The organism is Odoribacter sp., from assembly GCF_985060555.1.
The window spans coordinates 1-57671 of record NZ_CFKYFN010000111.1; the positions used below are offsets into that span (position 1 = coordinate 1).

Sequence of the window (57671 nt, forward strand, 5' to 3'; positions counted from 1 at the left end):
GACCATTGGAGCTCTGGCGAGTGTCGTCTTACTTTTTCTGAACGCCCGACCGGTGGTGTCTGACGAGCTTGCGAGGAGTTCCGCCGGTCAGTGATAGAAAAAGCCAGACGACCGACAGAAGCGACCGGGTCGACAATTCCGATCACCGAAGACGAATAAGTAACGACAGAATAATTCTACCTTTAAACCAAGTATCATCCGATCCTTCGGATCTCTGCACCGATCGCATTCAATTTTTCATCGATATGCTCATACCCCCGGTCGATCTGGTCGATATTATGAATTGTACTGACTCCCTGAGCCGATAGAGCGGCGATCAACAGAGCAATACCGGCCCGAATATCGGGAGAGGTCATTTTGGTAGCCCTTAACTGTGATTCGTGATTCTGTCCGATGACTGTCGCCCGGTGGGGATCGCAAAGGATAATCTTAGCTCCCATATCGATCAGCTTATCTACAAAGAACAAGCGACTCTCGAACATTTTCTGATGAATCAACACACTTCCTTTAGCCTGGGTAGCGACCACCAGGAACACACTCAGTAAGTCGGGTGTCAAACCGGGCCAGGGCGCATCCGCAACCGTTAGAATCGAGCCATCGATAAAATCCTCGATCATATAATGCTCCTGACGCGGAATATACAGATCGTCTCCGCGTTCCTCGATCCGGATACCGAGACGGCGGAAAGAATCGGGAATGATTCCCAATTGGCGTATATTCACATTCCGGATCGTAATCTCCGAACGGGTCATCGCAGCCAATCCGATATAACTTCCCACTTCGATCATATCGGGCAGACAACGATGATGACAACCTTTCAGCTCCTTTACTCCCTCTATGGTCAGAAGATTCGAAGCAATCCCCGAAATCCGGGCGCCCATCGCATTCAGCATCAGACATAATTGCTGGATATATGGCTCACAAGCCGCATTATAAATCGTAGTCATTCCCTCTGCCAATACCGCAGCCATAATAATATTAGCCGTACCTGTCACCGAAGCTTCGTCGAGCAACATATAACATCCCCGTAATTTCTCAGCCGAAGCCCGGAAGCAACCTTCCGAACTATTATAATCGAAAGTAGCCCCTAATTTCTCAAAACCCAGGAAATGAGTATCCAACCGCCTCCGGCCGATTTTATCTCCACCGGGCTTAGGGATCAATCCACACCCGTAGACTGCCAATAGTGGCCCGAGAATCATGATAGACCCCCTCAGACTGACCGCTTTATTATAAAAATCTTCCGTTTCGAAATAATCAAAGTTGATATCCGAAGCCTTGAAGACAAATTCTCCATGTGCAGGGTGTCCGACCTGTACGCCCATCCCCTGCAATAATTCGATCAGCTTCAAAACATCCAGAATCTCAGGGACATTGGATAGGGTTACCTCTTCTTTGGTCAGTAAACAGGCACAGATCACTTGTAATGCCTCATTTTTAGCTCCCTGAGGACATAATTCCCCTTTCAGTCTTCTTCCTCCGGTAATTGCAAATTTACTCATATCGCTTATTTAAAAGAACGGCAAACGACTGCCGAAAAACAAACTATCCATATCAACAAACTCTGTATCAACTTCTAATCGCCAATCGTCATTCCTAAACCGCCCATCAATTTAAAATCCGATTCAATCATTCAAAGTTATCAAAAAAGGCGTAAAACAAAAATAACTTCAATTTTATATTGTCTTAAATCAATTATATGGTTACATTTGTAGGTATTGTAATAAATATTCAAAATATTCGGAGATGAAGAGCTTTTTGAAATATACCCTGGCGACTATTGTGGGTATAATGATTGTCCATGTTATTCTGTTTTTTATTTTTATCGGGTTTATCGGAGCCATCGCTTCTTTTTCAGAAAAAACAGTTACTGTAAAAAATAATAGTATTTTAACTATTAAACTGGAAGGAGAAATTCTGGACCGGACTTCCGACAATCCGCTCGACAATATCGATTTTCTCTCATTCACTCCAAAGAAAAATCTGGGATTAAATAAAATATTAGCCAGCATACAAAAAGCAGCCAAGGATTCGCGTATCCAGGGAATTTATCTGGACCTGACCGAAATTCAGGGAAATTTCGGAGCCCTGGCCTTTACTCAGGAAATCCGGAACGCTTTACAAAAATTCAAGGAAAGCGGAAAGTTTATTTACAGTTATTCGAATCTGGGATATTCCCAAAAAAGTTATTATCTGGCTACCGTTGCCGACAAAATCTTTGTAAACCCCGAAACACCTTTGTTGTTAACCGGAATGAGCAGTAGCATCTCTTTTTACAAAGAGACTCTGGCCAAACTGGGCATACAACCCGAAGTAGTGAAAGTCGGTAAATTTAAATCGGCCGTAGAGCCTTTTATCTCCGACGAAATGAGTCCCGCCAACCGGGAACAGGTACAGAAATACCTCGATTCTTCCTGGGGGACGATTGTGAAAGGAATTGCAGAAAGCCGGAACATCCCCGTCGATTCGATCAATGCCCTGGCGAATCGTTTCGATTTCTACACTACCCGCCAATTTCAGGATTTCGGTTTCTTCGACGGTGTTCTCTACGAAGATCAGATGCTTGCCTTATTGAAGGAGAAATGTGGGGTAGGAAGTTCGGATCCATTGAACCAGATTGCTCTGACCGATTATCAGAATGCCTCGGTTCCGGAAGTACCGATCGAATTTAATAAAGACAAAATTGCCGTCGTATATGCTTCCGGAGAAATCGGACTGGAGCAAAAAAATAATACCATAGGGCCGGAGCTCGCAAAAACAATCCGTAAAATCCGGGAAGACAATACTGTGAAAGCCATCGTCCTGCGCGTAAACTCACCGGGAGGCAGTGCCCTGACTTCCGACATTATCTGGCGGGAAGTCGAACTAGCCACACAAACCAAACCGGTGATCGTTTCTATGGGTAATGTAGCAGCTTCAGGAGGATACTACATTTCGTGTGCAGCCGACACCATCGTCGCCGAACCGACGACTTTGACCGGTTCGATCGGAATCTTCGGTATGTTTTTCAGTGGCGAAAAACTGATCGAAGATAAGATGGGAATCCATACCGATGTAGTCAAAACCAACGATCACAGTGATTTCGGCGGAAGCTATCCCCTCCCTTTACCGGTCAGTAACCGGGCTTTAACTCCCTACGAAAGGAATGTACTGCAAAACTATGTCAATCAGGGGTATGAAACCTTTCTGAGCCGTGTTATGTCCGGCCGCGGTTTAACCCATGACGAACTTCATGCCATCGCTCAGGGACGGGTATGGACCGGAGAAGATGCCCTGAAAATCGGTTTAGTAGATGTGTTGGGAGGATTAGAAGATGCGATTCGGATTGCGGCTCAGAAAGCCGGTATCGAAAAATACAACCTGACGGAATATCCGGTAGTAAAAAGTCCGATAGAGGAATTATTCGCCGAGTTTACGACAGAAGTAAAAGCACGCCTGTTGAAAGAAGAACTAGGCACTTTCTATACGACTTGGGAACAGATGAAAAATAAGGTAGAAAACCAGGGATTACTGGCACGTATTCCCTATGATATTGCATTCAACTAGCAAGTTCACGAGCTATTTATCAACAAAAACCACGGCCATGGCATTTGTCAAAATAATATTGCTGCCGCTCAGTGTTATTTATGGTGTTGTCACCGGAGTACGTAATTTTCTTTTTCATATCGGAATCCTGAAATCACAAACTTTCAGGATTCCGGTTATTTGTGTCGGTAATATCACTGTAGGAGGTACCGGAAAAACGCCTCATACAGAACTGATCATCTCGGAGCTAAAAAAGAAATTCCGGGTAGCCTGTCTTAGCCGGGGATATAAACGCAAGACCAGAGGCTTTATCCTGGCCAACGAACATTCTACCGCCGCTGAAATCGGAGACGAACCGATGCAGATCAAAAGTAAATACCCGGATATTCTGGTAGCTTGTGATGGTAACCGAGTGAGAGGAATCCAAAAACTTCTTGCCTTACCGGAACCTCCCGAAGTGATCCTGCTGGACGATGCTTTCCAACACCGATATGTACAAGCCGACAAAAATATCGTTCTGATCGATTATAACCGTCCGGTACACGAAGATTGTCTGCTTCCGGCAGGCCGGTTAAGGGAAAGCGTACAAGCACTGAAGCGAGCTGACTATATTATCGTCACTAAATGTCCTAAAAGTATCCAACCGATAGAAAAGAGGATTTTATCCAAACACTTAAAGATAAAGCCTTATCAACAACTCTTCTTCACCACCCTGGAATACGGTAAGATCAAGCCTCTTTTCCCGCAATACGAATCTATCGTACCGGACCGAAGTAGCAGTATCCTGTGCCTGACAGGCATAGCACAACCCGGTCCTTATATCGATCATTTGAAAACTTTCACCTCGGATATCACCGGAATCCGGTATCCGGATCATCATCATTTCTCCAAAAAAGATTTTCAGCAGATTGCCCGGGCTTTCGAATCCATCGAAAATCCGAAGAAATATATATTCACCACCGAAAAAGATGCGGTGCGGCTGAAAGCTTGTCCCTTACCCGAAGAATTGCAAAGGGTGATTTATTATATTCCGGTGGAACCCGTATTTATCGACCAAGACGATTTACTATTAAACGAAATATCAGAATATGTTAGGAAAAATCAAAGATAGTGCAGCTTATATTTCCCGTTTTCTGGAAGGGGAAAAATATCGGATCGGTATCATCCTGGGTACAGGATTAGGAGAATTAGGCAAATCGATAGAAATAAAACATACGATTCCCTATGCCGGAATTCCTCATTTCCCGGTATCCACCGTCCAAGGACACAAAGGAAATCTATTAATCGGGAAATTCGGCGGGAAAAACGTAATCGCAATGCAGGGACGTTTTCATTTTTATGAAGGTTATCCGATGCAAGAAGTCACTTTTCCTATCCGGGTATTACATGAATTAGGCGTGAAGTATCTCTTCGTTTCCAATGCTGCCGGTGGTGTCAACACTCAATTTCTGGTGGGCGACCTGATGATCATCACCGACCATATCAATCTCTTCCCGGAACATCCGCTGCGAGGGAAAAACATCGACGAGCTCGGGCCCCGCTTCCCCGGCATGACCGATGCTTATAGTCCCAGAATCATCCGGCTGGCAGAAGAATGCGGAAAAAAATTAGGTATTCCGTTACAGCACGGTGTATATGCCGGCCTGCAAGGTCCCTCTTTCGAGACACCCGCAGAATACAACTGGATCCGGGTTATCGGAGGAGATGCTGTAGGCATGTCCACCGTACCCGAAATCATTGTAGCCCGCCATATGGGTATGGAATGTTTCGGTATGTCGGTAATCACCAATAGTACGGCTTCACCGGAACTGATCAAAACCAACCACACCGAAGTTCAGGACATCGGCAATACAGCCCAACCCCGCATGACCGCTCTCTTCCGCGAGATTATTGCAGAGCTGAAAGAGAGTTGATGAGTTTAAAGAGTTACTGAGTTTAAAGAGTTGTAGAGTTAGTAAGTTATAAGGATATCAAGTTAATTCAACTCTATAACTCATTAACTCTTTTCATATATGTATGTCCTGCCCGGACTTCCAAAGAAAAAATAGAAAAGCTCAAAACCCACTTCACCGTGCTAGCGCTGATCCGGTCGACAACCGACAACATCATCGCCCGCTACGTGATGAGTTACACCTATAGCGACCGTTTCGAAAAGGAACTGGCACGTGTAAAGAAAATGGCAGAGATCTTACCGGATAAAGGGGAAAAATACCTTCGGGAAATGAACAATAAAAAACACATCCCCCCTGGCGCCCCTCTACCGGAAACGATCCTTGAAAATGTACGGGGAGAAAAATGTCAATTGTCGGACCTGAAAGGGAACTGGCAAATCCTTACAAGAAATACTGGAGAATCTGAAATAGTTCAGGCGATAAACAACTCGATCACGGGCACTAAAATGGCGGTCATAATGCCCATCACACCGATGGCTAATCCGCTGATCGCTCCTTCTACCGCTCCCAGTTCCATGGCCTTGGCAGTCCCCAGACCATGGGCTGCAGAACCTAAAGCCAACCCACGCGCAATCCGGCTTTTGATTCCTAAACGCTCCAGAATAAAAGGACCGACCAAGCCACCGAAAATACCGACGACAATCACCACCACGGCCGCAATGGCCGGTATCCCTCCCGACCGTTCAGCAATACTCATCGCGATCGGAGTAGTCACAGACTTCGGCTCTAACGAAGCGATCAAAGCATGATCGGCACCGAAATACCGGGCAATAAAAATCACGCTCAATACCCCGGTTATACAACCGACAAATACCGAAGTAATGATAGAAACAGCATTTTCTTTCAATTGGGCGATCTGTTCGTAGAGTAAATACCCTAATACGACAACTGTCGGTCCAAGCATAAAACTAATTATCCGGCTTCCTTTTTCAAACGACTCGTAGGAAATCCCCAGGAAATGAGTGATCAGCGCCAATACGGGTATAGATACCAACAACGGATTCAGGATACTCAGTCTTGTTTTTCTGAACAACCATACAGCAGCGAGATACACCCCGATCACCAAGGTTAATATGAATATTTCGGAATTTAATAAAACAGTCATAAGCCAAACAGCATTTACATTTCTAAATCAACGGTCTTCCGCCCCTTTCCGATGTTTCTCAAACCATTGTTGTATCGAAGCCACGACGACGATCACCACCACCGTACTGACGGCACAGGCCACCAATACCGCCTGCCAATACTGAGATAATATATCTAAGGCATTCACAATCCCAACCCCGGCAGGAACAAAAAACAAAGCCATGTTATCACAAAGAAACCGGGCAACAGGCTTGATACGTTCAGGCTTGACCCACTTCAGGCATAAAGCGGTAAACAACAACATCATCCCGATCACACTCCCGGGAATAAAACCGTTCACCAGCCATCCCACCAACTCGCCGAGCGCAAAAAAGAAAAGTACAATAAAAATACCTGGTAACATAGTTAAAGTAAAAGGTAAAAGGCTATAAGCTAAAGGCTAAAAGCAATAAACTAAAAGCAATGAGCGGATTAGCTTCGAAAACCGATACAAAAATATAATATTCAGCCCAAAGTTATGCTCCATCCGATTATTTTTGTCCCAGCAATTTACGAAAACGTTCGTCCTCCTTAATCGCTTTCACCCTCCAGCTTCTAGCTTCTAGCTTTTAGCCTCTAGCCTCTAGCCTTTAGCTTTTAGCCTCTAGCCTTTAGCCTCTAGCCTCTAGCCTCTAGCCTTTAGCTTTTAGCCTCTAGCCTCTAGCCTTTAGCTTTTAGCCTCTAGCTTATTGCTTTCAGCTTTTTAACCTCTAGCTTTTCATCCCGATCCCTGCCCCGAACCTCCCCGCTTTCTCCCCTTCTCTCCGATAGGAGAAGAAAAGGTCCGGATGACAGACCGAGCACATACCGGCCACTTCTATATTTTCATTTTTCACCCCACATGCCAGCAATTCTTTACGGTTAGCTTCCCACAAATCCACCTGGTATTTTCCCGGTTGCTTTCCCAGACCAACGATCGCCTGATTACCGGGAAATAACTGTTGAAACACCCGGGCCACTTCCTCTCCGACTTCGAAACAACATTTCCCGATCGAGGGGCCAATAGCCGCCACTACCCGTTGGGGATCGCATCCGAAATTTTCCTGCATCACCCGCACGGTTTCCACGACTATATTAGCCGCAGTACCTCTCCATCCGGCATGTACTGCGGCAACCACCCTTTTCTCCGGTTCGAACAGGAGTACCGGGACACAATCGGCAGACAACACCATCAGACATATCCCCGGCTGATTCGTCACCAAAGCATCCGTTGCCGGAATACGGCTTTCCCTATCCAAAGCCCCTCTCCCGGCTTCCTCAGCCGTAACGATCCGCACTGTCGCCGAATGTACCTGCCGGGCGGTAATCAGCCGCTCTACCTCAAATCCTGCAGCTTCCGCCAGGCTCCTGCGATTATGCTGTATGATCTCAGGATTTTCCCGATCGGAAAATCCGATATTTTTAACTCCCGAAGAGACAAAATGCATCAATTCCGGATAAGCGGATAAATTCCGGAACCGATAAAAAGGGAAATCCCCGCTAAGCAGTTTCTCCATATCCATTCATTTTAGATCGACAAAATTAGCCCAAGTTCGGATAATCCCCAAAGTTTAAGCTCCAAACCGTCATAAAAGTAAACTTTCAGCCGATTCCAACGTATGTTTAAGAAAAAAATATGTTACAGGACTATTTGACATTAAGGCAAGCATACCTCACCCGACCCGACACCCGGACTCAGATACATCAAAATTATGTCCGGAATTTGTTTTTATACGAAACTTTCCGGTTGGGCGGACACAACCTTCCACCGACAATATTCGAGAACATCGTCAGTACCGGTAAACCTCAATCGACAGAGACAACCCGTCAAGTCTACGATCTTTGGCAAGCCTGGCAATATTGTGAAAAACAAGCAGCCCTTCGCCAGCCTTTAGACCTTTCGTTTGTCAGAGCGGTTTCTGCCCGTATCATGAAGCATACCGGTGGCGAAACGACTACTTCTGTGGGACGTTACGATACTTCGTTAGGAGATTTCCGCCTCGGCGAGGATTATGACGAAGTATACCCTTTGGCTGATTTCCGTAAAATCCCCCTCCTGCTCGACAATCTGTGCCGGACTACCGATGTACAACTAACCGAAGCCGGTGTAAGCGAGAACATTAAAATTGTGGCCAACTTCATGTACGATTTTATGCATATCAAGCCATTCGGTTATTGCAATCTGGAAACCGGTATCCTGCTCATCAACTTTTTGGAACTGAAAGAAGAGCATCCCCTGCTCATCCTGTTTGCCGACGACCGGGCAGAATTACTCAATGCCCTGAAACGGGGAAAAATCAGTGAGACACCGGAAACCCTCGAAGCATTTATCCTGCATGAACAGATTAAATTCTTCAATAGGGAAATTTAAAAGTAACTCATTCAAAACCAGCATCGAAAAAAAGTCTTCATTTTTCTTTGTAATTAATAATAGATGAGCTATCTTTGCCGTCCGATAATGGAAAGAATAATTATAAAATTTTACATACAATGAAAAAGGGCATACATCCTGAAAATTACAGACTGGTAGTATTTAAAGATATGTCTAATGGCACGACTACCATTACTAAATCAACTGCAGCAACAAAAGAAACCATCGAGATCGATGGTGTAGAATATCCGTTGGTAAAAATGGAAATCTCCAACACTTCACACCCGTTCTATACCGGTAAAGTGAAATTGGTGGATACTGCCGGTCGTGTAGATAAATTCATGAACCGTTACAAGGACCACATGGAAAAAAGAAAAAAATAATCGTTTCTCTCTAAATGAAATAAAAAAAGCGAAAAGAAGACTTTTCGCTTTTTTTATTTCCTTCCCTCTATTCCCTAAGCAAAATCAGCATTCGGAACAAAATGCTCCCTACTCAATTGTGGCACAGGATTTGTGCTATAGGTAATGAATTCTATTTTTACACAAAACATTGACAAAATGTCAGTTGTTACTCGTATAAAAATTTATAACCATAAAACAAGAGAGGACGAATAAATGGATAAAATAAATCTGAAAGCAGTGTTATTACAGAACATGGGAGAAGATTCGGCAGATTTCCTACCCATCATGGGGGACGAGAAAGAACTGCTGAATGATAATATGCAGATTCCTGACACACTGCCAATTTTACCGCTACGGAATACGGTATTATTTCCGGGCGTAATCATTCCGATCAACATCGGACGGGATAAATCTTTAAAGTTGATCAAAGATTCCTACCGGCAGAGTGCCCTGATCGGAGTAGTTGCACAAAAAGATACCAATACTGAAAATCCGGATATAAACGATCTTTACCAGATCGGAACAGTAGCTTCTATCCTGAAAATACTGGAAATGCCGGACGGAACCACCACAGCCATCATTCAAGGCAAGAGAAGGTTTTTATTGGAAGATATCCTTTACGACGATCCTTACCATGTTGGGAAGATCAGTTTGAAAAAAGAAGAAGGGGTACCTGAAAACGATCCGGAATACAATGCGATAGCAGAATCGTTGAAAGATATGGCTTCCAAGATCGTCAAATATTCCAGCCATATCCCTAATGAAGCAGGTTTTGCGCTAAAAAATATCGAGAGTATGCTTTTTCTGATCAACTTCATCTCTTCGAATACAGATGTAGATTATCAGAATAAACAAGAGTTGCTGGAAATCGACAACCTGAAACAACGGGCGATCAAACTACTGGAAATCCTGAGTAAGCAGGTGAGTTTACTGGAATTGAAAAACGATATTCAGAAGAAAGTAAAAATGGATATCGACAAACAACAGCGCGAATATTTCCTGCATCAACAGATGAAGACCATACAGGACGAACTGGGAGGTAATCCGACCGACGAGGAAATCAAAGAACTGGAGGAACTGGCCGAAACGAAAGAATGGAACGGGAATGTCCGGGAAATTTTCAACAAAGAGCTGAACAAGCTGAAACGGTTGAATCCTTCTTCCCCCGATTACTCGGTACAATCCAATTATTTGAGGGAAATGCTGGACCTGCCCTGGAATCACCTCTCGGAGGACAACCTGGATCTGGAACATGCACGCCAGGTACTGGATGCCGATCATTTCGGACTGGAGAAAGTAAAAGAAAGAATTTTAGAATACTTAGCGGTTTTAAAGTTAAAAGCCGATATGAAATCGCCGATTCTGTGCCTCTACGGCCCTCCGGGAGTAGGTAAAACTTCCCTGGGAAAATCTGTAGCCCGGGCCTTGAACCGCGAATTTGTACGGATGTCTTTAGGTGGATTGCACGATGAATCGGAAATCCGGGGACACCGGAAGACCTATATCGGAGCTATGCCGGGACGAATCCTTCAGAGTATCAAAAAAGCAGGAACTTCTAATCCTGTTTTCATTCTGGATGAGATCGATAAAGTGGGTAACGATTTCCGGGGGGATCCTCAATCTGCCCTGTTGGAAGTGCTCGACCCGGAACAAAACGGCAGTTTTCACGATAATTTTCTGGATATCGACTATGATCTGTCGAAAGTGATGTTCATCGCCACAGCCAATGACCTCAGCACGATTGCAGGTCCTTTGCGCGACCGGATGGAAATCATCGAAGTGACGGGTTACCTCATGGAGGAAAAACGGGAAATCGCCAAGCGGCACCTGATTCCGAAGCAATTGGAAAACCACGGAATTACGGCCGGGCATGTAACGATCCCAGACGAGATCATCGACCTGATCATCGAGAAATATACCCGCGAATCGGGCGTTCGTAGTCTGGACATGACCATAGCTAAAATTATGCGCCATGTGGCCCGGAAGGTCGCTATGAATAAAAAATTCACGATTACGCTCGACGAAAATAAGGTGAAAGAATATCTGGGAAGCCCGATTTTCTCCCGGGAGGAATATCAAGGGAACGAACTACCCGGTGTCGTGACCGGATTAGCCTGGACAGCCGCAGGAGGAGAAATTCTCTATATAGAATCGAGCTACAGCAAAGGCAAAGGGCATCTTAGCCTGACCGGTAACCTGGGAGAAGTGATGAAAGAATCCGCTACTTTAGCACTCGAATACATCAAATCGCATGCAAAAGAGATCGGGATCGACGAAAAGATGTTCGAAGAAAACGACATCCACGTCCATGTTCCGGCTGGAGCTGTTCCCAAAGACGGACCTTCGGCAGGGATCACCATGGTTACTGCACTAGTATCCGCCCTCACCGGCCGGAAAGTGAAAAAAGCCATCGCCATGACCGGAGAAATCACCCTCCGTGGCAAAGTATTACCGGTAGGGGGAATCCGCGAAAAAATCCTGGCCGCCAAACGAGCCGGAATAAAAGAGATCATCCTTTGCAGTGAAAACAAAAAAGATATCGACGATATCAAAAAAGAATACCTGAAAGGGCTGAAATTCCACTATGCGGATCATATCAAAGAAGTGCTGGAAACAGCGCTTCTAAAAGCATAAAGGAATCTCCTGTGAGACCTATGGTTTTTAGTTATAACGGCGATAGCAGTCCGACTTGACTTCTGAACCGTTGTAACTATTTAAAAGTATGTTTACAAGTATAAATATATATAACTACCTAAAAAAAAACTCATGGAAAATCAAGAACTGCAAACCACCCGGAATCAATCGATCGTTACAATCGGTGATTGGATCATTACGATGATCCTGATGTGTATTCCTTTTGTGAATTTTATTATGTTATTAGTCTGGGCTTTCAGTGCCGGTACTCCTGTCAGTAAAGCCAATTGGGCAAAAGCTACTCTTATCTTTATGCTGATCGGATTTGTATTGGTGATCCTGTTTTGGGGAGCCATCGGCGGACTACTCTTAAGCAATATGTAGACACACGTAAACTCAAATAATGATATTAAGATCCCCGGTCTTAATATCATTATTTGAACCGATATCCTACAACTACCGTATTTCCTTCCTCCCCCTGCTCCCGGTAGATTTTCATGAGATCGGGGTGAGCCCGTCGGTAGGCCTCCCATTGTTCCTCATTCAAGGAGGCTTTCAAGCGGTCCAGCATCATACAGTAATCAGAAGAGGGAAAATAAAAATACATATAATCGTCGCACTGACGCATGCCCGGGTTCCAGTTATGGTATAATCGCAACACTGCATTCGGTTTATATCTGAAATTTCCCACCGACAACAAATCATCGTCCACTAAATCATAATTACAGGTTACTTTTTTCAACTTATCATAAACCAATAAATAATATTTTTGATTCACTAAAACTACAATCAAAACATATTTATTATTTTCCGACATCTCAATTACAGTCAAACAATTATCTGAATACCCAGCCTTTCCGCATAGACGAAAGTTTTTAAAAGAACCTTTATCTAAATAATAACGTAAGGTAACCGTATCTTCCGAAACCTGATAAATACTATTGTCGATATCAGAATAATAACAAAAGGTATCATTCACTACATACGACTTATTCCTTACAGCATATTTCCCTACCTTCTGACCTGGGAAATAAGAAATTTTTAACTGTCCGCTCTTCCAGTTTACCAGATTCACCAAACATTCCTCAGACCGATATGTCGATCCACAAACAGGTGTGTTTAGATATACTGCACAACTATCATTCAGCATCCACTTAAAATACCCCACTCCATATTCATAAGAAGGATGCTCGGATTTCTTCTGCCAAAGCAACGTTCCGTCCAAAGCATAGCAATGAAAACCCAATACATCCCCGGCTAATACATTCGAATCAGGGGTCAATACAATTTCATGCGGCAAATAAAGATATTCATCCGGTCCACGGCCAAACCGGCCAAGAGTGTGCTGAAACTCACCGGCAGAATCGAATACGCTCAAGGTTACCACATCAGTCATGCCCTCGGTCACTATGGAAGTCGCAACAATCCGATCCCCCATTTTTACAAAGTCTCCGATTCTATTACATACGATCCCTTTAAAAGTCAGCACTTCATATCCATCGAAAAGCTCGGACATCTTCAATGTCCGGGCTTCATCAGGCTTAAAACGAATAACCGGTACCGACTCTTCCTGCATACTCCCGGAAGAACATGCCACCAAACAAAGCCCTATAAGAAAAACAATCGAAAAACGATACAACATAGGATTATTCTGCTATGAATTGACACTGAGGCCCCCAAAAACCTTGGAAACAAACGCAATAACCATATACTGTCGTTGCATTTTCACCGTTTTTTTCAAAATATCCGGAGATACAATACTCTTCTTCAAGTACATTTTTATCCCAAGCCCATATTTTTTGTTCGGCCCAGGCCATCAAAACAAAAAACAAGGCTATTCCTATCAAAACGAATGATTTTTTCAATGCTGTTTTCATAATACAAATGGTTTAGATTAATAATTGCAACATATTAATTTATATTAATAAAAACAACTATTTCTAAATAATTTATCAATAATGCCCGAAAATAAAAATTTTCCAGTGATTAAAGTCCGATAATAAAAACCACTCCGAAGCTGATATCCAACCAATTATAGCGCCACCGGCTATCGGTCACCCGTTTGTTGGAAACTTTATCCCTCATATACACTTCTTTATATTCCAGGCTCATCAAGCTAATATCCAAAGCCAGATACTCTTTGAGCCGCGCCCATAAGCCCGGTTTCAAGGTAGACACCCATAATTCGTGTTTTCCATCGTGTCCTTTTTTCAGAAAGCTTTTTCCCCAGCCATATCCACTGGTTCCCTGCAGGTATAACCGGACTCCCCCACGAGGAGCATACAGCCGGAAAAATCCACCTGTCTCCAGTGTATACTGGTGTCCCTCGTCATCCATCATATATTCGTAAGCCAGATCGGCCCCCAAGGCGATATTATTCGTCACAAAATAACCTGGCGAAACAATGCCTTTGATGGTATATCCCAGATTGACAATCTTCCCGTCATAGGTCACTAATTTCCCGCCTCCGGTGTAATTCAACCGGGCTCCGATCGTCATTTCGCCTCCATATTGTGCTTTGAGGGTCATACCCAAGCATAAAAATAAACCGAAGAACAGTATTTTCTTCATGATCTGTTTTATTTACCTGCACAAGCTATTCATTCAAGCTCTGCGTCAACTTCTTCACCAGCTTATACTTATTAAAAAATTCCTTCAATACAACCCGCAGAACCGTATAGGACGGAATCGCCAGAATCATTCCCAAAATACCGGCCATACTACCGGCCATCAAAATCACCAAAAATATTTCCAAAGGATGGGCGTGTACACTACTCCCATAAATAAAAGGCTGAAAAACAACATTATCGATCAATTGAGTCAACAACATCGCTATAGTCATATAGATCAACAGCGGCAGCATCTGATCGTAAAAATCCAGCCCCAAATTCAACACGACTCCCACAGCCAATCCGAAAAATACCCCGATCATAGGCCCGATATACGGTATCACATTCAAAACTCCGGTCACCAAACCGATGACAACCGCATTACTAAAGCCCAAACCGACAATCGTCAGTCCGATCGTATTCAAAGCCATAACCCCCAAAACTTCGAGCAATAATCCGACAAAATAACGGACCAGTAATTTTTGTATGGAATCCAAAGCATTCCGGGCCTGTTCTTCGAAGCGGGAAGGAAGCACCGCCATCACCATCCCTGAAAACAAGCGGCTATCCTTCAGAAAGAAAAATAAAATAAACGTAATGGAAAAGAGAGCGACAAAAATATCCGTCATCGTTCCGGCTACCGTCCCGAACCAGGTTTTCAGCTGACCGACATTAAACACTTTACTCAATAAATCCGTCACATAAGCATCCACATCCTGATCCTCATCCATCAAACCGTAATGCTTCATAAAATGTCCGGCATCCTCGATCGGGCTTTCCAATTCGGAAACGATATTAGACACACTTACATTGCCCAACGACTGAAATTCACGGATAGCGAGCGGGATAATGGTACTAAAAAAAAGAATAAATAATCCCCAAAGGCAAATCACCGTGATTCCGGCTTTCAAACCATCAGGCAAACGATAGCCCCGGATCTTCACCCGGCCTAATAAATCGATAATCGGCCTGCCGATAAAAGAAATGACAGCTGCCACTAAAATATAAACGATGACAGAAAAAAAATACCAGGAAAAGAAAATTGCCCCAGCTAATGCGACAATTCCTAACACATATTTGGTGACTGAATTCATTCCGCTCCCTTTTTTCAATTGCTTTTCTCCTCTCTTAATTTTCCAAAAATAAATAAAAACCTTTGATTATTTTCTTAAATACCTCAATTTTTAAAAAGATCGATCAAAACCGGAAATGAAGGGGTTTATCCTGTCTGTATTCCATAATATCTCCACGGATCCACCAACTTAAACACCCAAAAACTCTTTGAACACGATAAACTTTATAAGCCTCTGCCCCCTCTAAACCGATTTTTTTTTTAAAGATTCAGAAAAAGAGCGAAGAAGATTAGGTTATTTTTAAAAACCTTTATATCTTTAATACGTTAATTTTAGATCGAAACAAACCGTTTAAAAACATGTTCATACGCCTTTGGCATATCTATTATGATGGTTTCAGCCATTTACCCAAATGGGGAAAAATATTGATCGCAATAGTTGTGGCCAAACTATTGGTCCTGTTTGTGGTATTTAAATTCCTGCTCATGCCGAATTATCTCAATACGACCTATACGACGGAACAGGAAAAAAGTAATCATGTACTCAACGAATTAATTACCAAACCTTAGCTTATGATATCAGAATTAACCACTACAACTTTGGTCGAATGGTCACGCTGGCAATTTGCGATGACCGCCATTTACCATTACATGTTCGTACCTCTCACTCTGGGGTTATCCTTTCTACTGGCTATTATGGAAACCATGTGGGTCAGGACCGGTAAGGCCGAGTGGTTGAATGCCACCAAATTCTGGATGAAGCTTTTTGCAATCAACTTCGCCATCGGTATAGCTACGGGGCTGATATTGGAATTCCAATTCGGTTCCAACTGGTCGAATTATTCCTGGTTTGTCGGGGATATTTTCGGAGCTCCTCTGGCCATCGAAGGTTTGTTCGCTTTCTTTCTCGAAGCCACTTTCTTCGCCGTCATGTTCTTCGGCTGGAACAGGGTAAGCCGTCGTTTTCATCTGGTTTCCACCTGGATGGTATTCATCGGTTCCAACATTTCCGCTTTGTGGATCCTGGTAGCGAATGCGTGGATGCAAAACCCGGTAGGCATGGAATTCAACCCGATGACAGCCCGCAACGAAATGTCGGATTTCTGGGCGGTACTACTCTCACCGACAGCCATGAGTAAATTCTTCCATACCGTCACCTCGGCTTATACGCTTTCGGCTTGTTTTGTCGTTGGAGTAAGCGCCTGGTTTATTCTGAAAAAAAGACATTTCGAATTTGCCCGGAAGAGTATCCTGCTGGCCTCCGTTTTCGGCTTCCTGAGTATCATCGCTACGATCTTCACAGGCGACACCAGTGCCCAGGATGTTACCCGTACCCAACCGATGAAACTGGCTGCTATGGAGGGACTCAACGAAGGAGGGAAAGGAGCCCCGTTTACCTTGATCGGCTTGACTTGCACCGATCCTCAATTACCGTCCGAACGTATGAAAACGGTAAAATACGGTATTACCATTCCTAAACTTTTATCCTTCCTGGGGTATCATGACTTCGATGCCTATGTGCCCGGTATCCAAAATATCATGGACGGCTACACCTCCGAAGACGGAAAAGTATATCCTTCTATAGAGCAACGCATGGCCAACGGCCGTCTGGCGATAGATGCACTGAAAACGTACAAACAAGCTGTTAAAGACAAAGACGATGCGCTGGCTAGCCAATCTTTACAGACACTACGGGCCAACTTCCAGGATTTCGGTTACGGCTATCTCAGTTCGCCTTACGACACGATCCCTCCTGTTCCTCTGGTATTCTATAGTTTCCGGCTGATGGTAGGTCTGGGCATGCTATTCGTTTTGTTGTTTATCTGCTCCTGGTGGTATGCCAAGAAAAGAAAATTCGAAAAATTCAAGTTCATCCCCTATCTGGCTATCGCGTGTGTTCCGTTGGCATATATCGCTTCGCAATGCGGATGGATCGTAGCTGAAGTAGGACGTCAACCTTGGGTGGTACAAAACCTGATGCCCACGAATGTGGCCATCACCCGCATCGCTTCGGGTTGGGTTGTCACCACCTTCTGGATGTTCGCCATTTTGTTCACCTTATTATTGATTGCCGAGATCGGAATCATGTTCACCCAGATCAGGAAAGGGGTAAAAGAGTAAAAAATGAAAAATGAGGAAACCATAACGGCCTGAAAAGTTATAGTCCTCACAAACGATAAATAATAATGGATTATGGATTTAAATATATTACAACATTACTGGTGGATCTTGATCTGTATATTAGGAGGTTTACTGGTATTCTTATTGTTTGTACAAGGAGGACAAAGTCTTCTTTATACCATAGGAAAAAATAAAGACGAACGGGATTTGATCGTCAATACCCTGGGACATAAATGGGAATATACGTTTACCACATTAGTGGTATTCGGCGGAGCTTTCTTCGCCAGTTTTCCCCTATTCTACTCAACCAGTTTCGGAGGAGCCTATGTCGTCTGGATGCTGATCCTCTTTTGTTTTGTCTTGCAAGCGGTATCTTATGAATACCGGAATAAAAAAAACAATTTTCTGGGCAGTCGGACTTACGAAGTATTCCTGATGATCAACGGATTCGCTGCGCCTCTTTTGTTGGGAGCCGCTGTAGCTACTTTCTTTACAGGTTCCCCTTTCCGTCTGGGTGTAATGCATGATGTCGAATGGATGACACCCTGGCGCGGTCTGGATGCCTTGTTCGTCATCACCAACTATTTCCTGGCTTTAGCCGTTTTCTTCCTGGCACGGACATTAGCAGCCCTTTATTTTATTCTTACTATCGATGATCCGAACATCCGCATACGCAGCCACCGGCAAGTGAAATTCAATGCCGTACCGTTCGTTCTCTTTTTCCTGTTGTTTATCGGTTTTATTTTTGCCGGTGAAGGGTATGCAATCACCCCGGAAGGAAACATTGCATTAGTACCCTATAAATATTTTTATAACCTGATAGAAATGCCGCTGAATGCCTTGATATTCATTATCGGAGTAGCAGGAGTACTCTACGGCATCATCCGAAACTGGATATTTCCCCGATGGACGAAAGGAATCTGGTTTGCAGGAGCCGGAACGGTATTGACCGTTATCGCTCTGCTGATTCTGGCAGGTTTCAACCAAACCGCCTTTTATCCCTCATATGTCGATCCTGATTCCTCACTGACTATTTACAACGCTTCTTCGTCCTTATATACCCTGAAAGCGATGTCCTACGTATCTATTATCATACCTGTAGTAATCGCCTATATCTGGTATGCCTGGCGGACGATGACCCGGAAAGCCATCGACAAGCAGGAATTAGAAGAAAGTGAAAATAAATATTAATCCACCGATCCCTCCCAGGGAGGGATCGGCATTATGCCGCACAGGCAATGCAAAAACTTTTAAACCATATCCGGTGCCACGATCCTCGTTCCCCTAACTAACCGGATAATTCAGTACCGATGATACCATCAAAGAACGGGAAATGAAAAGTCTGAAAACCGATCTCACCCTTTTCTGATTTTCACTCAAAGCCTTATCTTTGCGCAACTGAAAAATTCATACGTTCATGAACAGAATTAAAGGTATCCTATATGCTATCGTCTCCTCTTCGACTTTCGGACTGGCCCCTTTTTTTACGCTGACCCTACTAAGCTTCGGCTATTCATCTTTTGAAGTATTGACCTACCGTTGAGGGATCGCTTCCCTTTGCCTGATCGGATTCGGCCTATTGGCCGGGTGTAATTTCCGGTTAAGTAAAAAGGATTTCGGGGTCGTCTTTTTGTTAAGCCTGTTTCGGGCAACGACCTCATTCAGCCTGGTGATCGCCTATCAGAATATTGCCAGCGGTGTAGCTTCGACAATTCATTTTATGTATCCTTTAGCTGTAGCGCTGGCCATGATTTTTTTCTACCATGAGAAAAAATCCGGCTGGGTCATTTCGGCAGTACTCCTATCCATTCTCGGAGCAATCCTCTTATCTTCAGGCAATATAGCAGGTTATAACGCCAACGTGACGGTAGGTATTATTTGCGCCTGCATCTCTATTTTCTCTTACGGAGGTTATATCATCGGAGTCCGGAAAACACGGGCTGTAGCGATCAACTCCACCGTACTCACTTGTTATGTCATGGGATTAGGGGCGTTGTTTTTCATTATCGGCGGGTACCTTACAGAAGGCATCCGGTTAGAAACCCAAGGAAAGGTATGGCTTTATATTCTAGGCCTGGCTTTACCGGCAACCGCTATTTCCAATATGGCCTTAGTCAAAGCAATCAAGCATATCGGTCCCACATTAACTTCGATCTTCGGAGCGATGGAACCGTTGACCGCTGTTTTTATCGGTATAGTTGTTTTCCATGAGACTTCAACGATAGGCGGTATTTTAGGCATGCTACTCATTATTATAGCAGTCTTCATCGTCGTCGTCAAAGAAAACCGGAAGTAAAAGGAAAATAACCTTAGGAATCCGGAATAAAATCGCAGATTTATACCTGTAATATGTATATCACTGCCTAAATTCGAATCAAGGCTTAAGGATTCTTTTAACAGAACTTTCAGTTTACCCGACTGTCGGGTAAACTGAAAGTTCCTAAACAACAAAATCCTATTTTTGAGTTCAGTATTTCCGAATCGGCGTAATCACCACCTGGAAAGTATAGTCCTGATAAGGCAACAGATAAGGTTGTAACGGCCAGGCACCCCAGCTATTGATACATCCCAATCCCATTTGTTTCAGGTCAAAAGACAAGGTGGTCAATCCACGTGGTTTCAATTCTCCGGAATGCCGCTGATCTTTGTCCCAACCGTCATCCAGGTCTTCCGGTAAATAATTCAAAGCAGAGGCTGAGAAAGGAACATCCGAACGAATAGCCAAACCACGTCCATCGATATCGGTCAGTTTCCACCAACGGATATCCGATTTCGTACCGGATTCCTGCGGACGGATATAAGGATAATACTGATCTTTCACCAACTGACGGTAACGGCCCAAACGCTGACTCTCATTCCGGTCGTCATAATTCTCAACAGGTCCCCGGCCATAATAATCGATCCGGTCGAATCTGCCCGGCATCACCAGTTGCATACCGAAACGGAACAGGTGGGGCATATCTTTCTTCTCCTTATCGACAGCAAGCTGTTCACTGATCCGAATCTCCCCATTTCCACCGATAAGATAAGTCATGGTCAATACAGCTGCCAATCGGGGTAATTCATAAGTGGTCACCACCTGAACCCGATTGCCTTGTTCCTCTGCCTTAAAGCTCTTCAATTTCAATCCGGGATTCTTCCAATCCACAAAGCGGCGGTGAAGATTCGCCCCGAAATCATTATCTGTCGGAGCCCGCCAGAAATTGGGCCGTAAAGCATATCCATATTCGATCATCTCATACCCATTCAGACTGATCCCCTCTATCCAACCGGACCATTTTCCAAAAGTCACCTGTACTTCTCCGGCACTCACGACAGCATGTACCAAATCTTCATACAGAGAAGCCTTTTGCCCGGTTTCGGCCAATTCAACCTGAAACAAAGGATAAGGGGCAATCTCCAATTGTTCTTCCGCAACCGCATAACCTGCCGGAAGTAATTGCCGGGCTTGTTTCAGGCGATAGGTCACATTCAGCAGAATTTCACCTTCAGCAGGAAGATCCGTTTCTTTATACCCCAATACGACCGATTGTGTCTGTTGCGGGGCGATCTGCAAATCCATCACAACACCCTGTCTCACCGGCTCTCCATTCTGCAACAATTGCCACTCCAGGTAATAGTCCGAAAGATCGGTAAAGAAATTCTCATTATACACATTTACGATTCCTTTCCTAAGAGCTGCCGGTGTAGTCCATATCGACTGATACATCTTCCGCACTTCATACATATGGGGATTCGGCACCCGGTCCGGACTGATCAAACCGTTGCAGTTAAAATTCTTATCCGAAGTATCGTAGCGGTTGTAATCTCCCCCGTAAGCATAAATCATTGCGCCGTCTGCCGTATACTTCCGAAGTCCCTGATCTACAAAATCCCAGATAAAACCGCCCTGCAAATTCGGGTATTTCCGGATCAAATCCCAATATTCTTTAAAACCGCCCAAAGAATTTCCCATGGCATGCGCATATTCACACTGAATCAGTGGTCGTGAATCCCCACTCTTAGCGAAATTTTCCATCCAATTCAGGTCGGCATACATCGGACAAACAATATCCGTATGGGCTCTGCGTCCTGCCTGTTCATATTGTACAGGACGGCTGCCATCTCTCTGTTTGATCCAGTCGTAACAAGCCACAAAGTTCGGTCCGTCACCGGCTTCATTTCCCAACGACCAGAAAATAATCGAAGGATGATTTTTAAAAGTCTCCACCATCCGCTGATTTCTTTCGAGGTGAGCCTTGGCATAAGCCGGTTCCTTGGCCAGTGTCCGTTCGCCATACCCCATCCCATGAGATTCGATATTGGCTTCACACACGACATACAACCCATATTCGTCACAAAGGTTATACCATTCGGGATCGTCCGGATAATGACACGTCCGCACGGCATTCAGATTATTCTCCTTCATCACCCGTATATCCTCGATCATTCTCTCCCGGGATACCTGATATCCGGTCAAAGGATCCAATTCATGTCGGTCAGCTCCTTTAAACAAGACCGGCTGCCCATTGACCCATACCTGCCCCAATTCTTTCTTCAGTTCGATTTTCCGGAATCCGACCCGTTGCGGAACAACTTCCAGCACTTTTCCGGCATTATTTTTTAAAGTCAGCAACAAAGTATACAGATTAGGCTCTTCAGCACTCCATTTTGCCGGATTTTTCACTGCCATTTCGGTACGCACAATTCCTTCTCCATCGGGCTTGACACTCGTTTTTTCTACGATATTTCCTGCTTTATCTTTCAATTCGAGTTCCACTGTCCCGCTGTTCCGGGACACTTGGGCCACGACATTCAAAGACCCGTCACGATACGCCTCATCCAAATCGGGAGTGATAAAAATATCCTTCAGATGTAACGGATTCCGGGCATACAACCAAGCTCCCCGGGCAATACCGGATAAACGCCAAAAGTCCTGATCTTCAAGATAACTCCCGTCACACCAACGATATACCTGCATCGCGATCAGGTTCTTTCCCGGCCGTACATAACCGGTTATATCGAATTCGGCTGCCAGCTTACTATCTTCGCTATAACCGACAAATTTTCCATTCACCCATACATATAAGTTCGAAGTGGCAGAGCCTACATGCAGAAACACCTGCTGTCCTTTCCATGAAGCAGGAATTTCAACGGTTTTTCGATAAGAGCCCACATGATTATTCACCGTTTCTATTTTCGGAGGATCAGGTGTAAACTGATTCGACCAGGCATAACCCGAATTACGGTATAAGGGATCTCCGTATCCATTCATTTCCCAGATTCCGGGCACCGGGAAGTCCACCCAATATTGATCCTCGAAATCCAACCGATAAAAGTTTACAGGCCGTTCGGTTTGATCCTTTACCCAGTTAAACTTCCACATCCCGTTCAACGATAGAAAATTGGATGATTCTTCTCTTACTCCTTGCTCAGCCATTTCCCTGGAAGGATAAGCAAAATAATCCGCCCTTGCCGGTGCACGGTTGATCGCATTCAACTCCGGATCGAGCCATTCCTTCTTTTGAGCAAACGTTGTCATAGAAAGGCATAAGCCTAGACACAATAACAGTTTTTTCATAAATTATAATATTAAATGCCAATTTATTCTGCTCAAAAATAGTCAATATTACACCTATCGAGGTAGAAAAAGAATTAAAAAAGGAAGAAAAATATACGAATAGTCTGAAAGTGGTTGTATGAAACCCTCATTCCAGCGTCATTTTCTCTGGTATACAAATGTACATGAGGGTTTCATAACATGCTTGTCATTCATTATTGCCGATCTGCATTTTCGTTAGGAATACACGACTCGGGTTTTTATACAAATGTTTGGCAAAACCTTTACGGCCACTTTCTGTCACAAATCCACACGTAGCATTATTCGCCATAGTCAACTTATCTACTCCGTCCGATATCACCAGCCCGGATAACTCTTTTTCCGTTATCAACATAAAGTTCAAAGTTATTCCTCCCATAAACTTCGTTGTATTCATTTCAGAAGCTTTATAATCGGTATATCCCAGCCCGTGCATAATATCTTCTGTCTCTGATGCTGCCGGATTCAAACAATAATATTTAGAATCGTTGTCAACATACAATATGACATCGATCTCACTCAAATGAGCTTTATAATCGGCCATATCATAAACCACATCTTCTGTCGGATTATACAGCCATGCCACGTTCTTTCCAGTCATTGTTATGCCATGGCGGTTATTGATGTACCTGATCATCTCAAATTTCTGATCCAACACTTTTGTGGTTCCGTCATTCCGGGTAACTTTCAGTTTTATGCCCAGACTTTTACCACGCAGCGATTCGTCATCCGGCATAATCAACGGATATTTCACCAATACGGTAGATATCTCCCGGGAAAAATAGCCTTCACTATCCAAGGATAATGCTTTATCTTCATCCACCATAGCAAAAGTAACGTCTTCCACGACAGGCCGGATTCCATCTTCCGAGGTAATCTCGATCCGGCTCAATTCTCCTTTACTGGTTGAAGCGACAAACTGAAATACAACTGTTTCTCCCGGTTCGGCTTTAATAGGATTATTGGTTTCTATGACGGTAAGGTTCAGCTCCCCATTGGATTCCAATACATCATCCATAGAACAGCTTCCCCATAAAAACAAAACCGGTAACAATAATAAATATATCTTTTTCATAATTCTATACTTTAATCGATTAAAGTGGTTTTTGTTCTACACTGGTATTATGCTCAAACTCAGCACGCGGTATCGGGAAACAAAGCTGATCGTCTTTTTCATAATTATCGTTCCAGGTTTTCAACAGCCGTTTGCCTCCGACTCTCATCCGCACGGCAAGATAGTACAAGGCTCCATTCTCCATACCGATTTCCCGGAGATTTTCATTGAAGATTTCATTCATCAGACTTTCCCGGTCCGGATAATCCGATGCTTTCAACGGCGTAGCTCCTGCCCGGTTACGGACAATATTCAGGACATCCACCACGTCTTTCACAGGACTGTCGGTCCGTAACATCGCTTCCGCCTTGATCAGGTACATCTGAGCTACACGCATATAATACATCGGACAGTCGCCGGTGGATACATAATGCTTCTTCCAGATTTGTCTTTTATATTTTTCCCCGTTCAGATTAGTAAATTCCAGAGAATCGAAAGTCACTTCATACCGGGGATCCTCTTCCGGAAAAACCGCAAGATACGCACTCGACGGTTGATAAGTCCCGCCACCGAACATTTTAAACAAACTCCCCACATTATCATCCATCGCAGGAGGATTCTTCATGAAACGGGTAAACAATAACTCTTTCGAGTCATATCCATGCTGAAAAATATCAGCATAAGTATCCTCCATTCCAAACTCCGCACTACCGATCACTTCATTTGCCAAACGGATGGCTTCGCTATAATCGCCATCAGCCCCCCGGTTCATCAGTAAGTCGGCTTTAAAAGCTTTCGCGAAAGTAGCACACACACGGTACCTGGAATAAAATGCCGGAGCATATTTTATGGCATAGTCCAAATCTTCAAAAATCTTTTCATAAGATTCTTTGACTGTAGCTCTTGCCTGATTGTTGTTGGAAAGCGAAGAAGGTTCCAGGCGTATAATCGTCCCTAACCGGCTGTCGAGATCCCAGAAATATCCGTATTTCCGTAACAAAAAAGCATGCGCGAAGCCCCTCAGGAAACGGGCTTCGGCCAACATTTCCGTCTTACGGTTCGGCCCGAAAGCACTTTCCGGTAAACGATCGGTATAATAGATGAAATTATTGGCCGAATTCACAATCTTATAACCACTCTTCCAGGGATTCTCCGCATCAGAATTATCATCCAATACCTGCAAACGGGGTAATTGTTCCCCTTCCGTTTTTGAACGATAAAAAGCTGTAGGATCTAACAATCCTGTACGGAATTCATTATCACAAATGTAATAGGCACTCCATGTTCCCCATCCCTCCAGGTAGGAGTATACCCCATTCAAAGCGACCTTTGCCGAAGATTCATTGGTAATCGCATTATCTCCCACCAAATCATGAGGCGGAATTTCATTATCGAACATACTGTCACAACTTCCTAATGTCAGCAGCAAAAGTATCAACGACAAACTGCTATATATCTTATTCATAATCATGCTTATTTAATAGTTACTTTTACTCCGAAATTAAATGTTCGCGTTGTCGGATACATATCGTTATCGACAGAAGCGCCTTCGATCGCATCCGTACTGAAAGACTCCGGAGAAGGACCCGGATAAGAAGTAAAGGTATACACATTATTTGCAGAGGCAAATATGCTGACATTACCGAAAATCCTGGTTTTATCCACCCAGTGCCGCGGCAGGCTGTATTCAAGATTTATATTCTGTATTTTCACATAAGAAGCATCGTATACCGCATTATCTCCAAAGTCATTATAATAAAAATTATACCTGATGCTCGGATATTTATTCGAAGGATTCTCGGGTGTCCACCTTTTCAACGCTGTGCTCTGTGTATTTTGATTCTCCGCCATATTGAACATATTGGCTTCTCCCATCCAGATTTTCTGCGCACCATGGCTAAATGTTCCCTGAACACTTAATTTCAATCCTTTCCAGGACAAACGGGTAGCAAATCCTCCCTCAAAATCGGGCCGGGAACAACCGATCACCGTTTTATCTTCAGTGGAACCGGAGACTTTATTTACATACCCATCTCCAGACAAATCTACATATTTCAAATCGCCGGGCATCGTTTTCCGTCCGTAAGCCTCCTGGTAAGGTTGATCCGGATTCAAAGCCTCATAACGGTTCACTTCCTCCTGTGTCTGAAAAATACCATCTGTCTTATACCCGTAGATCAAACCCAAGCTCTTGCCTTCCTGAATCACTGTATTTCCCAGATAACTGCTCCCAGGATAAGAAACATATTCGGCATCGATATCCGTAATTTTATTTTTATTCTTCCCGATATTAAAGCCAACGAACCAATTCCAATCCTTATTATCAATAATATTAGCTTTTATTTCAAATTCGATACCTTTATTCTCGATATTGGCAAAATTAATCTGTGTAGTCTCCAGGCCTGTACTCAACGCCATAGTATAAGCATACAACAAACCATCCGTTTTCTTTTTATAAAAACCTAAAGTTCCGGAAATCCGCTGGTTGGGTAAGAATCCAAAATCAAGTGCCAGATCGACCTGTTCGGTAGCTTCCCATTTCAAACGGTCATTCCCGATTTGTGAAGGCCGGGTGGCAGGCTGATTCTCATAGTCCGCATTTTCATAAAGTGTTCTCCAGCCATACTCACCGACATAAGCATTTCCGGTTTTACCCCATCCTCCTCTCAGTTTCAGGAAAGTGAAAATATTCGATTCCCGCAGAAAATCTTCTTCCGACACAATCCAGGCCGCAGCCACTGACGGGAATTTACCCCAACGATATTTAGGGGCAAACCGGGAAGAACCATCGGCACGGAAAGTACCTGTCAACAAGTAACGGTTCATAAACTTATACTCGGCACGGGCAATATAAGAAAACATCACCGAACCGACAGCTGAACCACCTTTCCCTCCATAATCCACCAAATCACTGCCTTGCCAGATTCCATTCTGTACCTCATCGTCCGGGAAATCCCGTAACTTAAAATAGGTATTATTCTGCCGGTCCTTATTATATACGATGGCCCCTAAAGCGTTCAGGCTGTGTTTCTCATTAAAAGTCTTGTTGTAAGTCAACCGGCCTTCGAACTCCATGGTTTGCCCGGCAGAATATGCCCAGCGTCCGACACCTTTCTGATCTCCCCAATAACCACTACCCTCTTGGGTATTGCTGGAAGCATAAGAACTCTCTTCTCCTTTCCGGCGTTGATACGTATACTGGGTCAAAAGTTTCAATTCCGGCAGAATCTGAAATTCAAGGTTCCCCGTCAATCTGAAATTATCCTGACTATAAGTCGTCGTATTTTCCGTCATCTCAATAATCGGATTCTTAACATAATACACCTTCCCTCCGGAAATATAAGGATGCAAATACAAGGACCCATCTTCATTATAAGCCGGTATATCCGGTCGTGCTGCAGCTGCTGTTGACAAAGAAGCGCCGTTCACATGCCGGTCAGAAGTAGTACCGGAGAATTTTGCATTCGCTTTTATCCATTTATTGATATCGGCATCAAAACCCAACGTATAAGTATATCTCTGAAAATCAGCAGCTTTTACCATTCCTTCTTCGTTAGCATATCCAAAAGAAGCATAATATCCGAAATCCTGGCTTCCACCCCGGATGGAGAGCCGATGTTGCTGAGTAGAGCCATTACGCATGATATGTTTCATCCAGGGAGTATCTTCTTCACCGAAATATCCGGGAGCCGTGACCTTCTGATACATCGGATACAGATTTACATCCTCAAACCCATCGGCTTTAGCGGAATTTGTGATCGCCTCCAAAAACAACATCTTGTACTCGTCAGCATTCAGCGTATTTACATCCGATACCAGACGGGTAGCACTGTAATCATAACTATAATTAATAATCGGTTTCTGATTTCTTTGTCCGGCTTTCATCGTAATCATAATGACTCCGGCAGCTCCCCGGGACCCATATATCGCTGCTGAAGAAGCCCCCTTCAAAATATCGATACTCTGTACATCATCGGGATTCAATTCATTAATATCGAAATCCGAAGGCATAGGCACATTGTCCACGACAATCAACGGAGCCAAAGCTCCTGTCAGGGAAGGTACACCCCGAATTTCCAGCCGGGCAGCGCTACCCGGCGAACCGTCGCCATTCAGGATACTCAAACCGGCCACCTGTCCCTGCATCATATGGGCAATATTCGTTGCAGTAGACTCCTCGATAATTTTAGAGTCAAAACGGGCTACTGCTCCGGTCAAATCTTTTTTCGTAGCCGTACCGTAACCGATCACCACCACCTCATCCAGATCGCTTTGATCATATTCCATAACTATATTGAACTCCCCGTTCCCCTGAACAGTTAATTCTTTATTTTTCATTCCGACATAAGAAAATTGTAACACCATTCCCGCTTTCGGAATATTTAAGGAAAAATTCCCATCGACATCGGAGGCGGTACCTATCGTCGTGCCTTTCAATACGATAGTTACTCCCGGTAAAGGCATCCCTTCCTTATCAGTCACCTTGCCTTTTACCGTTACTTCTTCGACATGCTGCGGTGTTGCTGGCTGTTTTACCAGTATAATATAATCGTCCATGAATTTATACGACATCCCCTGGCCTTGCAACACTTGTTTCAATATCTCTTCCAGTTCTACATCGGTAAAATTTGCTTTTACTTTCTTACTCAAAGTCAACTGATCGTCATTATACACGACCGCCTTATTTGTCTGACGCTGGATTTCTTTAAATACCTCTTTTAGTCCGGTTTCACCCAACCGCATAGTCAACCGTTGCTGTGCCCAAACCTCTGCCGAGACTGAAGTCGCAAAAAAGACACACATCAAAAAGGGTAATTTCATCACCCAAAATAATTTACGCGGCTTGTTTTTTGGCAGAGCAAGCCACCAATTCGCACTTTTTTTCATAAATTTGTAAATTAATTATTAAATTTATTTCCCCAAGGGGAAGATTTGTCGGTGCGCGCTTCCAACACGCACCGATTTTTTTATTTTCTATTTACTACAATAGTCCTCTCGTTCAAAACAAATTGAACATTCGTAATCTCTTCTATAATATTCAAAACATAACGTATATCATTATATTTCTTAAAAGCACCGGAATATTTCAAAGTTTTCAGTTCTTCAGCAACAAAAAAGAAATCCACATCGTACCAACGGCCCAGCCTGCGAGTGAGTTCTTCCAAAGGCATCGAATCAAAATTCAGGATTCCATCTTTCCAGTCGACATACTGCGACACATCTACCTTTCTAACCGTTCCCCGCCGGGTAGTCGTCTGATAAACATATTGTTCATCAGGTTGTAAGATCTGTTGCCGATGGTCCGTCTGCACCCCGACCTTTCCATGCACTAAAGTTACTGCCGCCTCCATCTCCTCCGGATAAGCCATCACATTAAATCCGGTTCCCAATACGGTCACGCTCATTCCCGATGTCTCCACCAGAAAAGGATGTACTGTATCGGCAGCTACTTCAAAATAAGCTTCTCCCTCCAGAAAAACCTTTCGTTGTCCGCCTGTAAATGCTACCGGATATTTCAATTTCGAAGCCGAATTCAACCACACTTTCGTACCATCGGATAATACCAGCTTATATTCTCCACTCCGCGGAATAGTAATCGTATTGAAAAGCATTTCCTCCTGCTGCATATCCCCGGCCTTTTGTTCATATGTCAGTTCCCCTTTTCTCTTTCGGATCAATGTCCCATCTTTCCAAAGCGAATCCCTGCACCATTCCTCCAGGTTCACCTGTTCGCCACTAGCCAATGTCAACACGGCCTTATACGATCCAGGCAGGACAGCCGGCTGTTGCGCCATCGGCGACATTTCACTACTCCGATCTTCCCACGGCCTTTCGATCAGTCCTATAGCGATCCCGATCGTAAAAACCGCAACAGCGCCATACCGCCAAAAATAATTTCCGGACAAAAGGAAACGCCGTTTATTTCCGGACAATTTCTTTTTCAGTTTTTCCATATCCTCCCGGACACGTTCCGGATTCCGGAATACATTCTCTCCCTCACCTCTTTTCAAACGCTCACGTATCCGGCAATATCTCATATAGTGGCGTTCATCCTCCGCCAACCACACATTAAGTCTCCCCTTTTCCTCCGGCGTAATTGTTTCTGACAATTCAGCCGTAATCAAGCGTGCTATCTCATAATACGCAGACAAATCTTTCATCGCTTATCAAATTTGTATATAAAACACACAGCTGATAAAAAAGATGAATGAAAAATAATTTTTTTTGAAAAAAAATGGTTTATCCTTGTACCTCAAACCAGGCAAGTAATAACAATAACGATCCTGTCAATTCTTTCCGCAGGATATTCAAAGCATTGTATTTCAGGGTTTTTACGGAATTAACCGAAATTCCTAACTGATCGGCGATCTCCTGATTTTTATCTCCTTTTACAACCAAACGCATAATCCGGGCAGATTGTGCCGGAAGACGATCGATAGCCGAATAAAGCGCTTCAATAGCTTCCTCTTCAATCACCATCAAATCGAAATCGGCATCTGTTTCTTCCGAAAACCTCCCGGCCAGATCCACCTCTTTCCGATGGTCCCGGATATAGTTCAGGCACTGATTTCTGATAGTAATATATAAAAAAGATTTCACAGCTGCAAAATCTCTGAAATCTTCCCGTTTATTCCACCATTTGATAAAAGCATCCTGAGCAACATCCTTACTCAACATTTCATTATTAAGGTAATGGTTGGCAATATTACACAATCCCGGATACAGACTCACAAACAAACGTTCGAAAGCCTTCATGTCACCGGAACGCATTTTCCGAAAATCCTCAGCCTGTTTTTCTAGCATCTTACCTTAATTAACCTAAACAAAAATATTGAAAATAAGAAAACAAAAAAAATATACCCTGAAAATCACGAAAAATTTAGGAAAAAAACTTCCCCGAAAGTTAAATGAAAAACTTTCGGGGTTCAGTAGACAGATTAAATAAAATAGATATCTATTCAAATAATAAAAACTTTCGTCTCCACGACGAGTTTATTCCATATAACTGGAATTATCCCAGCAATGTGTACAGAGCTGTTCTTTAGGTAAACCGATCGCTTTCACGAGATCGTCCAAGCGCTGGAATTGCAGAGAATCCAACTGGAGATGCTGGCACATCACCCTCACCATCTCCTTATATTTCTCTGAATCCGGATCCGAGTAAGGTTTCAGTATTTCGTCCGTCAGTTCGGAAGTTCCTTCCAGGTCGCGGATGACACGGCGGGCAAATAAGTCAAAGGTCGAACGGGAAGTGGAGAAATTAAGAAAACAACAGGGGTAGATCAAAGGAGGACAGGCGATCCGGATATGTACCTCTTTCACTCCGCATTCACGCAATTTCACGACATTGTCTTTCAACTGGGTACCCCGAACGATAGAATCGTCCAAAAAAACGATCCGGGCATCCCGCGTAAACGCCTCGTTCGGTAACAACTTCATTTTAGCGACCAAATCACGCATATTTTGATTTTGCGGCATAAAACTCCGCGGCCAGGTCGGTGTATATTTCACAAAAGGTCTTTTATAAGGAATCCCCTTCTCGTTGGAATATCCGATAGCATGTCCCACACCCGAGTCCGGAATTCCGGCAGCAAAATCAGGAGTCAATTCATCACGTTTCGCCATAGCAGCCCCACAACGGTAACGGGCATCTTCTACATTGATCCCTTCGTAATAAGCAGAAGGATAGCCATAATAAACCCACAAAAAAGAACATATCTGTTTCCTGCAACCGGCAGCAATAATCGGTGTAATCCCGTCTTTCGAAACCCGTATCGCTTCATGCGGTCCCAGATCACGGACTATATTATAGCCTAAATTGGTAAACGAAGAGCTTTCACTGGCCACAACATAACCGAATTCATTCTTACCGATAATGATGGGAGTACGGCCGAACTTATCACGGGCAGCATAAATACAACTGTCTGTCAGAATTAAAAAAGAACAAGACCCCTTGACCATACGGTAAACGTTCTCTATACCTTCCTTGAATGTCTCTCCTTTGTTGATCAGAATACTGACTACTTCGGTCGGGTTGATGGCCGACCCGGACATTTCGGCAAAGTGAATCTTTTCCTTCAACAACTGAGCGGATATCTCTTCCAGATTATCGATTCGCCCTACCGTCACTATGGCAAAACGCCCCAAATGCGAAGTTACCGTTATCGGCTGCGACTCCATATCACTGATCACCCCGATCCCCAGGTAAGAACCAATGAAACGTCCCAATTCCGGCTCGAATTTATTCCGGAAATAAGCACTTTCTATACTGTGAATCGACCGGACAAAATCCTCTCCGTTATAAAAAGCCATACCGGCTTTCTTCGTTCCCAGATGTGAATGGTAATCGGTGCCGTAGAAAACATCGGCAACGCACTCTTTGCGTGATACGCAACCAAAAAATCCGCTCATATAATTGTAGTCATTGATTTAAGGCTACAAAATTACAAAAAAAGTAAAAAGTAGAAAGCAGAAAGCGTTCAAATTCTCCCCGCAAGAGCAGGTTCTTATAAAGCAAGTTATCCGGTAAGAAAATAAAAAGCAAGATCTGTTTTCAAAATTCCAAAATAATACTTACATTTGCAACGAAAATCACATCTATATGCGTAAAAAGCCGATCTACTAAGCACAGAAGGAGTGCCTGGAGATTTTTTTGCCTGTATCGGGTGTATTCAAAAAAAGAGTTATGAAACGACGAACGTAACATCTTTGGATGTTAAACATTTGAAAAACAACATTTTAATTCGGATTATCCGCTAAAGAGGGTAAAGTATGTCCGAACAGTTCTTTGACATGTTGTGTTTTTCAAAATAAAATGTTTAACTATAAAATCCAAAATGTTATGAATTCAAAAAGTCGTTATGAATTAGCCGCTTCGGTATGTCGCGGAAAAGTATGGCTCGACAATACAGCCCTGGCAGCCATTAGCCGAATGTACCGGAAACGAATAGAAAATGCAACCTCTAAACTGGAAGCGACCGTCGAACAAGGACGCTACGCTTCATTCAGAATCGATCAGGCGCTCGATCACCCTAAAGCCTCCCGTCTTGTTTTACAACAAATGATTGCTTCATTGGAAGAGGTCATCGGTCAATTATTTATTTTTGAAGCAGGTAGCCGCATCAATACGAACCGTTATACCTGTCTTATCTCACAATTCCGGGAAAAACAGGCTTTAGCCAAGCGCGCACTTGAGCATTCAGATAAAAACAATACCCCGGAAGTGTTTGTTTAGCAAACTTTTCATTATTTTTGTAGGGTCTCTTCGGGGACTTACATATTTCGATGAAAGTGTTTCGCTTTTATCCTGTGCTGAAAATCTGGTAAATTTAAAGTAAACAAGGAGAAGCAATACAAAACACTCATCACTTGCACGTTATTGCGTCAAATCACGTAATACTGTCAAGTGTGGGGTATTGTTTATTTGTTTACAGGTTTACCAGAACCTTCAGCACAATAAACCGATAACTCCACACTTTCTTTATATTAACGAATCACTATCCCGGAGTTAGATAGTAGCTCAAACATCATGAAAAAAATTTTATTCCATTTATTTCTGCTGGCCTCATTATTTATGGCAGCTTGCCATGACGATAACGGAGGTCCCTCTTCTATTGTCATCGACAAAGATCAGCAAAACCAGACAGCTTACGCCGACGATACAGAAAAAACCATCCGGTTCGAAGCGACAGAAGCCTGGCATACCGAAGTCGACTACACAGCAACAAAAGCAACGGAAACCGTAGAAAAATGGGTAAGTCTCGATCCAGCCAGTGGCGAAGCAGGCGAAATCACCATTAAACTCGCCTTATCCACCAATTACACCGGTACTGACCGAAAAGCGACGATCCACATCATTTGCGGAGGTACGACGATCACGGTCATCATCGAACAAAAAGGAGAAACTGAAAACGGAGAGGTGCCGGATGAAGATTCTCCGGCCGATGGAGTACGTAAAATCTCTGAAATCATTACTTCCACCGACGGCGAACCGAATCACATCGTATTTACCTACGATGAACAAGGACGTGTACAAGAATACTCACTGTATAAAGAAATCTCCGGTCAGAAAAAAACAGAATACGTGACGACTCTGACTTACTCAGAAGACCGGATCGTCAAGAAAACCCAAGCTTACAACGACAGTTATACGACAGGAACAACAACCTATTCGCTATCCGAAGGCCGTATCGGCAAAGCAAGGGCGGAAACCGACAATTTCGATTGTGACACCTGGTACTACGACTCAGAAGGCAATATGACCAAATATATCGAAAGATATACGATTACGATGGGAAGTGTCGGTCAGGAAGGAAATACAGGAGCAACCGTCGAAGTTCTCGATTCGACTGTCACCACTTATATCTGGCAAAACGGAGTGGTGAAAACCATGCATTACTATCCGGAAGACAATGTTTCCAACGATATCATCACCTCGGAATTCGAATATTACGACCTGGATGAAATCCGGCCATTACCATCGGTAATAAAACTACAATATTACCCGGAAGAACTGGCGGGTGAAGATCTGACTTTATTTGGTTATAACGGTAATGTTCCTGCCCGGTTCATAAAAAAAGTAACTACTTCGGGAGACCGGTGGAATAAAGACAATGGCACGACTACTTATCGCTATGTAACCGATTCTAAAGGATATGTGGTCCAAATCTACAGCAAATGGGAGTCCGCGCAGGGCAAGACCGATGCAGAAGAAAAACTGGAATGTGAAATCATTTATGAATAATTCTACGGCAATGAAACATTACTTATCCTTATTCACCCTCTGTCTGAGTATTATTTTCCTATCCTGCAACGATGATAATTCTTCGGACAGCATCAGCATTTCAAAAGATCAGCTGAACCAAAGTGCCTATGCAAACGCCTCGGAAAGAGGCATTACTTTCACTGCACAAGAAGCCTGGAAGACTGAAATAAATTACAATTCGGCTACGAAGGCTACAGATACTTCGAACTGGATCACCCTCGACCCACCCAGTGGTGAAGCCGGAACAGTAACCGTAAAGATTCTCTTATCTCCCAATTATACAGGAACCGGCCGTAAGGCTACGATCCGGATTATCTGTGGTGGTAGTAGTATTACGGTAACGATCGAACAAAAAGGTCAAACCGAAGAAGGAAATACGCCTATCGATCCGGAACGCCCTGATCAGTACAAGAAGTTGGTCAGTAAAATAGAGATAACCAACACACATTACGGTTCTTCCGGTAATCTGACCCATAAATCGGAACGCCTTTTCACTTACGATGAACTCAACCGGATTTCCACCTATGAGGAATACGATTATACGGACAATAAACGTATGCTGGACTGGAGTGATTCCTACAGTTATTCCGGCAATACGATCACTTGTCTGGAAAAAGTCGAAGATCAGAATCAGATATTCGAATATAAAACCATATATAAACTGGACGAAGAACAAAACGTAAAAACATGGACCTGTGAATATAACGAAATCGGAAAACCGGAAATCGATCAGGGTGAACTGTCTTATGAAAACGGATACTTTTCAAGCTCAAGAACTGAAGTCAGCAATTCCGGACCAACGACAGACCAGGCTATTTGGGTAGACGGTAATCTGGTAAAAGCAGGAGAAACCGATGAGCCACGTGCCACAACGAACATAGAATACAGCCATATCCCCAATAATAGTAACGTCGATTTCAATTACCTGTTATCCCAGACCGAATGGTTGGATTGCCTGGCATTCGAGGAATCAGGCATAAAAGCCTTCGGCTGTTTCGGAAAACGGAGTGCTTACCTGATGAGCAAAGAAAAAGACGGGTACAACAATGACGAACATGTCTTCGAATACCGGACAGACAACGAAGGCTATATCCGGGAAATCACCGTTACAACTTACGATGGCCAACACCAGGTAAGCAGTAAACGTATTCACACCATCAGCTACATCGACGCAAACTGATTCTATCGTTTCATCGATCGGAATCATTCCCCTATCTTCCCGCTGAAAGCCGATTCGCTTCATATAGAGAAGATAGGGTTTCTTTATTTCGCCATAACAACCGGGGAAGCGTCTGATATGATTCACTTTGACCGGCGATCAAACGGCTTTTACATCATAAAGTCAACTTTGTTAGCGCCGGACATTCTTTATTTAAAGTTTATTTTATAATTTTGCAGCTTGTTATAAAAAAGTGTGCTAGTCATGAAACGGATTGATTTTCAACCGGTATTATTCGATACCCTAAAAAATTATTCGAAAGAAAAATTCTTTACCGACCTGATGGCCGGAATTATTGTCGGAATCGTTGCTCTTCCATTAGCCATCGCTTTCGGTATTGCTTCGGGGGTAAGTCCCGAACAAGGTCTGATCACAGCCATAATCGCAGGATTTATCGTTTCCTTCCTGGGAGGGAGTAACGTACAGATCGGAGGACCGACTGGGGCCTTTATCGTTATCGTTTATGGTATTATTCAACAATTCGGTATCGAGGGTCTGGCGATCGCTACCGTTATGGCCGGAATCATGTTGGTCTTGATGGGAGTATTTAAACTAGGCACAATCATCCGCTTTATCCCTTATCCGATCGTCGTCGGATTTACCAGTGGTATTGCACTTACCATTTTCACGACTCAGATCAAAGATCTGTTCGGATTAACCATGGACAAAGTGCCCGCCGATTTTATCTCCAAATGGATTGCTTATTTCCACAGTTTCGACACAACGAACTGGATTGCACTAGGGGTAGGAATCGGAAGTATCCTGCTCATTATCGTCACTCCCCGGTTTTCTAAAAAAATACCGGGTTCGTTGATCGCCATCATTGTCATGACCGTTATCAGTTATCTGTTACGCCATCACCTGAATATCACCGGCCTGGAAACCATCGGCGACCGTTTTGAGATCAATGCCAGCCTGCCGACTCCCAACGGCTTAGCGTTTAATATCGAAACCATCAATCAGCTTCTGCCGGCAGCTTTCACCATCGCCATTCTGGGAGCCATCGAGTCTTTATTATCGGCCACCGTAGCAGATGGAGTCACCGGACATAAACACAATTCCAATACAGAGTTAATAGCCCAGGGAGCAGCCAATATCGTAGTTCCTTTCTTCGGAGGGATTCCAGCCACCGGAGCAATTGCCCGGACCATGACCAATATCAATAACGGCGGCAAAACTCCTGTAGCCGGTTTGATCCATGCCGTTGTATTATTATTGATACTCTTGTTCCTCGGCCCCTTGACCAAACATATTCCGATGGCTTGCCTGGCCGGCGTTTTGGTTATCGTTTCTTACAACATGAGCGAATGGCGTACATTCAAATCATTGATGAAAAACTCCAGATCGGATGTCGCTGTATTATTGACTACTTTCTTATTGACCGTCATTTTCGATCTGACCATCGCCATAGAAATCGGTCTGTTACTGGCCCTGGTACTCTTTATGAAACGAATGAGCGAAGTAACGCATATCACGGTTGCCAAAGATCAGCTCGATCTGTCGAACGAGGGCGAAATCTACCATGAAGAAGAAAAACTGATCGTACCGCAAGGAGTCGAAGTATATGAAATCGACGGCCCGTTCTTTTTCGGTGTCGCCAATAAATTCGACGAATGTATGAAAACCATCGGCGACAAACCCCGCATTCGTATCATCCGGATGCGCAAAGTACCGTTTATGGATACGACAGGGCTGCACAACCTGGAAAGCCTTTACCGTTTATCTACGAAAGAAAAAATACAGGTCATCCTCTCCGGAGTAAACGAACAGGTTCGTGCAACTTTGGTCAAATCTTCCTTTGCCCGAACCATCGGCGAAGAAAATATTTGCAGTAACATTCACGAAGCATTGAAACGGGCGGAAGTATGTCTGAAAAGTTAAAGCGCTGACTTTTCAGACACCCCGGTCTGCATCAGAATCCGAAATCATCGAGTATTACCTCTTTTTTCTCTGCTTCCTGAAAAGGTTTAGCTTCCTGATGCACCGGATTCCCTTCAATATAGATGGCGCGGAACGGACGTACCGGGCAGACATATTCACATCCCCCGCATCCGACACAAATATCGGGATTCACGGAAGGGATCGTCAAGCCATTTTTATAAGGAATCATAGTCACGGCCTGAGTAGGACAATGTTCGGAGCAAGCCCCGCAACTGGTCTCGTCGGTATTGACGATACAATTTTCGCGGACAAAAACCACCCGTCCCATCTGCAGCTTATGCTTTTCCTCTTTGGTAAGCGGCAATAAAGCCCCGTTCGGACACACTTCAGAACATACCGTACAATCGAAGTTACAAAAACCATGACCGAAATCCATTTTCGGTTGCATCATCCCCCCTAAACCATAATCCATAAAGGCAGGTTTCGACACACGCGAAGGACATTTGGTGACACAAAGATGACAAGCCGTACAATGTTTCAATAAATGCTCTGCACTTTGAGAACCGGGAGGGCTCAACGGATGCTCTCTTTGCCAGGATTTATTGGCTTTAACGACAGCCTTTCCCTGAGCCAGCACTTTGTTGGGAAGAAGTAAAGACAAAGCCCCTACGGTAGCCACAAACTGCCGCTTAGAAGTATCCACCGGCTTTTCCGGCGTCTTCCGCCCTTTCTTCCACCCCAATCCGTATTTTATACTATGCTTATGGCAAACCGACAGACAATTATAGCAGTCCACACAACGGCTCTGATCTACCTTTTTGGCCTTGCTATCGATACATCCCGCCTTACATTGCCGCTCACAAAGCCCACATGAAACACAGGCATCGGCCTCTATCCGTATCCGCCCAAAAGAATAACGCGATAAGAAACCCAATAATGTTCCTACCGGACAGACAGTATTACACCAGGTACGGCCATACTTCCAGGCCAACCAGCCAATCCCGCAGAAAGTCAGGAGCCCGATGAAAAGAGAGGCCATACTCAATACATAAATATCGGTATGATAAAATGTATAATTACCGAAACTATTGAATACCCAGGCCAGCAAATTATTTACAGCCAAATAAACAGGCCGGAAAACATTTACCCCCATCCGTCCAAATGCACTATATGGATCGAGCAGGCTTAACAAAACGGTAGCACCGAGTAAAAAAGCCAACACCACTATTCCCAACACCCCATAACGCAAAACGCGTTTTTCACGGGTATAACGATAATGCTTTTTACGATTTATTCTCTTCGCTATCCAAGCTACGACATCCTGAAAAATACCCATCGGGCAAATCACCGAACAATAAATACGCCCGAATAATAGTGTCGCCACCAGCAGGATCAATACAATTCCGAAACTCCCCGCCAATAAGGCCGGGACAAACTGTATCCGTGCCAGATTAGGCCATCCTGTAGTTAAACCGGCAAAATCCAGGAAATAAAAGGTAATCACGGCCCCCATGACTACCGCAAACAAAACACGTAATTTTTTTAGCATAACATCCCCCACCTTTAGCCTTTTGCCTTTAGCCTTTTGCTTTTAGCCTTTAGCTTTTTGCTTTTAGCCTTTAGCTTTTAGCCTTTAGCTTTTAGCCTTTAGCTTTTAGCCTTTAGCTTTTTGCTTTTAGCCTTTAGCTTTTTGCTTTTAGCTTTTTTACCTTTTTTTCAAATCTTAATCCTCTTCACTTTCAAGCGATTGATGTCCATCGTACCGATTTTAAGCTCCTCTCCTTTAGCCAAATGTCCAACCACCTCCAGAGGCATCTTTTCCACCTGATTGAAAAACTTAGTAGCTGCCGTATCTACAGCGACAATATCCGGCGACATAAACAACCCCTTGGCCAGCACCACGTCGGCTTCTGATTTTCCGCGCGGTCCATTGGTTTTCATCAGACGGTAAGCATCCACGACATTCAATACCGCCGGCTTACTGATTGTGCAAATATCAGCGATACATTGCTGCAAATCATTGCGATGGAAAAATCCGCGATCCCAGACAATCCCCATATGATTTTTCATCGAAATGGTCATTTTAGCCCCACCGTGATTTTTCAAAATAGGAACATTGATCCACACATCACAATCCAAAATAGCCGAATGTATTTTAGCTGTTTTCAGGCTTTTGGCCTTAGGTAGTTCCACTTCCCGGTAATAAGATTCCTCATGTGCCGGCATCACCTTAGCACCGGCCGCTTTGGCAGCCTCTTCGATTCCGCTGTTTTTATAACATTTCCGCCAGTCATCGCAAGTATGATCGAACACAACCACCTCCTTTGCACCGGCATCGAAACATTGCTTAATAATTTCAGATACCAATTCAGGATTGGTATTTCCTGCCAATTCGGGCACTTTATCCCAACCGATATTCGGTTTGACAACCACTTTTTGTCCGGCTTTGACAAATTTCCCCATACCTCCGAATTCAGCGATTGCTTTCCGGAACATTTCTGCCGGTTCACCACCCATTACGGCGACCAAATCGCATCCCCCGGCCTGAGAAGTATTTTGTGCCATGATATCCATCACCCCATCCCACTTCATTGTCACAGCAGCCCCTGTCAAGGCTAGTGTCTTTAAAAATTCTCGACGATCCATAAAGTCTGTTTATAAAGTTCGTAAAGTTATAAGGCCCATCATACGCACGAACAACTCCTTAATCCGTCCGCCATGGAAAACGAAAACACATTTCATTATACAGGCAATAGTCGGCATTCCCATTGACAGCAAAAGTCTTCACTACAGCAGCCCCCGCACCGAGCAACAACTGTCGGGCATAATTCAAGGTTGTTCCGGTTTTTACCCGGTCCTCTACCAATAATATTTTTTTCCCTTTTACCTCGAACCGGATTTCCTCCAACAACCGGGGCCGGTCGTACAATTGTTTTTGATCGGCATCCCTTAAATGCAATTTCAGCAACTGCATATCCAGATTCAAACGCTGATTCAGCATCGCTGCCGGAATAATACCTCCATTCGCAACAGCAACAATCAAATCGAATCGTTCTTCGAAAGTAATCTCCAGAAAACGCTGTCTTACTTCCTCAAAAGTCTTAACATTCATATTTAGCCAACCCTTTCAGGATTACCCAGCCAAGCACCACTTGCAACAACATTCCCGGGAATCCGATTTTAAAATCTTGCAATGCAGCAGACAAATCCGAAGCGATCAACCATTCGGCTATACCACCGAGCACCTGATAGGCCACCACCACCGCAGCGACATGCAATAAAGAAACCCGTTGACTTCTGTCGGCTACAATAGCTCCCACCAAAGCCAGTAACGTAGATTTTACCAACAAAACAGGTAACATCCCTGCCGGCGGCATCCCGAATAAGAGGTGATTACACAAAGGTGACAATACAGCAGTCAGTATACCCACTTTCAAACCGAATTTATAAGAAGCGATCAAAGTAAAAAAATAGATCGGTAAAAATATTTTACCTCCATCCGGCATTAAATGGCACAATTGGGGAAGCAGCATATTTCCTCCGACAAAAAGGACCGCAAACAAATAGGTCCGGACATTCACAACAGAAAGATTTAACTGACGAAATTGAGATACGATCATCATCTTAGTGCATATTTAAAATTTAACCACTTCAAATATATAAATTTTTCATAGTTTTGATCAATCGCTATACTTTTTTCCGATTGAAATTAAAAAAAACAATGCTTATCTTTGGAACATGAAAATTTTAGGAAATATCATTTGGTTACTATTCGGAGGAATCTTCGTCGCCGTCGAATATTTCATCGCCAGTATCGGATTATTTATCACAATCATCGGTATTCCCTTCGGGCTCCAGACAGTCAAACTCGGTATATTGGCATTATGGCCCTTCGGAAGCGAGATCGTACATAAACAATCGCCCCACGGATGCCTCTCTACCCTGATGAACATCATCTGGTTTTTTATAGGCGGAATCTGGATTTTCCTATCGCACATTTTTTGGGGAGTCCTGTTTTGCATCACGATTATCGGTATCCCATTCGGAATGCAACATTTCAAATTAGCCGGACTGGCACTCACTCCTTTCGGACACGATGTAAAATAAAACCTTTTATCTTACAAACAATATGCTGACTCCGATGACACAATAAATCAAAGATTCTGCCACATTCACCGCCAAAGCCACCTTAGGGTTTTGCATCAAGCGACGAGCTAACCGATCCGCCACAGCAGCTACCATTGAAAAAATCAGGAAAGCCTGAACCATAAAAACAAGCCCTAACAATAACATCTGAGGAATGGGATTTTCTATCCCTTTATCTATAAATTGCGGAAAAAAAGCCAGAAAAAACAAGATTACCTTAGGATTCAATATATTCATCAGTATCCCTTTCCGGTATAGTTTTCCACTGACAGCAGCGTCTCCCGACAACTCGAAATGATTCTCCCGACGGGCCAGAAAAGCTTTTACTCCAAGATACAACAAATAAGCAGCACCGGCAAACTTCAACATCGTAAAAGCTACAGGAGAACTCATCAGCAAAATCGAAACACCCAGACTGACAGCCGTTACATGAGCGATCAAGCCGGTACACAATCCGGCGGCAAAGACCATCCCGGCCTTTCGTCCCCGGGTGATACTCTGTGTAATCACAAAAAGTATATCCGGTCCCGGCATCAAAGTCAGCAGCACTGCCGCACTAATAAATCCCCAAAGGTTCATAACTATAAATCAGATTCTAATTATTTTCAGCTAAAATTAATGCTAATAATCAAAAAAAATTAATTTTGTGAGAATAATTTAATCAATAACCATTAAAATCCATCGATCATGATTTCACTGATTATCCTGGGTATTATTTTCCTGTATGCCATTATATCTTACAATACGCTGACCCGAAAAAGAAACAATGTCGACAACGCTTTCGGTTCGATCGATGTCATGCTGAAAAAAAGATTCGACCTTATTCCCAATTTAGTCGCTACTGTACAGCAATACGCGAAACACGAAGAAGAGACATTTACTAAAATCACAAATTTACGGACGAAGAGTTACGACTCCCTCACAGCTGAAGAAAAAGCAGATTTTGACAAAACATTCACTGCTGCTAAAAATAATTTCTTTATGGTAGCTGAAAACTATCCGGCCTTACGGTCTTCGGAAAATTTCATGCAACTTCAAAAAACACTGAACGAGACAGAAGAACAACTTTCGGCTTCCCGCCGGACCTATAATGCAGCTGTTACGGATTACAACAATTCGGTGATGACCTTTCCATCCAACATCATTGCCAACCTGTTCAGTTTTACCAAAAAAGAAGTATTCGCTATTCCGGAGGAGGAAAAAGTGAATCCGGATGTAAAAAAATTGTTCCGATCTTAATCCACAGTTATGGAACAAAACTTTCAGGATATTTATGAACAATTGCAATCCCGAATCCGACAAGCAGAAGACAAGAGACTGCAATTAAAAGCGAAAGGAACGAAAAACGGGCTGATAGCGGGGGGTATTACCCTTGTGGCAGGAGTTGTCGTCAGCCTGATTATCGGAGGGGGATGGCCGGGTATCCTTATAGCATGTATGCTCGGCTTGATCGTACTATTTTCTTGTATTCAGTCCAAGTCGGGAGAATTATGTGCTTATTATAAAGAAAATATCATCTCGTCCATTATTTCCTATCTTTGCCAGGAAGCAAGTTACCGGCCGGAAAGCGGAATCGCAGAATCGGTCTTTATGAACAGCCGGTTATTCAGCACCTCTCCCGACCGTTATCGCAGTGAAGATCTGATTTGCGGAAAAATCGATAAAACCAGTTTTATCTGTTCGGAAATTATAGCCGAAGAAAAACGGGTCACGACCGATTCCAAAGGCCGCAGGCAGGAACACTGGATAGATATTTTCAGAGGTTTCTTTTTTATAGCCGACTTCAACAAAAACTTTCAGGGCCAAACGGTTGTTTTCCGTAACTCCTGGTTCAAACTCAACCTGGGCAAACAGAGAGTAAAACTGGAAAATCCGAACTTTGAAAAGCAGTTCGACGTATTCTCTACAGATCAGGTAGAAGCCCGATACATCCTCACTCCTAATTTAATGGAAAGATTACTCGAACTCGATTCCAGGTTTCCGGGGAAAATAACGGTAAGTTTCAGGGATTCTTCTGTCATTATCGCCATTCCCGATCAAACGAATCATTTTGAAACCAACATTTGGGAATGCCAGTTGAATACGGATAAACTGAAACGGGAATTCGGGACCTTGGTCAATCTATTTCAAATTATTCATGATTTAAACCTGAATCTGCGTATTTGGACCAAAGATTAACTTTTTATTGATTTATGTTACTAAATATCATTTACTTATTAGCAGGGTTTATTATTTTAGTGTATGGAGCCAATTTGCTGGTCGACGGTGGTGCAGCACTGGCCCATCGGCTGAAAGTACCGAATATCGTTATCGGTCTGACGGTAGTAGCCTTCGGTACCTCGACTCCGGAACTTGTAGTGAATATCATTTCATCGATCGAAGGAAGTTCCGCGCTGGCATTAGGTAATGTTCTGGGAAGCAACATATTCAACATCATGGCAATCCTGGGAGTAACCGCCTTATTCGTCCCTATCGGAATCAAAAGATCCACAACATGGATTGAAATTCCGCTGGCTGTACTGGCAGCAGTTCTTATCCTGATATTGGCGAACGGTGAGCCGGCAGGTATCATCACCCGGGCAGAAGGATTTTGTTTACTTTGCTTTTTTGCCGTTTTTATCGCCTACACCTTATTTATTGCCAAACGGGGTGGTCAGGAAACCGAAGAAGTAAATATAAAACCCTACAGCCTGAAGAAATCCGTACTTTTTATTTTGTTAGGTCTAGCCGGCCTCGTCGGAGGAGGACGCTTATTGGTTGACGGAGCAGTCAGTCTGGCTCAGATGGCAGGTATTTCGGAACGAATCATCGGATTGACCATTATCTCTATCGGAACCTCCCTGCCGGAATTAGCCACTTCCTTGATCGCTGCCCGCAAGAAAAACGCAGATATAGCCATCGGAAATGTCGTGGGTTCGAATATCTTCAATACCTTCCTGATCCTGGGAGCTTCGGCCGGCATATCCCCTCTGAAGGTAACAACGGATAGTGTAACCGATTTATGGGTCAATATCGGAGTTTCCGTCCTGCTGTTTATTTTTGTTTTCACCGGCAAGGGAAGACAGATCAACCGCTGGGAGGGTGCCTTATTTTTAACCCTGTATATCACCTATCTGACTTTATTGATCGTATCATAAAAGACCGGCATGTTTTTTTATACCGTTATGAAAACCCCTATCGTATATCTCCTATTCATGATCGTTCTGTATCTGTCTTGCTCACCTCGTCCCCAAAGCCCGGCCGATATTCACACCGATCTCAGCAATAACAAGATATTACAATTATCCGAACTATTCGACAGGATCCGTTATATTCCTTTGGAAACTCCAGATACCGCTTTGATAGCCAACGTACAATCGGTCACTTATCATAACGGCCGTTATTATCTTATCGCCGAAAACACCCTTTATGTTTTCAACCGCCACGGGCAATACCTCTCCCAGCATAACAACCGGGGACGGGGAGCAAACGAATACAGCAGTATCTTCAAAGTAAAAAGTTCCATCGGTGATTCTGTGATCTATGTATCGGGCGATAACGGTAAAGGCCACATCGTCATGGCTTACGACAAGAACGGAAACTACCTGAAAACATTGATACAAAACCGATCCTTCAATATGGAATTTAACGTACTGGAAAATGGTATCATCATTTCGGATGGGCGAACCGTCTCCCTATATGACAAACAAGGGAAATTGGAAAACGAAATTCGGATCAGTCCTTTCGATTCTATCTCTTTCGGTACGAGCAATTATTTATCCGATTTCTCCAGCCAGGAGGTTATATTCAGTTGTCCCGGTAGTGACACCCTCTATTTTTTGGGTAAAAGCGGTATTACCCGTAAAATATCCCTGGATTACGGTCATAATCAAAGCCCGGAACAATTCAAAAAATCGCTTTCGAAACCGATCACCTTCCCTTATTTTCACAATTTCATTTCCTTAGGTAAAACCGTCCTGGACCTCATCGTTATCGGCCAGAAACAATACATGATTCAACTGGACTTAACCCATCGGACCGCCACGGTATGCGATACCCTCGTCAACGATATCGATCACACGATTCCCTACATTCCCCGGGAGATGGTACAAAATCAAGGTTTGATGGTTTTACCGGCCCCGGTTTTCTTTCATTTTATCCAACCGGAACAACTTGCAGCTATCCCCGCCCTTCGTAACCTGACCGAAGATGCTAATCCGGTAATCGTCGTTTTAAATCTAAAATCCTCCTCTTTATAAAACAATAGAAATATTTCTCGTCCTATCTTCACAGGCGAATCACAGAAATCATTAACTTTGTATCTGTGAGAAATAATTGTTTTAAAAAAAACACAAATTTTTTTGACAAAATTTATAAACATATGAAAAAGGGATACATTGTTTTAATCGTTATCGCTGTAGTTGTATTGAGTATTTTCTTTTGGTTTAAAGGAGCTTACAACGGCATGGTCAATATGCGCGAAGCCGTATCGGCCCAATGGTCGAATGTGGAAAACCAATATCAACGGCGCCTGGATCTGATCCCCAATCTGGTCAATACAGTGAAAGGGTATGCTTCACACGAAGAAAATACACTGACCGAAGTAGTCAATGCCCGGGCAAAAGCCACTCAGATGCAGCTGAATATCGACCAGCTCGACGAAGCGGCCCTAAAAAAATTAAGTAACATACAAGGGGAATTATCCTCCGCTTTATCCCGATTGATGGCTATTTCTGAAAATTATCCGGATCTGAAGGCTAACCAAAACTTTCTTGATTTGCAAGCCCAGCTCGAAGGAACGGAAAACCGGATAGCAGTAGAACGCCGGAAATTCAACGATGTCGCCCGCAGCTACAATGCTTTCATCCTGCAATTCCCCAGAAACCTGGTAGCCGGAATGTTCGGATTCACCTCCAAACCCTATTTTGAAGCCAATGCAGGAGCTGAAAATGCTCCTAAAGTAGAATTTTGAGCAATGAAACCATCCGATTTTTTCACCCCGGCTCAGAAGACCGCTATGGTTGCCGCCATCCGGCAAGCAGAAAAAGATACTTCCGGCGAAATCCGGATCCATTTCGAAAATCATTGCCGGAAGAATGTACTCGACCGTGCAGCCCAGGTCTTTGCCGACTTGAAAATGCATAAGACAGCCTTGCGGAACGGTGTACTGATTTACGTCGCATTAGAAGATAAACAATTGGCGATATTGGGAGATGCAGGGATCAATGCGAAAGTGCCGGACCATTTTTGGGATGACATAAAAAACAATATGATAGAAAAATTCAAATCAGGACAGATTTGCGAGGGAGTTTGCGAAGCTGTCCTGACTGCAGGACAGCAGCTAAAAGCTTTTTTTCCCTATCAGGCAGACGATGTCAACGAACTGTCGGACGATATCTCATTTAAAAATTAAACATGAAACGATCAGTCCTTATTTTCTTTATATGCATTACTTCCTTTTTACAGGCTCAGGATCTACCCGAACCGATGCGCCCCAAACGGATAGTCAATGATTTCACTCAGCTGTTCAGTCCACAGCAACAACAAGCATTGGAGCAAAAGTTGAGAAATTTTAACGACACTTCTTCCACCCAGATCGCAATAGTAACCGTACCCACCCTACAAGGCTACGCCCCCAGCGATTATGCCCAGCGTTTAGCTGAAAAATGGGGAGTCGGCCAAAAAGGAAAAGACAACGGAGTCTTACTTCTGATCAAGCCCAAGAGCAGGACAGAAAAAGGACAAGTAGCCATTGCCGTCGGATATGGATTGGAAGGAGTCATTCCGGATGCCATCGCTTCGAGAATCATCCGGAACGAAATTATACCTGAATTTCAACAAAACAATTATTACCGGGGAATTAACAAAGCGACAGATGTACTCATGCAGCTTGCCGGTGGGGAATTTACAGCCGAACAATATGCCCGCAAAAACGGAAATGGCAGTGCCGAAGTGATCATCATTCCTATCTTGATCCTATTTCTCCTGCCTCTGTTTTTCCGAAGAAAAAAAGGGTATACCACAGGTAGCCATGGAAGTGGAGGAATCCCTCCCATATTTTTCGGAGGTTTCGGCGGTGGCGGCAGCAATTTCGGTTCTTTCAGCGGAGGTAGCGGAAGCTTCGGAGGTTTCGGCGGAGGGAGTTTCGGCGGTGGCGGGGCCAGTGGAAGCTGGTAAAACGATAAATACAGATAATGCAAATACCGGACAGTACCATATGTTCACTCCTCAATCAAGGCGAGGAGAAAGGCATGGAATATTTGTTTACCAGATATTACAAGCCTTTGGTACTATGGGCGGCTTCTTTCCTGAACAACATTCCCCAGTCGGAAGATCTGGTACAGGACTTTTTTATCCGTTTATGGGAAAAAAGGACCCAAACCTCACTACAAGCAACCACCTTTAAATCTTTTCTTTACACTTCTGTACGCAATCTGGCATTCGACCGGATGGAAAAAAAAGATCCCCTGCGCCATGCTACCGATCTGAAGTCTTCCGACAAAGCCTGGGAAGAATACGATACCCTGGAAGAAGAAGTATTGGCCCGGGTCAAAAACGAAATCGATAAGCTTCCCGAAAGAAGCCGTCAAATCATGCAATGTATCTATTTACAAGGATTACATTATAAAGAAACTGCAGCTAAACTAGGCATTTCTATCGCTACGGTGAATACGCTTTTAGTCAACGCCCTCAAAAAAATTCGTCAGGCCTATCCCGATATAACCCAAAATATCATCCTGTTTTTGCTTTTATCCGACAAAAAAAGATAAAAAACCAAAAACACAAAAGATTAAATTCCAATTCATTATAATTATTTTTTCAACTATTTCAAAAAAAAGTTGTCTTTTCCATTCAATGAAAATTAATATTTTCCCGTACTATGGACAAATGCAACCGATATGCTAAATAAAGACAACATCGATCAATTACTTTTAAAGCATCTCTTACAGGAAAACGCCGTAGAGGAAGAACAGCTTCTGAAAGAATGGTTGGGACACGATCCTGAACATCAAAGGTACTTCGAAAGATTCCGTCGGCATCACATTCACCTTCAGGCTGCTATCCAATCCGGCCGTATTCAAGGTCAATATATTGAATTTGCATCCCGTCTGAAACGGCGTCATATCCGCCGTCTTTTTATCCGAGTTGCAGCCATCGCCCTGATTCTGCTCGGAGGCGGACTTTCCTTTTACCTGATCCATACCCCTTCACTGATTCCGACTTTAGCCGAAGTTCCGATTCATCCGGGTTCGTCAAAGGCGATTCTGCATCTTTCTTCCGGAACTGCGATTCCCGTAAACACCACTTCGCAGGAGTTAAAGGAAAAAGATGGAACACTAATCCGTATTTCCAATGAAGGAGTCTTGAATTACGCAGAATCAGCCAACATTTCGACTGCAAACCTGATAAACCGACTCGAAATCCCCAGAGGTGGAGAATTCAAAATCAAACTGGCAGACGGGACCGAAGTATGGTTGAATGCAGAGACAGAACTCCGATACCCAACGGTTTTCTCAAGCCTGGAAAGAAGAGTAAAACTTCAGGGAGAAGGCTATTTTAAAGTTGCTAAAAATGAAAAACAGCCTTTTATTGTCGAAGTCGGCGATATTGAAGTCAAAGTATATGGTACCCAATTCAATATCAGTACTCAAAATAAAGACAACATCGAAACCGTTCTGGTCAGCGGTAGCGTCAGTATCCGCCACCACGACCAGGAGACTCACCTAAACCCTTCCCAAAAGGCAGCCTATACCTCCTCCGGGAAACTAACGATTGAAGAAGTGGATGTTTTACCTTATATCACCTGGAAAGACGGAAATTTCATGTTCCAAAACGAGTCCTTGGAATCGGTCATGAATAAATTAGCCAGATGGTACGATCTGGACGTATTCTACCTCAACGAGCAAACTAAAAATATTCACCTGTCAGGTATGATGACCAGATATAAAGAGGTATCGGAACTTTTCCACTATTTTGAAAAAATTTCCACCGCCCGTTTCATCATCAAAGGCCGGACCGTGACGGTAAAATAAATGTTCGTTTATTCAAAATAAACAGCCGGGAATGTACCACCATTCCCAGCTGCAATCAGATAAAAAGACAGCGGACAAAGCTAACTGTAGGCTGTCGGATTGTTTTACCTTAAAATACAAATTTATGGAATGTAAACGAATCTTTGTCCTTTCAAACTTAAAAAGATTAAAAATTGTCAGGATTATGAAGTTATTCTCAATTTTTATGCTGGTATTCACCTTGGGAGGTTTTGCTTCCGGATACTCTCAAAAGCAAGTCGTCACTTTGAATTTAAAGCAATGTGACGTCAATACGCTATTACAGGAAATCTGGAAACAAACCGGGTTGCGGTTCGTTTATAACGAACAGGATGTCGCCCGACTAAAACGCTTTGACGTTAACGCCCAACAGAAGCAAGTAGACGAAATTTTAGACCATATCTTCAAAAACACGCCTTATCAGTGTGCTTATGAAAGCGACGTTATTTATATCACCCCTCGTCCGGTAGGCGATCTTCCTCAAGTCAAACAGGAAAGAGTGAAACTTTCCGGTAATATCAAAGACAAAAACGGAAATGTTTTACCGGGAGTAACGGTCTTCATCGGTAACTCGGACATTGGTACTTCTTCCGATATCAATGGTAACTATCAGCTTGCCATCCTCAAAGGTAATGCGGTGGAAATCGTCTATTCTTTTATCGGAATGAAAAAAGTCACCTATAACTTTCCGGCAACGGAAGATGTCCGTCATAATGTCGTCATGGAAGAAGATCAGGTTGAATTGCAAGACGTTGTAGTTATCGGTTACGGAAGCAAGTCGGCAAGAAACCTGACCAGTTCCGTATCGTCGGTCAAAGCGAAAGACCTGGAAAAATATGCCAACGGAGCCACGACTTTCGACAACATGCCAGGTGGAGCAGTGAAGGGGGTATTGGTCAATCAAAACTCAGGAGAACCAGGTGCCAAAGCAACTTTAAACATCCGGGGAATCACTTCCCCGTTAAAATCGCAAAACAATAATGAACCCTTGTATGTCGTCGACGGTGTACCTTTCTTTGTCGAGCGCAGCCTGAATATGCTGAATCCGCTTTCAACTCTTTCCCCCAACGACATCGAAAGTATCGACGTATTGAAAGACGCTGCCGCAACAGCCATTTATGGTTCCAGAGGAGCCAACGGAGTAGTCATCATCAAAACCAAGGACGGTCACCGCAACGAACAAATGAAAATCAGTCTGGGATATACCTTGAGTGTCGGTAACCAAATTAAAAAATTCAAACCATTAAACACAACTAAATTTAAAAATCTCCAGGAATTAATCATTAAAAATACACTCGGAGCCATCAACAAAGCACAAATCACAGACGATAATATCATATACGGCCAAATCTATCCTGCAATCGATTATATGGCCAATACTTCCTATGATAATTACGGAAATATGATATTCGACGGATTAAAAGACGAGGCTTTCGGTGAAGAAAATACCAATTGGGTAGATGAGACCAATAATAAGAATGCACTGACTCACATGTATAATCTGGCTATCCGCGGAGGTGGAAAATTATCCAATTACTCCTTTTCTTTCAATGCAATCGACCAGGAAGGTTTGTTTATCAACGACGATATGCAACGTTACAACAGTCGTCTGTCCTTTGACTCGGATGTCTCGAAACGCTTCAAAGTAGGAGCAGCCCTGGGTTATACAATGACCAAACGCCATAGCGGAGCTGCAGGCGAAGAAATGGGTATTACCCGAGAATGGAATGTCAGACCCGATGTACCCGTATACGATGAAACGGGAGAATTATACCGCATCGACGGAACTCCGACCTGGGGTTTCCCCGTAGGTTTAGCCAATCCAGTCGCAAACCGGCAAAATAAAAACAAAAAAGAATCTTATCAATTCCTGGGAAACAGTTATCTGGAATACAAAATCTTCAACGGTTTGAAAATCAGAGGAGATATCAATATCTCTATGTTTCAGGATCAGTATAGTAATTACAACCCGCTGGTCGCCCAAGACGATCGGGGAGGCGGAGGCATGTCCACCCTTCAGGACGACCGCAGCAAAGCCGCCAATACTTCGATCAACTTCAGGGCCGACTATAATTTCCAGATAGAAGACCATTATTTCAGCTTTATGGTCGGCTATGGTTGGGACCGTTCTTTTAGTGAATATACTTCGCATTACTACATGGGCTTCCCGGATGATGAAGTCCTGAATAATGCGGGGTCTGCAACAGAAACACACTGCATCGGAGACGCAAAGTCCAAAAGTGCCCTCAATTCCATTTATGCCCGTGCCAGCTATAATTATCTCGACAAATATCTGGCAGAAATCAATTTCCGTTCCGATGCCTCTTCCAAATTCGGCCCCGGTAATCAAAGAGGTTATTTCCCTTCTATATCCCTGGGATGGCGGATGAGCAGCGAAAATTTCATGGCCGATACAGAAAAAGTCGACGATCTGAAATTACGTTTCAGTTGGGGACAAACCGGTTCTACCAACATCGACGATTTCGTCTACAGACAATTTTATGAAAAAGGCAATCCTTATATAGGACAATCGACTCTGACTCCCGGTTTATTACCTAATCCGGATATCAAATGGGAAAGAACATCCGAATTCAACGGTGGATTAGATTACGCTTTCTTCAACCACCGCCTGTTCGGTAGCATCGACGGATACTATCGTTACACCAAAGGTGCATTGGCTCCTTCCCCCTATCCGCTCGAATCAGGTTCCACTTCCTATACGTCCAACTTAATCGACCTCTCCAACAAAGGCGTTGAGATTGAAATCGGCGGGGATATTATCCGTACAGCCGACTGGACCTGGACCTCGAAATTCAATATAGCCCTGAACCGGAACAAAATCGAAAAACTCAATGGAGCCGAGCTTTCCAGTAACGATGTCGATACCTATATAGAAGGTCAGCCTGCCGGCGTTTTAAAAGGATATATCGTCGAAAAAATATTCCAAAACGACGATGAAGTAGTTACTCTAAATAAAACAGCCGTAGCTCGTGGAGCGAATTATTACCAGGAAAAGTCGACCGGTATGGGTGACTTCAAATACAAGGACCTGGATGGGAACGGTTATATCGACAGTAAAGACCGGGAAGTTATTGCTACTCCTCAGCCTAAATTCTTCGGAGGATTTTTCAATTCGGTCAATTACAAAAATTTCAATTTGTCGTTCGTTTTCCAATTCTCCCAAGGAGCTAAAGCTGCTGTTTATAATATGATGAGCGATATGTATGGGTATATTGGAAATAACATCTATCCCGAACTCTATGGGAAAACCTGGAGTCCCGAAAATCCCGATGCTCGTTATGCACGTCTGGTTTATACCGATCCTTCCAAAAACTCTCGTTTCTCCGATCGTTACATTTACGAAACATCGTATTTACGCTTAAAGAATATTACTTTCTCTTATAATTTACCACAGAATTTCCTGAAGAAAATCAATGTACAATCGGCCATGTTATTTGTCAGCGGCTCTAATATCTGGACTGTGACCCAATGGCCGGGTATCGATCCGGAACTGATCAGTAGTTTCACTACTTCACAGATGACCCTGAATGAAGATCCCTATCCATTGAGTAAAACATTTACCTTAGGTGTTAAAGTTGAATTTTAACGATAAAATCTCATACTATGAAAACAACATATATTATTTCTACCTTATTTCTCTCTGTATTGATTTGGGCATGTGACCTGATGGGAGACGTAGATAAAGTAAAACCTTATTATAAACTGGAAGACCAAACCGCAATACGGAATGCCCAGAGTGCAGAACAGGTGTTACGCGGGGTATATACCCAATGGAGGGCCATGAGTCTTTGTAACTTCCGAAGCCATATCGGCCTGCTCGCCGGTTCATTAGCACTCTCGGGTAGTGGTGGATTGGCAGGAGAAACCGGTTTCACCGACAACAATGTACTGGAAGACAATAGTATCATCGGAAATGTCTATAATAATTTATATGATGTAATCAACGCGGCCAACTTTATGATCGAATTTTTGGAAAACAATACGGTAAAAGACCTGGACCCTGCGAGACGTATGGAAATATTAGGCGAAGGCTATTTCAACCGGGCCATGGCTCATTTTATGTTGCTGCGTCATTTCGGGCAATTTTACGATACCGATTCTCCATATGGTATCGTCCTGTCCGACAAACCTTACCGGGAACCGTTAGCAAAGGCCCGCTCGACTGTAGCTGAAAGCTATAAATTTATCGAATCGGATCTCGATTCAGCTATATTATATGCTCCGGACATGCCTATGAGTAATTATACGCCCACTCATGCGCAGGCCGGAAAAACAACCGCACAAGCCCTGAAAGCAAAAGTATTACTAAGTAAAGGAGATTACGTAAATGCAGCCCTACTGGCCGATGAAGTGATTCAAACAGCCGGCAACTACGGATACGGGCTGGTTAACTTTATGAGTATCTTCAGCGATATGTTCGATTCTCCTGAAGTGCTGTTCGCTCCTTATGTCTCCAACTATGAAGAACAATGTAGTTTCATTTTAGACCGGACAACTTATAGTTCTTATTCTCAAAAAATAGCCGATGCGATGGATCCCACTCCAGGGAACAAAGAAACAGGAGAAGGTTACGATCCCCGTTTTGCCGCCCCGTTTCTTACACCGGACGTCATCACAACTTCTTTCAAAAACGGGAAATATCCTCACAGTACCAATGATGACGGCAAGAGCAATACCTACTACTTCCTGCGTTTGGGAGAAGTATATTATATCCATGCAGAAGCGGAAGCCCGGCAGGGAGGCAATCATCTTGCGGCAGCCCGTACCAGTCTGCAAACCGTTTTGGATGCCCATGTCCCGGGAGTATATGACGTGAGTACTATTCCTGACAACCAGCTTTTAGAAATGATCCGCCAGCACAAATGGATCGACCTGCTTTTTGAAAACCAGGAAGAGTGGTACGATATGATCAGGTATTATAAACACGGCGATTTAGACATCACCACCATACGCCCGAATATAAAGTCGGATAAACAATTGATCCTACCCATCCCGCAATCGGCCAAAGCAGGTAACAACTTACTCATCGAAAACCCTTAAATCCCCAAAAATGAAAAATCTGTTAACTGTGCTATTCCTTGTTCTGGCAATTCAGTATTGCCAGGCACAAAATAAATCTTTTCACATCACCGGCTCTATCCAAGGCCCATGTGAAGGGATGGTTTTCAAACTGTTGGATAATAGCTATCCTCCTCAAACAATTGCAACAACGGTCATTAAAGATCATTGTTTCGAATTGACCGGGGAAATTCCGGCACCCGGCTTTTATCGTTGGATCATCGATACGACTCCCGTAGGGAAAAAATCCTCGGAAGCCAACTGGTTGGCCGGCAATTTCTATTTGGAAAATTCGGATATCACTTTCCAGGGAGATATCCATACTTTACCCACTTATTACTGGAATCCGGAACGTAAAGGTAAGATGATAATCCAGGGTTCGGAGACAGAAGATCTGTATCAGTCATTCAAAACTTCTATCCAAGAACTGAGTAAAGCCAGAAATCAGGCAGACGGCGAATACCTCGAGCAATATCACCGTCCGGCATTAGACAACATCTTCAATACCGAGGAGGGCATTCGCCTGGCCCGCCGGATCTCCGAACTGGATCGGCAGATCATTCAGGCCACGATCCGATTTATCAAACAAAATCCGGCTTCTGTAGTGGCTCTCGATCAAGCCGGTTATTTCCTGCTCGGAGAGATCGACTTAACCTCCGGTCAGATCGAAGATCTGCAAAATACACTTTCCGGGGTTTGGGGAAATTGTCCCCGTATGACCGAATTCAAGGAAAAAGCAGAGATGGCCAAAAAAATCGCTATAGGAGCCCCGTTTCAAGACATCGAACTCACCGATCCGGAAGGGAAAAAAGTAAAATTATCCGAATGCCTTCCAACCGGAAAATATGTGATGCTCGAATTCTGGGCATCCTGGTGCGGCCCCTGCCGGGGTGAAATTCCTCATCTGAAACACGTCTACCAGAATTACAAAGACAAAGGATTCGAGATCATCAGTGTCTCGATCGATCAAAAGAATAAAGATTGGCAAAAAGCCATGAAAGAAGAAAAGATGCCCTGGATACAATTAAATGATCCGCAAGGAGAAAACGGACCGGCCATACAAGTATATAATGTGACCGGAGTACCCCATTGTATTCTGTTGGACAAAGAAGGTAAAATATTCAAAACCAATATGCGGGGCGCATACCTGGACGCCGCATTAGAACAATTAATTCCTTAATACGATGAAAAAATATTTTTAGCTTTTTTATGCAGCAGTAGTTTAGTCGCTTGCCAAACTAAATATGACGGTTATATCCTCAACGGTAACATCGGGGGAAACAGTGAAGGCATGAAAGTACAGTTAGTAAACGAAGCCGTCTATCCTCCGGTCACCATCGACAGCACGGTTATTAAAAACGGCAGGTTCCAATTGAAAGGTAAAGTCGACCGTCCCGGTATGTATCAATTAATCATCGACAAAACCGGCCAGGATGACCCGTCCCAAATGTTAGCCAGCCGGTTTTACCTGGAAAATTCGGTTATCAGTTATTCCGGTCACGTCGACAGCCTGCGTACTTATTATTGGAGCGATGAAACCTTCCGGAAAGATCCGGTAATAAAGGGCTCCGCCTCCCAGGATCTGTACGACCGGTATTTGAAAAGTATCGCCGATCTCAGAAAACAATCCGGAACCATAAATGAAAAGTATCTGGAAGTATATCATCGGCCGGCAATGGACGGCATATTCAATACAGAAGAGGGAATCGCGTTAATCAAACAAGAAAACGAGATCAACAAGAAATTAAACATCGCCCAATGGAAATTTATCGAAGAACATCCCGAAAACATAGTAGGATATGATTTAGCCCTTCAATTCCTACAAGGCATGTACGTCAATTTAACCGTCCCTCAGCTCGAACAATTGACTGCACTCATCACCAAAGCCTGGGCGAATATTCCCCCAATGGCCGAAAACTTCAAAACCATAGCTGACAAAGCCAAAACGATGGCTATCGGCGAAAAATATCAGGATATCGAACTGATGAATCCGGAAGGGAAAATGGTCAAGCTTTCTTCCTGTGTACCCGAAGGAAAATATGTGATGCTGGAATTCTGGGCATCCTGGTGTGGTCCCTGCCGGGGCGAGATTCCACACCTTCGTCATGTATATCAGGAGTATAAAGA

At 43.6% G+C, this 57671-nt stretch carries 48 protein-coding genes and 1 pseudogene (1 of these 49 running past the window's edge); 29 read left to right on the top strand and 20 right to left on the bottom strand.

What is annotated here, in order from left to right; all coding sequences use genetic code 11:
- Nucleotides 1–194: 194 nt before the first annotated feature.
- A complete protein-coding gene (gene murA, locus AC5RDS_RS15815; protein WP_013613258.1) occupies nucleotides 195–1502 on the bottom strand; it encodes a UDP-N-acetylglucosamine 1-carboxyvinyltransferase in 1308 nt (435 codons plus the stop codon).
- A 244-nt stretch (nucleotides 1503–1746) separates the two neighbouring features.
- Here murA and sppA point away from each other — a divergent pair, with 244 nt between their 5' ends.
- From sppA to AC5RDS_RS15830, 3 genes are read left to right on the top strand one after another with little or no spacing between them, the layout of a single operon-like run.
- Entirely contained in the window at nucleotides 1747–3546 is a 1800-nt protein-coding gene (gene sppA, locus AC5RDS_RS15820) for a signal peptide peptidase SppA (protein WP_046405057.1), read from the top strand.
- A 37-nt stretch (nucleotides 3547–3583) separates the two neighbouring features.
- A complete protein-coding gene (lpxK, locus tag AC5RDS_RS15825; RefSeq protein WP_013613256.1) occupies nucleotides 3584–4636 on the top strand; it encodes a tetraacyldisaccharide 4'-kinase in 1053 nt (350 codons plus the stop codon).
- Entirely contained in the window at nucleotides 4614–5438 is an 825-nt protein-coding gene (locus tag AC5RDS_RS15830; protein WP_013613255.1) for a purine-nucleoside phosphorylase, read from the top strand. The genes lpxK and AC5RDS_RS15830 overlap by 23 nt, the downstream gene beginning before the upstream one ends.
- Before the next feature lie 451 nt (nucleotides 5439–5889).
- Here the strand turns inward: AC5RDS_RS15830 and AC5RDS_RS15835 are convergent, their stop codons facing one another.
- The 3 genes from AC5RDS_RS15835 to pgeF form a co-directional block, all read right to left on the bottom strand.
- Complete coding sequence (locus tag AC5RDS_RS15835; protein WP_013613254.1) at nucleotides 5890–6582, bottom strand: LrgB family protein; 693 nt, start codon at nucleotides 6580–6582, stop codon at nucleotides 5890–5892.
- Between the two features lie 27 nt (nucleotides 6583–6609).
- Entirely contained in the window at nucleotides 6610–6966 is a 357-nt protein-coding gene (locus AC5RDS_RS15840) for a CidA/LrgA family protein (protein WP_013613253.1), read from the bottom strand.
- Between the two features lie 346 nt (nucleotides 6967–7312).
- Nucleotides 7313–8098: a peptidoglycan editing factor PgeF gene (gene pgeF / locus AC5RDS_RS15845; RefSeq protein WP_118112914.1), complete on the bottom strand. Its 786-nt coding sequence runs from the start codon at nucleotides 8096–8098 to the stop codon at nucleotides 7313–7315.
- Between the two features lie 119 nt (nucleotides 8099–8217).
- Between pgeF and AC5RDS_RS15850 the strand changes: the two genes are divergently transcribed.
- The 4 genes from AC5RDS_RS15850 to AC5RDS_RS15865 all read left to right on the top strand — a co-directional run bounded on the left by AC5RDS_RS15850 (nucleotide 8218) and on the right by AC5RDS_RS15865 (nucleotide 12374).
- A complete protein-coding gene (locus AC5RDS_RS15850; protein ID WP_046405059.1) occupies nucleotides 8218–8952 on the top strand; it encodes a Fic family protein in 735 nt (244 codons plus the stop codon).
- Nucleotides 8953–9071: 119 nt separating this feature from the next.
- Nucleotides 9072–9335 carry a type B 50S ribosomal protein L31 gene (locus AC5RDS_RS15855; RefSeq protein WP_013613250.1) on the top strand — a complete coding sequence of 88 codons (264 nt, stop codon included), beginning with the start codon at nucleotides 9072–9074 and terminating at the stop codon, nucleotides 9333–9335.
- A 234-nt stretch (nucleotides 9336–9569) separates the two neighbouring features.
- Complete coding sequence (lon, locus tag AC5RDS_RS15860; RefSeq protein WP_118103297.1) at nucleotides 9570–11990, top strand: endopeptidase La; 2421 nt, start codon at nucleotides 9570–9572, stop codon at nucleotides 11988–11990.
- A gap of 132 nt (nucleotides 11991–12122) precedes the next feature.
- Nucleotides 12123–12374 carry a hypothetical protein gene (locus AC5RDS_RS15865; protein ID WP_013613248.1) on the top strand — a complete coding sequence of 84 codons (252 nt, stop codon included), beginning with the start codon at nucleotides 12123–12125 and terminating at the stop codon, nucleotides 12372–12374.
- A 49-nt stretch (nucleotides 12375–12423) separates the two neighbouring features.
- On the opposite strand, the gene AC5RDS_RS15870 is transcribed toward AC5RDS_RS15865, so the two are convergent.
- The 4 genes from AC5RDS_RS15870 to AC5RDS_RS15885 all read right to left on the bottom strand — a co-directional run bounded on the left by AC5RDS_RS15870 (nucleotide 12424) and on the right by AC5RDS_RS15885 (nucleotide 15693).
- Nucleotides 12424–13632 carry a DUF4934 domain-containing protein gene (locus tag AC5RDS_RS15870; protein WP_215658046.1) on the bottom strand — a complete coding sequence of 403 codons (1209 nt, stop codon included), beginning with the start codon at nucleotides 13630–13632 and terminating at the stop codon, nucleotides 12424–12426.
- Between the two features lie 4 nt (nucleotides 13633–13636).
- A complete protein-coding gene (locus AC5RDS_RS15875; protein ID WP_118112885.1) occupies nucleotides 13637–13867 on the bottom strand; it encodes a hypothetical protein in 231 nt (76 codons plus the stop codon).
- A 109-nt stretch (nucleotides 13868–13976) separates the two neighbouring features.
- The gene (locus tag AC5RDS_RS15880) at nucleotides 13977–14561 is read right to left on the bottom strand and encodes a hypothetical protein (protein ID WP_013613245.1); all 585 of its coding nucleotides are present in this window, start codon (nucleotides 14559–14561) and stop codon (nucleotides 13977–13979) included.
- 25 nt (nucleotides 14562–14586) lie between these two features.
- Nucleotides 14587–15693, bottom strand: a complete 1107-nt coding sequence (locus AC5RDS_RS15885; protein ID WP_022161126.1) for an AI-2E family transporter — start codon at nucleotides 15691–15693, stop codon at nucleotides 14587–14589.
- A 338-nt stretch (nucleotides 15694–16031) separates the two neighbouring features.
- Here AC5RDS_RS15885 and AC5RDS_RS15890 point away from each other — a divergent pair, with 338 nt between their 5' ends.
- The 4 genes and pseudogenes from AC5RDS_RS15890 (at nucleotide 16032) to AC5RDS_RS15905 (ending at nucleotide 20088) form a co-directional block, all read left to right on the top strand.
- Nucleotides 16032–16241 (top strand): DUF4492 domain-containing protein, encoded by a 210-nt coding sequence (locus tag AC5RDS_RS15890; protein WP_013613243.1) that lies wholly within the window; start codon nucleotides 16032–16034, stop codon nucleotides 16239–16241.
- A 3-nt stretch (nucleotides 16242–16244) separates the two neighbouring features.
- The gene (locus AC5RDS_RS15895) at nucleotides 16245–17792 is read left to right on the top strand and encodes a cytochrome ubiquinol oxidase subunit I (RefSeq protein WP_306444969.1); all 1548 of its coding nucleotides are present in this window, start codon (nucleotides 16245–16247) and stop codon (nucleotides 17790–17792) included.
- A 72-nt stretch (nucleotides 17793–17864) separates the two neighbouring features.
- On the top strand, nucleotides 17865–18983 hold the full coding sequence (cydB, locus tag AC5RDS_RS15900; protein WP_013613241.1) for a cytochrome d ubiquinol oxidase subunit II: 1119 nt from the start codon (nucleotides 17865–17867) through the stop codon (nucleotides 18981–18983).
- Nucleotides 18984–19209: 226 nt separating this feature from the next.
- Nucleotides 19210–20088: pseudogene (locus AC5RDS_RS15905) on the top strand (DMT family transporter).
- A gap of 171 nt (nucleotides 20089–20259) precedes the next feature.
- On the opposite strand, the gene lacZ reads toward AC5RDS_RS15905, so the two are convergent.
- The 7 genes from lacZ to AC5RDS_RS15940 all read right to left on the bottom strand — a co-directional run bounded on the left by lacZ (nucleotide 20260) and on the right by AC5RDS_RS15940 (nucleotide 32836).
- Nucleotides 20260–23352 carry a beta-galactosidase, LacZ type gene (gene lacZ, locus AC5RDS_RS15910; RefSeq protein ID WP_494222406.1) on the bottom strand — a complete coding sequence of 1031 codons (3093 nt, stop codon included), beginning with the start codon at nucleotides 23350–23352 and terminating at the stop codon, nucleotides 20260–20262.
- A 187-nt stretch (nucleotides 23353–23539) separates the two neighbouring features.
- The gene (locus AC5RDS_RS15915; protein WP_013613239.1) at nucleotides 23540–24445 is read right to left on the bottom strand and encodes a hypothetical protein; all 906 of its coding nucleotides are present in this window, start codon (nucleotides 24443–24445) and stop codon (nucleotides 23540–23542) included.
- Nucleotides 24446–24464: 19 nt separating this feature from the next.
- On the bottom strand, nucleotides 24465–25889 hold the full coding sequence (locus AC5RDS_RS15920; protein WP_013613238.1) for a RagB/SusD family nutrient uptake outer membrane protein: 1425 nt from the start codon (nucleotides 25887–25889) through the stop codon (nucleotides 24465–24467).
- 8 nt (nucleotides 25890–25897) lie between these two features.
- A complete protein-coding gene (locus tag AC5RDS_RS15925) occupies nucleotides 25898–29311 on the bottom strand; it encodes a TonB-dependent receptor (RefSeq protein WP_494222407.1) in 3414 nt (1137 codons plus the stop codon).
- Nucleotides 29312–29391: 80 nt separating this feature from the next.
- Nucleotides 29392–30585 carry a FecR family protein gene (locus AC5RDS_RS15930; protein ID WP_013613236.1) on the bottom strand — a complete coding sequence of 398 codons (1194 nt, stop codon included), beginning with the start codon at nucleotides 30583–30585 and terminating at the stop codon, nucleotides 29392–29394.
- Between the two features lie 79 nt (nucleotides 30586–30664).
- Nucleotides 30665–31228, bottom strand: a complete 564-nt coding sequence (locus AC5RDS_RS15935) for an RNA polymerase sigma-70 factor (protein WP_013613235.1) — start codon at nucleotides 31226–31228, stop codon at nucleotides 30665–30667.
- 189 nt (nucleotides 31229–31417) lie between these two features.
- Nucleotides 31418–32836, bottom strand: coding sequence for an amidophosphoribosyltransferase (locus tag AC5RDS_RS15940; protein WP_306444966.1), 1419 nt, complete (start codon nucleotides 32834–32836; stop codon nucleotides 31418–31420).
- A gap of 430 nt (nucleotides 32837–33266) precedes the next feature.
- Between AC5RDS_RS15940 and AC5RDS_RS15945 the strand changes: the two genes are divergently transcribed.
- The 4 genes from AC5RDS_RS15945 to AC5RDS_RS15960 all read left to right on the top strand — a co-directional run bounded on the left by AC5RDS_RS15945 (nucleotide 33267) and on the right by AC5RDS_RS15960 (nucleotide 38289).
- Nucleotides 33267–33659: a hypothetical protein gene (locus AC5RDS_RS15945; protein ID WP_013613233.1), complete on the top strand. Its 393-nt coding sequence runs from the start codon at nucleotides 33267–33269 to the stop codon at nucleotides 33657–33659.
- Between the two features lie 294 nt (nucleotides 33660–33953).
- Nucleotides 33954–35168 carry a BACON domain-containing protein gene (locus AC5RDS_RS15950; RefSeq protein ID WP_175315642.1) on the top strand — a complete coding sequence of 405 codons (1215 nt, stop codon included), beginning with the start codon at nucleotides 33954–33956 and terminating at the stop codon, nucleotides 35166–35168.
- 10 nt (nucleotides 35169–35178) lie between these two features.
- Complete coding sequence (locus AC5RDS_RS15955; RefSeq protein WP_162613262.1) at nucleotides 35179–36369, top strand: BACON domain-containing protein; 1191 nt, start codon at nucleotides 35179–35181, stop codon at nucleotides 36367–36369.
- A gap of 243 nt (nucleotides 36370–36612) precedes the next feature.
- Nucleotides 36613–38289: a SulP family inorganic anion transporter gene (locus tag AC5RDS_RS15960; protein WP_013613230.1), complete on the top strand. Its 1677-nt coding sequence runs from the start codon at nucleotides 36613–36615 to the stop codon at nucleotides 38287–38289.
- A 31-nt stretch (nucleotides 38290–38320) separates the two neighbouring features.
- On the opposite strand, the gene AC5RDS_RS15965 is transcribed toward AC5RDS_RS15960, so the two are convergent.
- The 4 genes from AC5RDS_RS15965 to AC5RDS_RS15980 all read right to left on the bottom strand — a co-directional run bounded on the left by AC5RDS_RS15965 (nucleotide 38321) and on the right by AC5RDS_RS15980 (nucleotide 41912).
- Nucleotides 38321–39838, bottom strand: coding sequence for a 4Fe-4S dicluster domain-containing protein (locus AC5RDS_RS15965; RefSeq protein WP_087381556.1), 1518 nt, complete (start codon nucleotides 39836–39838; stop codon nucleotides 38321–38323).
- A gap of 167 nt (nucleotides 39839–40005) precedes the next feature.
- Nucleotides 40006–40935 (bottom strand): DUF362 domain-containing protein, encoded by a 930-nt coding sequence (locus AC5RDS_RS15970; RefSeq protein WP_013613228.1) that lies wholly within the window; start codon nucleotides 40933–40935, stop codon nucleotides 40006–40008.
- A 58-nt stretch (nucleotides 40936–40993) separates the two neighbouring features.
- Nucleotides 40994–41401: a phosphoribosyltransferase gene (locus tag AC5RDS_RS15975; protein ID WP_013613227.1), complete on the bottom strand. Its 408-nt coding sequence runs from the start codon at nucleotides 41399–41401 to the stop codon at nucleotides 40994–40996.
- Nucleotides 41391–41912 carry a hypothetical protein gene (locus AC5RDS_RS15980; protein WP_013613226.1) on the bottom strand — a complete coding sequence of 174 codons (522 nt, stop codon included), beginning with the start codon at nucleotides 41910–41912 and terminating at the stop codon, nucleotides 41391–41393. Before AC5RDS_RS15980 ends, AC5RDS_RS15975 begins: the two co-directional genes overlap by 11 nt.
- 115 nt (nucleotides 41913–42027) lie before the next feature.
- On the opposite strand from AC5RDS_RS15980, the gene AC5RDS_RS15985 reads away from it, so the two are divergent.
- Nucleotides 42028–42396, top strand: coding sequence for a YccF domain-containing protein (locus tag AC5RDS_RS15985; RefSeq protein ID WP_013613225.1), 369 nt, complete (start codon nucleotides 42028–42030; stop codon nucleotides 42394–42396).
- Nucleotides 42397–42402: 6 nt separating this feature from the next.
- Here the strand turns inward: AC5RDS_RS15985 and AC5RDS_RS15990 are convergent, their stop codons facing one another.
- Nucleotides 42403–43014, bottom strand: a complete 612-nt coding sequence (locus tag AC5RDS_RS15990; RefSeq protein ID WP_013613224.1) for a LysE family translocator — start codon at nucleotides 43012–43014, stop codon at nucleotides 42403–42405.
- Nucleotides 43015–43122: 108 nt separating this feature from the next.
- On the opposite strand from AC5RDS_RS15990, the gene AC5RDS_RS15995 reads away from it, so the two are divergent.
- The 13 genes from AC5RDS_RS15995 to AC5RDS_RS16055 form a co-directional block, all read left to right on the top strand.
- Nucleotides 43123–43674 carry a LemA family protein gene (locus AC5RDS_RS15995; RefSeq protein WP_013613223.1) on the top strand — a complete coding sequence of 184 codons (552 nt, stop codon included), beginning with the start codon at nucleotides 43123–43125 and terminating at the stop codon, nucleotides 43672–43674.
- A gap of 9 nt (nucleotides 43675–43683) precedes the next feature.
- Nucleotides 43684–44613, top strand: a complete 930-nt coding sequence (locus AC5RDS_RS16000; protein ID WP_013613222.1) for a DUF3137 domain-containing protein — start codon at nucleotides 43684–43686, stop codon at nucleotides 44611–44613.
- Between the two features lie 14 nt (nucleotides 44614–44627).
- Entirely contained in the window at nucleotides 44628–45572 is a 945-nt protein-coding gene (locus AC5RDS_RS16005) for a calcium/sodium antiporter (protein WP_013613221.1), read from the top strand.
- Between the two features lie 27 nt (nucleotides 45573–45599).
- Nucleotides 45600–46673: a DUF4934 domain-containing protein gene (locus AC5RDS_RS16010; RefSeq protein ID WP_157741857.1), complete on the top strand. Its 1074-nt coding sequence runs from the start codon at nucleotides 45600–45602 to the stop codon at nucleotides 46671–46673.
- A 122-nt stretch (nucleotides 46674–46795) separates the two neighbouring features.
- The gene (locus AC5RDS_RS16015; protein ID WP_013613219.1) at nucleotides 46796–47386 is read left to right on the top strand and encodes a LemA family protein; all 591 of its coding nucleotides are present in this window, start codon (nucleotides 46796–46798) and stop codon (nucleotides 47384–47386) included.
- Between the two features lie 3 nt (nucleotides 47387–47389).
- Nucleotides 47390–47827, top strand: coding sequence for a TPM domain-containing protein (locus tag AC5RDS_RS16020; RefSeq protein ID WP_013613218.1), 438 nt, complete (start codon nucleotides 47390–47392; stop codon nucleotides 47825–47827).
- Between the two features lie 2 nt (nucleotides 47828–47829).
- Complete coding sequence (locus AC5RDS_RS16025; protein WP_013613217.1) at nucleotides 47830–48591, top strand: TPM domain-containing protein; 762 nt, start codon at nucleotides 47830–47832, stop codon at nucleotides 48589–48591.
- A 17-nt stretch (nucleotides 48592–48608) separates the two neighbouring features.
- Nucleotides 48609–49184, top strand: coding sequence for an RNA polymerase sigma factor (locus tag AC5RDS_RS16030; protein WP_013613216.1), 576 nt, complete (start codon nucleotides 48609–48611; stop codon nucleotides 49182–49184).
- A 129-nt stretch (nucleotides 49185–49313) separates the two neighbouring features.
- Nucleotides 49314–50447, top strand: coding sequence for a FecR family protein (locus AC5RDS_RS16035; protein ID WP_046403127.1), 1134 nt, complete (start codon nucleotides 49314–49316; stop codon nucleotides 50445–50447).
- A 184-nt stretch (nucleotides 50448–50631) separates the two neighbouring features.
- Nucleotides 50632–54072 carry a TonB-dependent receptor gene (locus AC5RDS_RS16040; RefSeq protein ID WP_181990618.1) on the top strand — a complete coding sequence of 1147 codons (3441 nt, stop codon included), beginning with the start codon at nucleotides 50632–50634 and terminating at the stop codon, nucleotides 54070–54072.
- 17 nt (nucleotides 54073–54089) lie between these two features.
- Nucleotides 54090–55526 carry a RagB/SusD family nutrient uptake outer membrane protein gene (locus tag AC5RDS_RS16045; RefSeq protein WP_494222408.1) on the top strand — a complete coding sequence of 479 codons (1437 nt, stop codon included), beginning with the start codon at nucleotides 54090–54092 and terminating at the stop codon, nucleotides 55524–55526.
- Nucleotides 55527–55536: 10 nt separating this feature from the next.
- A complete protein-coding gene (locus tag AC5RDS_RS16050; protein ID WP_013613212.1) occupies nucleotides 55537–56724 on the top strand; it encodes a TlpA disulfide reductase family protein in 1188 nt (395 codons plus the stop codon).
- 75 nt (nucleotides 56725–56799) lie between these two features.
- On the top strand, nucleotides 56800–57671 hold the 5' portion of the coding sequence (locus AC5RDS_RS16055) for a redoxin domain-containing protein (RefSeq protein ID WP_306442431.1). Its footprint extends 244 nt past the window's final position; 872 of the gene's 1116 nt are visible here — the first part of the coding sequence; its start codon is at nucleotides 56800–56802; its stop codon lies off the right edge, out of view.

What these genes read in the sequence shown, in the direction of transcription:
- AC5RDS_RS15980 (WP_013613226.1), bottom strand. Translation starts at nt 41,912, where the DNA reads ATGATGATCGTATCTCAATTTCGTCAGTTAAATCTTTCTGTTGTGAAT.
- lacZ (WP_494222406.1), bottom strand. Translation starts at nt 23,352, where the DNA reads ATGAAAAAACTGTTATTGTGTCTAGGCTTATGCCTTTCTATGACAACG.
- AC5RDS_RS15965 (WP_087381556.1), bottom strand. Translation starts at nt 39,838, where the DNA reads ATGCTAAAAAAATTACGTGTTTTGTTTGCGGTAGTCATGGGGGCCGTG.
- AC5RDS_RS15880 (WP_013613245.1), bottom strand. Translation starts at nt 14,561, where the DNA reads ATGAAGAAAATACTGTTCTTCGGTTTATTTTTATGCTTGGGTATGACC.
- AC5RDS_RS15975 (WP_013613227.1), bottom strand. Translation starts at nt 41,401, where the DNA reads ATGAATGTTAAGACTTTTGAGGAAGTAAGACAGCGTTTTCTGGAGATT.
- AC5RDS_RS16035 (WP_046403127.1), top strand. Translation starts at nt 49,314, where the DNA reads ATGCTAAATAAAGACAACATCGATCAATTACTTTTAAAGCATCTCTTA.
- AC5RDS_RS15875 (WP_118112885.1), bottom strand. Translation starts at nt 13,867, where the DNA reads ATGAAAACAGCATTGAAAAAATCATTCGTTTTGATAGGAATAGCCTTG.
- AC5RDS_RS15835 (WP_013613254.1), bottom strand. Translation starts at nt 6,582, where the DNA reads ATGACTGTTTTATTAAATTCCGAAATATTCATATTAACCTTGGTGATC.
- AC5RDS_RS16020 (WP_013613218.1), top strand. Translation starts at nt 47,390, where the DNA reads ATGAAACCATCCGATTTTTTCACCCCGGCTCAGAAGACCGCTATGGTT.
- pgeF (WP_118112914.1), bottom strand. Translation starts at nt 8,098, where the DNA reads ATGGAGAAACTGCTTAGCGGGGATTTCCCTTTTTATCGGTTCCGGAAT.
- AC5RDS_RS15890 (WP_013613243.1), top strand. Translation starts at nt 16,032, where the DNA reads ATGTTCATACGCCTTTGGCATATCTATTATGATGGTTTCAGCCATTTA.
- AC5RDS_RS16010 (WP_157741857.1), top strand. Translation starts at nt 45,600, where the DNA reads ATGAAAACCCCTATCGTATATCTCCTATTCATGATCGTTCTGTATCTG.
- lpxK (WP_013613256.1), top strand. Translation starts at nt 3,584, where the DNA reads ATGGCATTTGTCAAAATAATATTGCTGCCGCTCAGTGTTATTTATGGT.
- AC5RDS_RS15855 (WP_013613250.1), top strand. Translation starts at nt 9,072, where the DNA reads ATGAAAAAGGGCATACATCCTGAAAATTACAGACTGGTAGTATTTAAA.
- AC5RDS_RS16040 (WP_181990618.1), top strand. Translation starts at nt 50,632, where the DNA reads ATGAAGTTATTCTCAATTTTTATGCTGGTATTCACCTTGGGAGGTTTT.
- AC5RDS_RS15985 (WP_013613225.1), top strand. Translation starts at nt 42,028, where the DNA reads ATGAAAATTTTAGGAAATATCATTTGGTTACTATTCGGAGGAATCTTC.
- AC5RDS_RS16025 (WP_013613217.1), top strand. Translation starts at nt 47,830, where the DNA reads ATGAAACGATCAGTCCTTATTTTCTTTATATGCATTACTTCCTTTTTA.
- AC5RDS_RS15935 (WP_013613235.1), bottom strand. Translation starts at nt 31,228, where the DNA reads ATGCTAGAAAAACAGGCTGAGGATTTTCGGAAAATGCGTTCCGGTGAC.
- AC5RDS_RS15865 (WP_013613248.1), top strand. Translation starts at nt 12,123, where the DNA reads ATGGAAAATCAAGAACTGCAAACCACCCGGAATCAATCGATCGTTACA.
- AC5RDS_RS16030 (WP_013613216.1), top strand. Translation starts at nt 48,609, where the DNA reads ATGCAAATACCGGACAGTACCATATGTTCACTCCTCAATCAAGGCGAG.
- AC5RDS_RS15870 (WP_215658046.1), bottom strand. Translation starts at nt 13,632, where the DNA reads ATGTTGTATCGTTTTTCGATTGTTTTTCTTATAGGGCTTTGTTTGGTG.
- AC5RDS_RS16005 (WP_013613221.1), top strand. Translation starts at nt 44,628, where the DNA reads ATGTTACTAAATATCATTTACTTATTAGCAGGGTTTATTATTTTAGTG.
- AC5RDS_RS15920 (WP_013613238.1), bottom strand. Translation starts at nt 25,889, where the DNA reads ATGAATAAGATATATAGCAGTTTGTCGTTGATACTTTTGCTGCTGACA.
- AC5RDS_RS16000 (WP_013613222.1), top strand. Translation starts at nt 43,684, where the DNA reads ATGGAACAAAACTTTCAGGATATTTATGAACAATTGCAATCCCGAATC.
- AC5RDS_RS16045 (WP_494222408.1), top strand. Translation starts at nt 54,090, where the DNA reads ATGAAAACAACATATATTATTTCTACCTTATTTCTCTCTGTATTGATT.
- AC5RDS_RS15925 (WP_494222407.1), bottom strand. Translation starts at nt 29,311, where the DNA reads ATGAAAAAAAGTGCGAATTGGTGGCTTGCTCTGCCAAAAAACAAGCCG.
- AC5RDS_RS15945 (WP_013613233.1), top strand. Translation starts at nt 33,267, where the DNA reads ATGAATTCAAAAAGTCGTTATGAATTAGCCGCTTCGGTATGTCGCGGA.
- AC5RDS_RS15960 (WP_013613230.1), top strand. Translation starts at nt 36,613, where the DNA reads ATGAAACGGATTGATTTTCAACCGGTATTATTCGATACCCTAAAAAAT.
- lon (WP_118103297.1), top strand. Translation starts at nt 9,570, where the DNA reads ATGGATAAAATAAATCTGAAAGCAGTGTTATTACAGAACATGGGAGAA.
- AC5RDS_RS15995 (WP_013613223.1), top strand. Translation starts at nt 43,123, where the DNA reads ATGATTTCACTGATTATCCTGGGTATTATTTTCCTGTATGCCATTATA.
- murA (WP_013613258.1), bottom strand. Translation starts at nt 1,502, where the DNA reads ATGAGTAAATTTGCAATTACCGGAGGAAGAAGACTGAAAGGGGAATTA.
- AC5RDS_RS15940 (WP_306444966.1), bottom strand. Translation starts at nt 32,836, where the DNA reads ATGAGCGGATTTTTTGGTTGCGTATCACGCAAAGAGTGCGTTGCCGAT.
- AC5RDS_RS15840 (WP_013613253.1), bottom strand. Translation starts at nt 6,966, where the DNA reads ATGTTACCAGGTATTTTTATTGTACTTTTCTTTTTTGCGCTCGGCGAG.
- AC5RDS_RS16015 (WP_013613219.1), top strand. Translation starts at nt 46,796, where the DNA reads ATGAAAAAGGGATACATTGTTTTAATCGTTATCGCTGTAGTTGTATTG.
- AC5RDS_RS15930 (WP_013613236.1), bottom strand. Translation starts at nt 30,585, where the DNA reads ATGAAAGATTTGTCTGCGTATTATGAGATAGCACGCTTGATTACGGCT.
- AC5RDS_RS15950 (WP_175315642.1), top strand. Translation starts at nt 33,954, where the DNA reads ATGAAAAAAATTTTATTCCATTTATTTCTGCTGGCCTCATTATTTATG.
- AC5RDS_RS15850 (WP_046405059.1), top strand. Translation starts at nt 8,218, where the DNA reads ATGTTACAGGACTATTTGACATTAAGGCAAGCATACCTCACCCGACCC.
- AC5RDS_RS15895 (WP_306444969.1), top strand. Translation starts at nt 16,245, where the DNA reads ATGATATCAGAATTAACCACTACAACTTTGGTCGAATGGTCACGCTGG.
- AC5RDS_RS15955 (WP_162613262.1), top strand. Translation starts at nt 35,179, where the DNA reads ATGAAACATTACTTATCCTTATTCACCCTCTGTCTGAGTATTATTTTC.
- AC5RDS_RS15915 (WP_013613239.1), bottom strand. Translation starts at nt 24,445, where the DNA reads ATGAAAAAGATATATTTATTATTGTTACCGGTTTTGTTTTTATGGGGA.
- AC5RDS_RS15990 (WP_013613224.1), bottom strand. Translation starts at nt 43,014, where the DNA reads ATGAACCTTTGGGGATTTATTAGTGCGGCAGTGCTGCTGACTTTGATG.
- sppA (WP_046405057.1), top strand. Translation starts at nt 1,747, where the DNA reads ATGAAGAGCTTTTTGAAATATACCCTGGCGACTATTGTGGGTATAATG.
- AC5RDS_RS16050 (WP_013613212.1), top strand. Translation starts at nt 55,537, where the DNA reads ATGAAAAATCTGTTAACTGTGCTATTCCTTGTTCTGGCAATTCAGTAT.
- cydB (WP_013613241.1), top strand. Translation starts at nt 17,865, where the DNA reads ATGGATTTAAATATATTACAACATTACTGGTGGATCTTGATCTGTATA.
- AC5RDS_RS15830 (WP_013613255.1), top strand. Translation starts at nt 4,614, where the DNA reads ATGTTAGGAAAAATCAAAGATAGTGCAGCTTATATTTCCCGTTTTCTG.
- AC5RDS_RS15970 (WP_013613228.1), bottom strand. Translation starts at nt 40,935, where the DNA reads ATGGATCGTCGAGAATTTTTAAAGACACTAGCCTTGACAGGGGCTGCT.
- AC5RDS_RS15885 (WP_022161126.1), bottom strand. Translation starts at nt 15,693, where the DNA reads ATGAATTCAGTCACCAAATATGTGTTAGGAATTGTCGCATTAGCTGGG.